This window comes from Nocardia sp. bgisy118, from assembly GCF_057708605.1.
Genome location: NZ_JBYISM010000005.1, coordinates 230,098 through 286,677, shown reverse-complemented (window position 1 = coordinate 286,677; position 56,580 = coordinate 230,098). Strand labels below are relative to the sequence as shown.

At 68.6% G+C, this 56,580-nt stretch carries 55 protein-coding genes, 1 tRNA gene and 2 pseudogenes (2 of these 58 cut by a window edge); 26 read left to right on the top strand and 32 right to left on the bottom strand.

Features of this window, described 5'->3' with window-relative positions; translation table 11 throughout:
* Both ald and AC3EO7_RS08925 read right to left on the bottom strand, forming a co-directional pair.
* A protein-coding gene (gene ald / locus AC3EO7_RS08930) for an alanine dehydrogenase (RefSeq protein ID WP_431963132.1) crosses the window boundary here: on the bottom strand, positions 1 to 387 show its start. It extends 729 nt beyond the left edge of the window; 387 of the gene's 1,116 nt are visible here — the first part of the coding sequence; the start codon lies at positions 385 to 387; its stop codon lies beyond the left edge, outside the window.
* 60 nt (positions 388 to 447) lie between these two features.
* The gene (locus AC3EO7_RS08925; protein ID WP_435590945.1) at positions 448 to 1,215 is read right to left on the bottom strand and encodes an MBL fold metallo-hydrolase; all 768 of its coding nucleotides are present in this window, start codon (positions 1,213 to 1,215) and stop codon (positions 448 to 450) included.
* 71 nt (positions 1,216 to 1,286) lie between these two features.
* Here AC3EO7_RS08925 and AC3EO7_RS08920 point away from each other — a divergent pair, with 71 nt between their 5' ends.
* The 3 genes from AC3EO7_RS08920 (at position 1,287) to AC3EO7_RS08910 (ending at position 3,110) form a co-directional block, all read left to right on the top strand.
* Positions 1,287 to 2,234 carry a GlxA family transcriptional regulator gene (locus tag AC3EO7_RS08920; RefSeq protein ID WP_431963128.1) on the top strand — a complete coding sequence of 316 codons (948 nt, stop codon included), beginning with the start codon at positions 1,287 to 1,289 and terminating at the stop codon, positions 2,232 to 2,234.
* A 45-nt stretch (positions 2,235 to 2,279) separates the two neighbouring features.
* A complete protein-coding gene (locus tag AC3EO7_RS08915) occupies positions 2,280 to 2,795 on the top strand; it encodes a gamma carbonic anhydrase family protein (protein ID WP_068057335.1) in 516 nt (171 codons plus the stop codon).
* 150 nt (positions 2,796 to 2,945) lie between these two features.
* Positions 2,946 to 3,110: a hypothetical protein gene (locus AC3EO7_RS08910; protein WP_431963126.1), complete on the top strand. Its 165-nt coding sequence runs from the start codon at positions 2,946 to 2,948 to the stop codon at positions 3,108 to 3,110.
* A 30-nt stretch (positions 3,111 to 3,140) separates the two neighbouring features.
* On the opposite strand, the gene AC3EO7_RS08905 is transcribed toward AC3EO7_RS08910, so the two are convergent.
* Complete coding sequence (locus AC3EO7_RS08905; RefSeq protein ID WP_431963124.1) at positions 3,141 to 3,950, bottom strand: SDR family NAD(P)-dependent oxidoreductase; 810 nt, start codon at positions 3,948 to 3,950, stop codon at positions 3,141 to 3,143.
* Positions 3,951 to 4,240: 290 nt separating this feature from the next.
* Here AC3EO7_RS08905 and AC3EO7_RS08900 point away from each other — a divergent pair, with 290 nt between their 5' ends.
* Positions 4,241 to 4,858, top strand: coding sequence for a TetR/AcrR family transcriptional regulator (locus AC3EO7_RS08900; RefSeq protein ID WP_435590944.1), 618 nt, complete (start codon positions 4,241 to 4,243; stop codon positions 4,856 to 4,858).
* A gap of 1,644 nt (positions 4,859 to 6,502) precedes the next feature.
* Here the strand turns inward: AC3EO7_RS08900 and AC3EO7_RS08895 are convergent.
* The 4 genes and pseudogenes from AC3EO7_RS08895 to AC3EO7_RS08880 all read right to left on the bottom strand — a co-directional run.
* Positions 6,503 to 7,063, bottom strand: a pseudogene (locus tag AC3EO7_RS08895) (Eco57I restriction-modification methylase domain-containing protein); the annotation flags it as partial.
* Positions 7,064 to 7,081: 18 nt separating this feature from the next.
* Complete coding sequence (locus tag AC3EO7_RS08890; protein WP_431963120.1) at positions 7,082 to 8,404, bottom strand: acyltransferase family protein; 1,323 nt, start codon at positions 8,402 to 8,404, stop codon at positions 7,082 to 7,084.
* Between the two features lie 143 nt (positions 8,405 to 8,547).
* Complete coding sequence (locus AC3EO7_RS08885) at positions 8,548 to 9,423, bottom strand: SGNH/GDSL hydrolase family protein (RefSeq protein WP_435590943.1); 876 nt, start codon at positions 9,421 to 9,423, stop codon at positions 8,548 to 8,550.
* Between the two features lie 692 nt (positions 9,424 to 10,115).
* Complete coding sequence (locus tag AC3EO7_RS08880) at positions 10,116 to 10,466, bottom strand: hypothetical protein (protein WP_435590942.1); 351 nt, start codon at positions 10,464 to 10,466, stop codon at positions 10,116 to 10,118.
* A 232-nt stretch (positions 10,467 to 10,698) separates the two neighbouring features.
* On the opposite strand from AC3EO7_RS08880, the gene AC3EO7_RS08875 reads away from it, so the two are divergent.
* A complete protein-coding gene (locus AC3EO7_RS08875; RefSeq protein WP_431963114.1) occupies positions 10,699 to 11,394 on the top strand; it encodes a nitroreductase in 696 nt (231 codons plus the stop codon).
* Between the two features lie 37 nt (positions 11,395 to 11,431).
* On the opposite strand, the gene AC3EO7_RS08870 is transcribed toward AC3EO7_RS08875, so the two are convergent.
* The 8 genes from AC3EO7_RS08870 to aceE form a co-directional block, all read right to left on the bottom strand.
* Entirely contained in the window at positions 11,432 to 11,899 is a 468-nt protein-coding gene (locus AC3EO7_RS08870) for a winged helix-turn-helix transcriptional regulator (protein WP_431963112.1), read from the bottom strand.
* Positions 11,900 to 11,942: 43 nt separating this feature from the next.
* Positions 11,943 to 12,173, bottom strand: a complete 231-nt coding sequence (locus AC3EO7_RS08865; RefSeq protein WP_431963110.1) for a hypothetical protein — start codon at positions 12,171 to 12,173, stop codon at positions 11,943 to 11,945.
* Between the two features lie 71 nt (positions 12,174 to 12,244).
* Entirely contained in the window at positions 12,245 to 13,678 is a 1,434-nt protein-coding gene (locus AC3EO7_RS08860) for an acyl-CoA carboxylase subunit beta (RefSeq protein ID WP_431963108.1), read from the bottom strand.
* Between the two features lie 122 nt (positions 13,679 to 13,800).
* On the bottom strand, positions 13,801 to 15,051 hold the full coding sequence (locus tag AC3EO7_RS08855) for a KasA/KasB family beta-ketoacyl-ACP synthase (protein WP_357454036.1): 1,251 nt from the start codon (positions 15,049 to 15,051) through the stop codon (positions 13,801 to 13,803).
* 10 nt (positions 15,052 to 15,061) lie between these two features.
* Complete coding sequence (acpM, locus tag AC3EO7_RS08850; RefSeq protein ID WP_014982996.1) at positions 15,062 to 15,361, bottom strand: meromycolate extension acyl carrier protein AcpM; 300 nt, start codon at positions 15,359 to 15,361, stop codon at positions 15,062 to 15,064.
* 126 nt (positions 15,362 to 15,487) lie between these two features.
* The gene (locus tag AC3EO7_RS08845; protein ID WP_431963104.1) at positions 15,488 to 16,402 is read right to left on the bottom strand and encodes an ACP S-malonyltransferase; all 915 of its coding nucleotides are present in this window, start codon (positions 16,400 to 16,402) and stop codon (positions 15,488 to 15,490) included.
* Positions 16,403 to 16,530: 128 nt separating this feature from the next.
* Entirely contained in the window at positions 16,531 to 17,805 is a 1,275-nt protein-coding gene (locus AC3EO7_RS08840) for a PucR family transcriptional regulator (RefSeq protein ID WP_435590986.1), read from the bottom strand.
* 71 nt (positions 17,806 to 17,876) lie between these two features.
* On the bottom strand, positions 17,877 to 20,681 hold the full coding sequence (aceE, locus tag AC3EO7_RS08835) for a pyruvate dehydrogenase (acetyl-transferring), homodimeric type (RefSeq protein ID WP_488186261.1): 2,805 nt from the start codon (positions 20,679 to 20,681) through the stop codon (positions 17,877 to 17,879).
* Between the two features lie 393 nt (positions 20,682 to 21,074).
* On the opposite strand from aceE, the gene AC3EO7_RS08830 reads away from it, so the two are divergent.
* From AC3EO7_RS08830 to AC3EO7_RS08800, 7 genes and pseudogenes are all read left to right on the top strand, one after another.
* Entirely contained in the window at positions 21,075 to 21,632 is a 558-nt protein-coding gene (locus AC3EO7_RS08830) for a hypothetical protein (RefSeq protein ID WP_431963102.1), read from the top strand.
* Positions 21,633 to 21,748: 116 nt separating this feature from the next.
* The gene (locus tag AC3EO7_RS08825) at positions 21,749 to 22,171 is read left to right on the top strand and encodes a DUF3052 domain-containing protein (RefSeq protein WP_431963581.1); all 423 of its coding nucleotides are present in this window, start codon (positions 21,749 to 21,751) and stop codon (positions 22,169 to 22,171) included.
* 73 nt (positions 22,172 to 22,244) lie between these two features.
* Positions 22,245 to 22,709, top strand: a complete 465-nt coding sequence (locus tag AC3EO7_RS08820; RefSeq protein ID WP_431963100.1) for a peroxiredoxin — start codon at positions 22,245 to 22,247, stop codon at positions 22,707 to 22,709.
* 30 nt (positions 22,710 to 22,739) lie between these two features.
* Positions 22,740 to 22,811: transfer RNA gene (locus AC3EO7_RS08815), tRNA-Val, on the top strand.
* Between the two features lie 307 nt (positions 22,812 to 23,118).
* Positions 23,119 to 23,826: pseudogene (locus tag AC3EO7_RS08810) on the top strand (transposase); the annotation flags it as partial.
* Positions 23,827 to 23,881: 55 nt separating this feature from the next.
* Positions 23,882 to 24,280 (top strand): GNAT family N-acetyltransferase, encoded by a 399-nt coding sequence (locus AC3EO7_RS08805; protein WP_435590941.1) that lies wholly within the window; start codon positions 23,882 to 23,884, stop codon positions 24,278 to 24,280.
* Positions 24,281 to 24,774: 494 nt separating this feature from the next.
* Entirely contained in the window at positions 24,775 to 25,161 is a 387-nt protein-coding gene (locus AC3EO7_RS08800) for an MmyB family transcriptional regulator (RefSeq protein WP_435590940.1), read from the top strand.
* Between the two features lie 173 nt (positions 25,162 to 25,334).
* On the opposite strand, the gene AC3EO7_RS08795 is transcribed toward AC3EO7_RS08800, so the two are convergent.
* On the bottom strand, positions 25,335 to 25,742 hold the full coding sequence (locus AC3EO7_RS08795; protein ID WP_431963094.1) for a VOC family protein: 408 nt from the start codon (positions 25,740 to 25,742) through the stop codon (positions 25,335 to 25,337).
* A gap of 730 nt (positions 25,743 to 26,472) precedes the next feature.
* On the opposite strand from AC3EO7_RS08795, the gene AC3EO7_RS08790 reads away from it, so the two are divergent.
* From AC3EO7_RS08790 to AC3EO7_RS08775, 4 genes are all read left to right on the top strand, one after another.
* A complete protein-coding gene (locus tag AC3EO7_RS08790; RefSeq protein WP_435590984.1) occupies positions 26,473 to 27,342 on the top strand; it encodes a metal ABC transporter substrate-binding protein in 870 nt (289 codons plus the stop codon).
* Positions 27,339 to 28,088 (top strand): metal ABC transporter ATP-binding protein, encoded by a 750-nt coding sequence (locus tag AC3EO7_RS08785; protein WP_431963092.1) that lies wholly within the window; start codon positions 27,339 to 27,341, stop codon positions 28,086 to 28,088. Before AC3EO7_RS08790 ends, AC3EO7_RS08785 begins: the two co-directional genes overlap by 4 nt.
* Before the next feature lies 1 nt (position 28,089).
* Positions 28,090 to 28,959: a metal ABC transporter permease gene (locus AC3EO7_RS08780; RefSeq protein ID WP_431963090.1), complete on the top strand. Its 870-nt coding sequence runs from the start codon at positions 28,090 to 28,092 to the stop codon at positions 28,957 to 28,959.
* A 443-nt stretch (positions 28,960 to 29,402) separates the two neighbouring features.
* A complete protein-coding gene (locus AC3EO7_RS08775) occupies positions 29,403 to 30,155 on the top strand; it encodes a YwaF family protein (RefSeq protein ID WP_435590939.1) in 753 nt (250 codons plus the stop codon).
* A gap of 189 nt (positions 30,156 to 30,344) precedes the next feature.
* Here the strand turns inward: AC3EO7_RS08775 and AC3EO7_RS08770 are convergent, their stop codons facing one another.
* The gene (locus tag AC3EO7_RS08770; RefSeq protein WP_431963086.1) at positions 30,345 to 30,881 is read right to left on the bottom strand and encodes a DUF3145 domain-containing protein; all 537 of its coding nucleotides are present in this window, start codon (positions 30,879 to 30,881) and stop codon (positions 30,345 to 30,347) included.
* 92 nt (positions 30,882 to 30,973) lie between these two features.
* Positions 30,974 to 31,804, bottom strand: a complete 831-nt coding sequence (locus tag AC3EO7_RS08765) for a serine hydrolase domain-containing protein (RefSeq protein ID WP_435590938.1) — start codon at positions 31,802 to 31,804, stop codon at positions 30,974 to 30,976.
* A 188-nt stretch (positions 31,805 to 31,992) separates the two neighbouring features.
* Between AC3EO7_RS08765 and AC3EO7_RS08760 the strand changes: the two genes are divergently transcribed.
* On the top strand, positions 31,993 to 33,183 hold the full coding sequence (locus AC3EO7_RS08760) for a serine hydrolase domain-containing protein (RefSeq protein ID WP_435590937.1): 1,191 nt from the start codon (positions 31,993 to 31,995) through the stop codon (positions 33,181 to 33,183).
* A gap of 95 nt (positions 33,184 to 33,278) precedes the next feature.
* Positions 33,279 to 33,632 carry an iron chaperone gene (locus AC3EO7_RS08755; protein WP_431963080.1) on the top strand — a complete coding sequence of 118 codons (354 nt, stop codon included), beginning with the start codon at positions 33,279 to 33,281 and terminating at the stop codon, positions 33,630 to 33,632.
* Position 33,633: 1 nt separating this feature from the next.
* Here the strand turns inward: AC3EO7_RS08755 and AC3EO7_RS08750 are convergent, their stop codons facing one another.
* The 3 genes from AC3EO7_RS08750 to AC3EO7_RS08740 all read right to left on the bottom strand — a co-directional run bounded on the left by AC3EO7_RS08750 (position 33,634) and on the right by AC3EO7_RS08740 (position 36,632).
* The gene (locus AC3EO7_RS08750) at positions 33,634 to 34,764 is read right to left on the bottom strand and encodes an NDMA-dependent alcohol dehydrogenase (protein ID WP_431963078.1); all 1,131 of its coding nucleotides are present in this window, start codon (positions 34,762 to 34,764) and stop codon (positions 33,634 to 33,636) included.
* A gap of 146 nt (positions 34,765 to 34,910) precedes the next feature.
* Positions 34,911 to 35,495: a DinB family protein gene (locus AC3EO7_RS08745; protein WP_431963076.1), complete on the bottom strand. Its 585-nt coding sequence runs from the start codon at positions 35,493 to 35,495 to the stop codon at positions 34,911 to 34,913.
* A gap of 72 nt (positions 35,496 to 35,567) precedes the next feature.
* Positions 35,568 to 36,632 carry a phosphotransferase family protein gene (locus AC3EO7_RS08740; RefSeq protein ID WP_431963074.1) on the bottom strand — a complete coding sequence of 355 codons (1,065 nt, stop codon included), beginning with the start codon at positions 36,630 to 36,632 and terminating at the stop codon, positions 35,568 to 35,570.
* 80 nt (positions 36,633 to 36,712) lie between these two features.
* Here AC3EO7_RS08740 and pabB point away from each other — a divergent pair, with 80 nt between their 5' ends.
* Positions 36,713 to 39,046: an aminodeoxychorismate synthase component I gene (pabB, locus tag AC3EO7_RS08735; protein ID WP_435590936.1), complete on the top strand. Its 2,334-nt coding sequence runs from the start codon at positions 36,713 to 36,715 to the stop codon at positions 39,044 to 39,046.
* A gap of 6 nt (positions 39,047 to 39,052) precedes the next feature.
* On the opposite strand, the gene AC3EO7_RS08730 is transcribed toward pabB, so the two are convergent.
* Positions 39,053 to 39,550: a hypothetical protein gene (locus AC3EO7_RS08730; RefSeq protein WP_431963070.1), complete on the bottom strand. Its 498-nt coding sequence runs from the start codon at positions 39,548 to 39,550 to the stop codon at positions 39,053 to 39,055.
* Positions 39,551 to 39,683: 133 nt separating this feature from the next.
* Here AC3EO7_RS08730 and AC3EO7_RS08725 point away from each other — a divergent pair, with 133 nt between their 5' ends.
* Positions 39,684 to 41,705, top strand: a complete 2,022-nt coding sequence (locus tag AC3EO7_RS08725) for a TerD family protein (protein ID WP_435590935.1) — start codon at positions 39,684 to 39,686, stop codon at positions 41,703 to 41,705.
* A 122-nt stretch (positions 41,706 to 41,827) separates the two neighbouring features.
* Here AC3EO7_RS08725 and AC3EO7_RS08720 read toward each other — a convergent pair whose 3' ends face one another.
* The gene (locus AC3EO7_RS08720) at positions 41,828 to 42,307 is read right to left on the bottom strand and encodes an SgcJ/EcaC family oxidoreductase (protein ID WP_435590934.1); all 480 of its coding nucleotides are present in this window, start codon (positions 42,305 to 42,307) and stop codon (positions 41,828 to 41,830) included.
* Between the two features lie 178 nt (positions 42,308 to 42,485).
* On the opposite strand from AC3EO7_RS08720, the gene AC3EO7_RS08715 reads away from it, so the two are divergent.
* Complete coding sequence (locus AC3EO7_RS08715; RefSeq protein ID WP_435590933.1) at positions 42,486 to 42,923, top strand: group II truncated hemoglobin; 438 nt, start codon at positions 42,486 to 42,488, stop codon at positions 42,921 to 42,923.
* Between the two features lie 66 nt (positions 42,924 to 42,989).
* On the opposite strand, the gene AC3EO7_RS08710 is transcribed toward AC3EO7_RS08715, so the two are convergent.
* Entirely contained in the window at positions 42,990 to 43,283 is a 294-nt protein-coding gene (locus AC3EO7_RS08710) for a hypothetical protein (protein WP_357454087.1), read from the bottom strand.
* Positions 43,284 to 43,514: 231 nt separating this feature from the next.
* Here AC3EO7_RS08710 and AC3EO7_RS08705 point away from each other — a divergent pair, with 231 nt between their 5' ends.
* Entirely contained in the window at positions 43,515 to 43,790 is a 276-nt protein-coding gene (locus AC3EO7_RS08705; RefSeq protein WP_431963062.1) for a hypothetical protein, read from the top strand.
* A 59-nt stretch (positions 43,791 to 43,849) separates the two neighbouring features.
* Here the strand turns inward: AC3EO7_RS08705 and AC3EO7_RS08700 are convergent, their stop codons facing one another.
* From AC3EO7_RS08700 to AC3EO7_RS08680, 5 genes are all read right to left on the bottom strand, one after another.
* A complete protein-coding gene (locus AC3EO7_RS08700; protein ID WP_435590932.1) occupies positions 43,850 to 45,322 on the bottom strand; it encodes a VWA domain-containing protein in 1,473 nt (490 codons plus the stop codon).
* A 63-nt stretch (positions 45,323 to 45,385) separates the two neighbouring features.
* The gene (locus AC3EO7_RS08695) at positions 45,386 to 45,859 is read right to left on the bottom strand and encodes an SRPBCC family protein (RefSeq protein WP_435590931.1); all 474 of its coding nucleotides are present in this window, start codon (positions 45,857 to 45,859) and stop codon (positions 45,386 to 45,388) included.
* Between the two features lie 136 nt (positions 45,860 to 45,995).
* Positions 45,996 to 46,661, bottom strand: a complete 666-nt coding sequence (locus tag AC3EO7_RS08690; RefSeq protein ID WP_431963056.1) for a trypsin-like serine protease — start codon at positions 46,659 to 46,661, stop codon at positions 45,996 to 45,998.
* A gap of 272 nt (positions 46,662 to 46,933) precedes the next feature.
* The gene (locus tag AC3EO7_RS08685) at positions 46,934 to 48,481 is read right to left on the bottom strand and encodes an ABC transporter substrate-binding protein (RefSeq protein ID WP_435590930.1); all 1,548 of its coding nucleotides are present in this window, start codon (positions 48,479 to 48,481) and stop codon (positions 46,934 to 46,936) included.
* A 72-nt stretch (positions 48,482 to 48,553) separates the two neighbouring features.
* The gene (locus AC3EO7_RS08680) at positions 48,554 to 50,482 is read right to left on the bottom strand and encodes a hypothetical protein (protein WP_435590929.1); all 1,929 of its coding nucleotides are present in this window, start codon (positions 50,480 to 50,482) and stop codon (positions 48,554 to 48,556) included.
* A 548-nt stretch (positions 50,483 to 51,030) separates the two neighbouring features.
* On the opposite strand from AC3EO7_RS08680, the gene AC3EO7_RS08675 reads away from it, so the two are divergent.
* The gene (locus tag AC3EO7_RS08675) at positions 51,031 to 51,963 is read left to right on the top strand and encodes an alpha/beta hydrolase (RefSeq protein ID WP_435590928.1); all 933 of its coding nucleotides are present in this window, start codon (positions 51,031 to 51,033) and stop codon (positions 51,961 to 51,963) included.
* Here the strand turns inward: AC3EO7_RS08675 and AC3EO7_RS08670 are convergent.
* Entirely contained in the window at positions 51,941 to 52,537 is a 597-nt protein-coding gene (locus tag AC3EO7_RS08670; protein WP_431963048.1) for a TetR/AcrR family transcriptional regulator, read from the bottom strand. The genes AC3EO7_RS08675 and AC3EO7_RS08670 overlap by 23 nt on opposite strands.
* A 114-nt stretch (positions 52,538 to 52,651) precedes the next feature.
* Positions 52,652 to 53,728 (bottom strand): phospho-N-acetylmuramoyl-pentapeptide-transferase, encoded by a 1,077-nt coding sequence (mraY, locus tag AC3EO7_RS08665; RefSeq protein WP_431963046.1) that lies wholly within the window; start codon positions 53,726 to 53,728, stop codon positions 52,652 to 52,654.
* Between the two features lie 241 nt (positions 53,729 to 53,969).
* Here mraY and AC3EO7_RS08660 point away from each other — a divergent pair, with 241 nt between their 5' ends.
* Entirely contained in the window at positions 53,970 to 54,248 is a 279-nt protein-coding gene (locus AC3EO7_RS08660) for a hypothetical protein (RefSeq protein WP_431963044.1), read from the top strand.
* A gap of 79 nt (positions 54,249 to 54,327) precedes the next feature.
* On the opposite strand, the gene AC3EO7_RS08655 is transcribed toward AC3EO7_RS08660, so the two are convergent.
* Positions 54,328 to 55,131 carry a thioesterase family protein gene (locus AC3EO7_RS08655; RefSeq protein ID WP_435590927.1) on the bottom strand — a complete coding sequence of 268 codons (804 nt, stop codon included), beginning with the start codon at positions 55,129 to 55,131 and terminating at the stop codon, positions 54,328 to 54,330.
* A 163-nt stretch (positions 55,132 to 55,294) separates the two neighbouring features.
* Between AC3EO7_RS08655 and AC3EO7_RS08650 the strand changes: the two genes are divergently transcribed.
* Both AC3EO7_RS08650 and AC3EO7_RS08645 read left to right on the top strand, forming a co-directional pair.
* Positions 55,295 to 56,104 carry an enoyl-CoA hydratase/isomerase family protein gene (locus AC3EO7_RS08650; protein WP_431963040.1) on the top strand — a complete coding sequence of 270 codons (810 nt, stop codon included), beginning with the start codon at positions 55,295 to 55,297 and terminating at the stop codon, positions 56,102 to 56,104.
* Positions 56,105 to 56,201: 97 nt separating this feature from the next.
* Positions 56,202 to 56,580, top strand: partial view of a TetR/AcrR family transcriptional regulator gene (locus AC3EO7_RS08645; protein WP_431963038.1) — the 5' portion only. The gene runs 251 nt beyond the window's last position; only the first 379 of its 630 coding nucleotides appear in the window; its start codon is at positions 56,202 to 56,204; its stop codon lies off the right edge, out of view.

The following is a 56,580-nucleotide window of genomic DNA, read 5'->3' as shown; positions in this document are numbered from 1 at the left end:
CAGCGGCAATGAGCCGTCGGCCGCCCGCACCATCTCATAGGCGATGGCGGTGATGCCGGATTTCAGGACGGCCTCGGTGCAGTCCCGCGAGGCGGCCAGGTGCAGGTAGGTGAACAGCACCTGGTCGCGGTGCATCCGCGGGTACTCCTCCGCGATCGGCTCTTTCACCTTCAGCACCAGCTCGGCGTCCGCCCACACGCCGTCGGGGCCGTCCACCAGGGTGACCCCCGCGTCGGCGTAGTGACGATCGGCGAATCCCGACCCGTCACCCGCGCCCGACTCGATCAGCACCCGGTGCCCCTGCCGCACCAGTTCCCCGGCGCCCGCGGGTGTCAGCGCGACGCGGAATTCCTGCTCCTTGACCTCCCGTGGCACTCCGATCCTCATATCGCCATCGTGGCCCACCCGCCGACGGTTCGCCACGACGGCGCGCACACCCGGTGAACTTCAGACGGCGACGGCCTGCCCCATGGGCGGAATGCGCAGCCGATCGGTCAGTCCCGCGTAGTCGAAAACGCGGGTCAGGTGATCCAACGTCTCGGTGAAGTGCGCCCACCCTTCCGCGTGCACCGGCACGATGATCGCCTCGCCGAGCGCCTCGGCGGCTTGCACCGCGGTCCTGGCGTTCAACGTCACGTCGACGTCGCCGAACCGTCCCACATTCCCCGCTCCGACGTTCAGCAACGCGATATCGATCCGCTCGAACCGCCCGGCGATCTCGGCGACCAGTTCCACCGAGGCGTTGTCACCGGACACGTACACCGTCGGCTCCCCCGCGGCCTCCAGCACGAAACCCGTGACCGCTCCGCTGAACGGCTCGCACCCCTCCGGCCCGTGCAGCGCGGGCACCGCGGTGACGGTCACCGCGCCGACCTGGACGCGCTCCCACTCGCGCAGTCCCCGAACGCCGTTCAACCGCTCGGCGGCGTCGGTCGTGGAGAACACCGTGCCGACGGTGGTGAGGAGAGCGCGGCCCGTGGTGTCCAGGTTGTCGGCGTGCTGATCGTGCGAGAGCAGCACGACGTCGATCGCACCGACCTCCTCGACCGGCACCGCGGGGCCGGTCAGCTTGTGCAAGGTGATCGGGCCCGGGTAGTCGCCGGGTTCGTCGAAGGTGGGATCGGTCAGCCAGGTGCTGCCGCCGTAGCGGAAGCGGACAGTGGGGCCGCCGATGTGCAGGACTTCCAAGGCGGTGCGTTCGATCGTTTCGCTCATGACGTCGATCGTCGCCGCTGCGAGATCATGCGAACAGTGGCCCGCGAGCCGCCTATCGCTAATATCGGGCCATGCATACGGTGACCGTCCTGGCTTACGACGGGATCAGCCCCTTCCACCTCTCCGTGCCCGGCCTGGTCTTCGGCCGGGTCGGGGCGGGCGGGAACGCGCCGTACGCGGTGCGGGTCTGCGCCGAACGTCCCGGAACCCTGCGCACCCCCGCCGGTTTCGACATCCACGTCGCCGACGACCTCGCCGCCTTCGAGCACGCCGACACCGTCGTGGTGCCGAGCTGGACGCGCGGCGCCGGGATCTCCGACGACCTGCGCGACGCACTCGGGCAGGCGCACGCGCGCGGCGCCAGGATCGTCGGCCTGTGCCTCGGCGCCTGGGCCATCGCGGCCAGCGGTCTCGTCGACGGCAGGGAGATCACCACGCACTGGTCGACGGCCGACGACTTGGCCAGCGCCTATCCGTCGGTGCGGGTGCGCGCCGATACGCTGTGGTCCGATCTCGGCGATGTCATCACTTCCGCGGGCGTCGCGGCGGCGCTGGACTGCTGCCTGCACCTGTTCCGCGAAGACCACGGCAGCCGCGCCGCCACCGAGCTGGCCAGGGCGCTGGTCACCGCACCGCACCGCAGCGGGTCGCAGGCGCAGTACATCCCGGTGGCCGTGCCCGACCACGCCGAGGACGATCCGATCGAGCGCGCCATGGTCTGGGCGCGTACCCATCTCGGCGATCCGATCGATCTGGACGCGTGGGCCGCGGTCGCGGTGATGGCCAGGCGGACCTTCACCCGCCGGTTCCGGGAACGCACCGGAAGCAGTCCGCAGCAGTGGTTGCTGCATCAGCGCGCCGACCGCGCCAGGCTGCTGCTCGAGTCCACCGACGACACCGTGGACCGGATCGCCGCCGACACCGGTTTCGGCACCGCGGTGAGCCTGCGCCACCACTTCCGGCGTCTCCTCGGCACCAGTCCCGCCGCGCACCGCGCGCTCTTCCGCGCGGCGAGCTGACGCCCCCGCGCGCACGGACCGGCGCGGCGCGGCTACGTTGCCATCATGAGGATTGAGGTCGGCGGTTTCGCGCCGGAGATCGATGAGAGCGCGTGGCTCGCCCCGAACGCGACGGTGATCGGGCGCGTGACGCTGAGCGCCGAGGTGAGCGTGTGGTACAGCGCGGTGCTGCGCGGCGACCTGGAACAGATCACCGTCGGCGCGCGCACCAACATCCAGGACGGCTGCGTGCTGCACGCCGACCCCGGTTTCCCGCTGACCGTCGGCAGCGGAGTGTCGGTGGGGCACAACGCGATTCTGCACGGGTGCAGCATCGGCGACGATGTGCTCGTCGGCATGGGCGCCACGGTGCTCAACGGCGCGGTGATCGGCGCGGGCAGCTTGATCGCGGCCAACGCCCTGATTCCCGAGGGCGCGCAGATCCCGCCCGGCTCCTTGGTGGCCGGGGTGCCCGGCAAGGTGCGACGCGAATTGAGCGAGGCCGAGCAGGACGGTATCCGGCTCAACGGCGCGGTCTACCTACACAACATGGCCAATCACCGCAGCGCGAAAGTGGTGTGATACGTAGCACACTGATCAAATGTCCAGCACAAACGACTGATAGCATTTTGCCTGCATGACCGGCGTCCCGCGGCTCGGAGAGACCGCGCGGACGGCGAGCATGATGCGTCACAGGCAGGAGGTATCACGGTGTCGTACCGGGACTCGAGTATGCACCGACCGAAGCGGCGGGTCAGCGTAGCCGACATCGCGGCCCAACCGGGCGGGATCGAGGCGCTCCAGCGTCGCGTTCACGAATTGCGTTCCCGCGGTGTCGATTTCGCCGCGAACGCGATCGAAAAGGAAATGGCGGACCTGGACCTGCCCCGGCAATGACCGTGGCGCGGTCTCAGCGCCTGATCGAACTCAGCGCATGACCAGGTCGAGCACGCGCTCGTGATACGGCCCGGCGAACCGGGTGACCAGATCGACCACCATCGCATCCAGCCCCACGAGCACCTTCGCGTGCCCGCGCGCCGCACCGCGCAGGATGGTGCGTGCCGCGGCCTCGGGACTGGTGCGCGCGACCTGGTCCTCGAAGCGCCTGGCCACCGCCGCGCCATCGATGCCGGGCGCGAACTGCGCCGTGCGCGCGATGGTGGTGAGCACCCCGCCGGGATAGACGCCGGTCACCCGCACCCGCCCGCCCGCGGCACGCATGTCCTGGCGCAGTGATTCGGTGAAGCCGCGCACCGCGAACTTGGCCGAGCTGTACGGTCCGTGCCCGGCCACCGCGGCCAAGCCGTACGCCGAGGACACGTTGACCACGTTGGCGCGCTCGGCCGCCCGCAGGTACGGCAGAAAGGCCTTGGTGCCGTTGACGACTCCCCAGAAGTCGACGTCCATGACCTGCTCGAAGTGCTCGAACGGGGATTCCGCCACCCCGCCGACGTGCAGGATTCCCGCATTGTTGAACAGCGCCTCCACCCGCCCGTAGCGCGCGGCGGTCCGCTCGGCATGGGCCAGCACCGCGTCCCGGTCGGTCACGTCGAGGACGGTCACCGTCGGCGTGAAGCCGACTGCGGCACAGAGCTTCCCCGTCGTCGCCACGGCGTGGTCGGATTTGTCCGAAAGCGCGAGCCGCGCGCCGCGCTGGGCCAGCGCCAGCGCCAGTTCTCGCCCGATCCCCGAGCCCGCTCCGGTGACGACCACCACCCGATCGGCGAAATACCCCACGGTCCAACCCCTTTCACCCCACGCCCGACTCGGGCACCCGACCAGGTTAGCCACAACGGAGCCGCCCGGGAAAGATCGGTTACCGGATTCGCCGTGCCGCTCGCTCCGACGCGCGCCGCGACTCGTCACCCGAGCATGCCGAGAGGGTGCGAGTTTCCATCATGCGCTGTTTCCCAGCTTCCGTGATCTCCGACCGCCGGCTCACGCGCGGATGAAATAATGAACGTCCATCACCCGCACCGTCGCGGCGCCACTGCGGACCGGCTTCCGCGCCAACGACTGGAGATCCGATGCCCACCGTCCCGTCCATGCTCCAGCGCATTCTCGACAAGCCCGTCGGCGAAGGCGAGAAACTCTTGGAAAGCGCCCTCTCGGCGTTCCTGGACTTCGGGATCAAGCGCACCAGCATGGGCGAGATCGCGCGCCGGGCCGGCATCAGTCCCGCGACCCTCTACCGGCGCTACGAATCCAAGAACGACCTGGTCGAGGCGGTGAGCGTGCGGGAGGCGCAGCGCTTCGTCGCCGAGATCGACAAGCGGGTGCAGACCGTCGAGGGCACCGAGAACCAGCTGGTGGAGATCTTCGTCGCCTTCATCACGGCGATCGCGGGCAACGAGTTGCTGCGCAGGCTGCTGCGCACCGAGCCCGACCTGATCCTGCCCCGGCTCACCACCGAGGGCGGTCCGATCCTTGCGGTCGGCCGTGGCTACCTGGCGGAGAAGCTGCGCGAACTACGCGCCGGGGACGCCGGCTTCGACGCCGATCTGGTCGCCGAGATCATGGCCCGGCTCGCGCTCTCCCTGGCGCTGACCCCCGACGGGCTCATCCCGCTCGGCGACGCCGAGGCCGGTCGCGCGTTCGCCCGGCGCACCCTGCTGCCGATGGTCGGCGTCCGCGCTTCCGCCTGAGCCCAGCCCGAACGCCGCGTCCACCAGCTCGTCGAGGCGGTGCCGCGCGGCGTCGTCGGGCGTGTGGTCGCCGTCGACCAGCTGGGCGATCAGCGCCGCGATCTCCGCGGACGCCGGGCGGTCCGGGTCGGGCAGCGGCAGCCGGGACACGTACTGGGTGATCCACCGCCGCCGCCCCGAGTACAGGCGGTTACCGCACACCGCGTCGTAGTAGCGCAGTCCCAGCGCCGAATTGGCCACGCCCATCAACAGATACGCCAGGCGCTGCGCCCGTTCGGTGTCGCCGCCGAGGTCGTCCAGCGAGATCCAATAGCAATCCCCGTTCACCACCGCGCCCGATCGGTCCAGCGCGAAACGCGGCCGCTCGCTGATATCGGGGAACACCAGTTTCGGCACCCGCCACAGATTCGGCCGCTGCGGCACCCAGATCTCGAACCATTCGCGACCGCTCTCGGTGACGTACTTGCGCGCGGCCAGCGTCGACCGGTGGCGGCGCAGATACGCGGCGGCGCGGGGGAATTCGCGCAGGTCCACCGGAACCCGGCGCGGCGCGGCGGTGTCGTAGGGATAGAGCACCCTGGTGTCGGCGGCCCGCTCGATCCGCCACGGCGCCAGATCGTGGTGGGTGATCAGCTCCAACAGCAACTCCGGCTCCGGGCACGGACGCGCCTGGTCCCAGCGGTCGGAGATGAACACCCGGTCGGCGGTCGTCTTGATGCCGACCCGAATGCGGGCCACCTCGCCGAAACTCCGCCAGGTGCCCGCGCCGACGCGGTTCAGCCAGGCGTCAACGCTCGGTCGCGACATCCGCCACGCGGTGTGCGCACCTCCGCCTTCGCTCCGGCGGTGCGCGCGGGCGTCGTCGGACTCGGTCCGGCTACGTCCACTCGGTGTAGCTCCGGCTTCGCTCCGGCCGTGCGCGGGACTATCGACGGACTCCGTCCGGCCACGCCCACCTGACGCACCTCCAGCTTCGCTCCGGCCGTGCGCGTCACTGTCGACACGCTCTGCCCGGCCACGTCCACTCGACGTACCTCCAGCTTCGCTCCGGCCGTGTGCGCTGCTGTCGACGGACTCAGTCCGGCTACGTCTGCTCGACGTAGCTCCGGCTTCGGTCCGGCCATGCGCGCGGCCATCGACGGACTCCGTCCGGCCACGCCAACCCGGCGCACCTGCGTCTTCGCTCCCGCCGTACACGCCACTGTCGACGGACTCCGCCCCGCCGCGCCCACCAGGCGCACCTGCGTCTTCGCTCCCGCCGTACACGTCGCTGCCGACGGATTCCGTCCAGCTACGCCCACTCGGCGTACTCGCGCCTTCGTCTCGGCCGGGCGCGGGCTCGGCGGCGCTCGCGGGCCGGAGGGCGGGGCTTGCAGGCACACCTGTCGAGAGGGTGCCGACCTCGACGGCGAAGGTCCGTCCGTTGTGCCGGACGAGCGAACCGGAATCCGCAACCAGCGCGTCGAAAAGGTTTCCGGAGCAGAGTGATTCATCGATCGGCACCTCGTAGGCCGAGACGTGGCGGCACACCGCGCCGCGGCCGCCGCGGGTGGCGATGGTGACGGCGGGCAGCACCGCGGCCGCGAAGAGCTTGGTGTCGCCGAGGTCGTACAGCTCGACCGGTGACAGTTCGCCGAGCAGGATGCTGCGAATGTTCGCACCCGCCTTGGTCGTCAGGAATCGGTTGGCGCACAACAGACCGAGCGCGCCGCCCGTGGTCAGCAGCCGCGGCGCCACCGCGACGAAGGGGTGGGTGAGATCGATGCGACCACGCAGCCCGTACTGCCTGCTGAGCAGCCGCGCGGTGTCGCCGCCGAGCTGCTGAGTGCGCACGTAGGGCGGGTTGGTGATGATCGCGTCGAAGGAGCCGTCCGCGAGGTCCGCGGCGTCGGCGAGGAAGTCGCCCGCGTGCCAGTCGACCTCGATGTGCTCCGCCGCCGCCCGCGTCCGTGCCGCGGCGAGCCCGGACTCGTCGAGGTCGTACCCCGTCAGCCGGAGCCGGACGCCGGGCAGGTGCGCCGCGGCTTCCCGGTGCAGGGCGAGCAGGAGTTCTCCGTCGCCGCACGCCGGGTCGAGCACGCGCAGCACTCCCCTGTGGCCGGGACGCGGGGCGTGCGCGAGCAGCCGCCGCGCGAGGAACCGCGCCAGCGCGGGCGGGGTGTAGTGCCGCCCATGCCGTTTGCGCTCGTGGGTATGCGAACCCATGGTTGGGATTGTGCCTCGTCAGGACGCCGCGGGCGGGCCGATGGCGGGAACCGGCGCGCGCGTCGCCCGGGATCGCTCGCCCGCGTGTCGCCCGGCGAACCTGCGCATCAGCGGCGCGTCCACCCCGTGGTAAATGGCCGCCGCGGCCGCGGTCGAGAGCACCAGGCACAGCGCGGCGAAGCCGAGCCAGCCGACCGGCCCGAACTGGCGTCCGCCGATGAGCAGCCTCGTCACCAGCACCATCACCGGGAACTGGATCAGATAGAAGGCGAAGGAGATATTGCCGAACCACACCATCCGTGTCGAGGCGTTGAGGCCGCGGATGCCGGCCAGATCCCGGGCCGCCAGCGTCGCCACCACCGCGGTCATCGGCGCCAGCAACAGCGCCGACATCTTGAAGTTCACCGGGACGACCCAGGTCGCCGCGTACGCCACCGCGAGCGCGAGCAGCGGCGGCGACAGCCGGGTATTGCGCCAGCGGCCCTCGAGCACCAGCCGGGCGGCCAACACCCCGAGGAAGAATTCGGGCAGCCGCGAGAGCGGGAAGATATAACTGAGCCAATAGGACTGTGCGACCGGGATATCCGGCTGCGCGAACCACGCGGGCGAGGCGTGCAATTCGAAGAACGGTGACGCCTCACCCGGTACCAGCCGAGGGGCGAAGGCGTTCTCGATGCCTTTGGGGCCGGGCACCCAGAGGAAGTAGGCGGCGTGCAGCGCGACGATCGCCAGCAGCAGTCCGGCCATCACCCAGAGCACCCGCTCGGGACGCACCCGCCGCACCAGCGGCAGCGCCAAGGGGAAGCACAGGTAGAACAGCATTTCCGCACCCAGCGACCAGGACGGCACGTTCAGTCCGCCCACCGTCGACCACTTCGGCACCCAGGTGTGCACCAGCGCGAGGTCCGGGGCCCACACCACCGGCCGGGTCAGCGGCACGCTCGCCACCAGAACGAACGCGACGGCGGCCACCAGGTGCGTGGGATAGATCTTCAGCACCCGCCGCCGATAGAACCGCCGCACCGAACTCCCCGGCCGGAACGACCAGTAGATGATGAACCCGGACAGCACGAAGAAGAACGTCACGCCCGCCGCCCCGAGCTGCATCGGCATCGCCTGATGCAGGTGCCGGAACAGCTCCGATTTCTGGAACGGGTACACCGGCAGGAATACCAAGGCGTGCAGCAGGAACACCGCGAACGCCGCCCACCAGCGCGCGCCGGTCAGCGAGGGCAGGGCCGGGCGGGTGCGCGTCGCGTCGGCCGAGCTGGGCTCGGGCAGTCTCGCCGAGCCGTTCTCCGCCGGGCTTTCGGTCGACCAGTTACCTACCGACTTGCTCACAGCCGACGTACTCGGCTCGCTACCAGTAGGGCCCGCCTCAACCGGCAAGCTACCGGTCGATCGGAGCGTAAACCTCGCGCCGACCGAAACCCCTGTGCGAGTGCGGTTCCCGGACGTATCGACGTGCGACTCCCGCTGCGCGGTCATCGGCCGACCCGTTCATGCATCGCGCGCGCGACCACCGCGTCACCGTGCGCCGACGGATGGAACGGCAATCCGATCAGATCGGCGCGCGGATCCAGCGCACCGTTCACCCACGGGTCGGGCGAGCACAGTCCGTGTCCGGCGGTCAGCGCCCTGGTGTCGAAGAACTCGATGCCGAGCAATCCGGCCGCTTCCCGCTGCGCGGCGTCGAGACGGTCGAGGTATTCGACCACCGCGCGGCCCCGCGGCTGCACGTACTGGCCGATGCCGAGCACGTTCACGCACGCCGTGTCCTGGCCCGCCGGGAACAACTCCGGATAGCCGACCAGCACAATGCGCGCGTTCGAGGCGAAGTAGCGCAGGTACTCGATCACCGCCCGCATCCGTTCGGCGAAGCGCGCCCCGGACACGCCCCGATAGTCGGTGATCCTGCCCTGCTCGGCGGCCTCCAGCCCGCAACCATCGGTGTGGTTGAACACGCAGGGCAGCAGCGAGGTCCACATGGTGGTCTCGGACGCGCCCCACTCGTCGTTGAGCCCGAATTGCAGCGCGATCAACCGGGTCTCGGGCCCGAAGGCACCGACCTTGTCCGCCTCGATCGCCTCGTGCGAGAGGGTGTAGCCGGGCCCGGTATCGATCGAAGCACCGGAGCACGAGACATCGAGAAAGTCCTCGGTCCCCGCCACACCCATCAACCCGCTCAATTGGATCGGCCACGAACTCGGCCCCCGCAGACACTCCTCGGATTTGGCATCCCAGCGAAACCCGTTGGCGGTGAACGAATCCCCGAGCACGACCAACGCCTTGCCCGCTGCGGGGCTCCCGGCGACGGGGTCGGCCACCACCCGAGCGGCTCCGTCGGAATCGACCGCCACAGGCGCGGCTCCCACGGAGTCGACCACGGCAGGCACGGCCCCGACGGGCGCAGCTTCGCTGGAATCGATCGGAGCCGGTGCCGCCCCTGCGGAGCCAGTTGCGACGGGTGCGGTCCCAACAGCCGCGACCCCGGCAGAAGGCGCAGCCCGAGAGGGGTCGAAAACGGCGGGCACAGTGCCGACTGATACGGCCGGCACAGTGCCGACCGATACGGCGGGCAAAGCCTCGGCGGCGTCGGACGCAGTTCGGACGAACGCGGCGGGATCGACCACGGAGGACACGGCAACGCCAGGCGCAACGCGCGCAACGCCAGGCGCAACGCCAGGCGTGGCCTCGACGTAGCCGACAGCGGGAGCGACCTTGGCAATGCCCGCAACCGCACGGGCGGCCGCGGCGTGACGGGTCAGCGCAGGCGCGGTCCCGACGGCAGCGACCGCGCGGGCGGGCATAGCGGTGCCGACCACGCCGGGAGCAGTCTCCCCGGAAGTAGCGAGCGCAGCCACCGAACGAGCAGCCGCTGCCGTGCCGGGTGCGGACACAGCGAACGCGGCTCCGGCGGACTCGAACCCAGCGAAAGCGATCCCGCTACCTGCGGTGGCGGACGACGCGACCGCAGCGGTGAGTACCAGCGCGGTCGCGCCGAACCATCTGCGGCGGACGCTGTTTCGAAACGGTGTCATCGGAGCCGCCGTCAGTAACCGGCCCGGGGTTCGAAGCCGGGTGCGGTGAGTGTCGGGGCGGGTTGCGGCGCGGGCGCGGGTTGCTGCACCGGTGCGGGCTTCGGGGCCGGAGCCTGCTGCGGGACTTGCTGCGCGGGTGCGGGTTCCGCGGCGGGCGCGGGTTCAGGTGCCGGGGCCTGCACCTCGGGAGTCGACTCTGCGGTCGGAACGGGGGCCGGAGCGCTCTCCTGAACAGTGTTGGTCGCCGCCGGAGCGGTGCTCGCGGGGGCGTGGTCGACGTGCGTCTCCGTCTCGCCGCCGCAGCCTGCCGCACCGAGTAGCACCACACCGCTGGCGAGGGCGGTCGCGAGACAACGCTTCATGGTCGTTTCCGTTCTCAAATCAGGAGCATGCATATTTCACTTCAGCCGGAGACTACAAGTCGGCACCAACGAAACCGCCCGTTTCGCGCAAACTCCCGAGTCCAGCGCGCCCCCAATTTCGAGGTCTCGCCAACCCGCCACCGCCCGGTCGCCCAGTTCGCCGGTTACAAAAAAAGACCACAGCGGCTAGCATTCAGTCTCGAAATGGAACCGAAATGAAGGAGGCCGGTCCATGAGCCCGACCACTGCGCCCACCGACGCGTTCGAGACCTTGACCCGAATCCTCGATGAGCGCTGGACCTGCAGGCAGTTCCGCTCCGACCAGGTCCCGCGGCCCACCATCGAGGCGCTGCTGCGCGCGGCTCAGCGCACCCCCTCCTGGTGCAACACCCAGCCGTGGCAGGTCGCGGTCACCGAGGGCGCGGCCACCGATCGGTTCCGCAAAGAGCTGCTCGAACACGTCCAAAGTGCCGCGCCCGAACCGGATTTCGCGTTCCCGGGGCAGTACGCCGGGATCTACCGTGACCGCAGGCGCGAGTGCGGGCTGCAACTGTACGAGAGCGTCGGCATCGTCAAGGGCGATCAGGCGGGCACCATGCGCCAGGCGATGCGCAATTTCGAACTCTTCGACGCGCCGCATGTCGCGATCGTCAGCACCGAGGCCGATCTCGGCGTCTACGGCGCCGTCGACTGCGGCCTCTACCTCGGCACGTTCTTGCTCGCCGCCCAGAGCCTCGGTCTCGCCGCCGCACCGCAGGCGGCCCTCGCCTCCTACTCCCCTTTTCTGCGCGAGTATTTCGGGCTCACCGAGAACCGCCGCGTGGTGGCAGCCATCTCGTTCGGCTACCCCGACACCGACCACCCGGTGAACGGCTTCCGCACCAGCCGCGAGCAGACCGACCAGGTCGCCGCCTGGTTCACCGACTGATCAAATCCGCACCGCGACAATACTTCTCACGGAGTAATCAGCCGACCTGGCGGTCCGCCCCGGTCAGCCCCTGCCCCGGTTCGGGGCTGACATCGCGGGCGGTGAGCTCGCTTTCGCAGACGTCGCATTCGAGCCGGACGTGCGCCTCGCCGGTGCATTCGCGATGACCGTAGTGCACCGGCGGCCCGTCCGGCGCCATGTAGGCATCGCCCCAATCCCGGATCGCCATCAGGATCGGATAGATGTCGTGCCCCTTCTGGGTGAGCCGATACTCCTCGTGCGCGCCGACCGCCGCCGGACGCTTCACCAGAATGCCGTGCTCGATCAACCGGTCCAGCCGGTCCTGCAACCTGCTGCGGGAAATGCCGAGCGCGCTCTGGAAGGCGTTGAACCGGCGAATTCCGGAGAACGCGTACTTGAGGATGACCAGCGTCCACCGATCACCGAGAACCACCAGCGGCCGCGTGATGGAACACGGCTCGTCGGCAAGATCCTCGTAACGCACCCTTCGATGCTACCCAGCGCCGCTCTTCCCGCGGCCGGGTCTCTCACACGTCTTCGCGCCGATGGATGACGTACTCGAAATGCCCGTCCTCCGGATCGGCGCGCAACGGCCACGGCTCCGCCTCGAGCACACGGCGCCACTCCAGCGTCCGGCGCGCGTCCTGTTCGGCGAGCGACCGCGCGTCCGCGACGTCGGAGCAGGCGCCGAGTATCTGCTCCTCGGTGCCGCAGAACTCGCAGCTGTGCACCTTGCCGACCTCGTAGCGTTCCGGCACAGCGAATCTCCTTCGGACGGAAAAAGCGTGGGCCCCGGGAAGATTCCCGGGGCCCACGCGGAGTCCTCACATCACAGCGGGATGTTCTTGTGGTGACTCTTGCGCGCGGGCGCGGCGGCCAGCGCGGCGGCGATGACACTGCGCGTCTTGGCCGGGTCGATGACCTCGTCCACCACGCCGATCGCGATGGCGCGCTCGACGCCGCCCGCGATCTTCTCGTGCTCGGCGGTGAGCCGCTCGTGCAGCGCCTCGCGCTCCTCCTCGGGAGCGGCGGCGAGTGCCTTCTTGTGCAGGATGCCGACCGCGGCCTTGGCGCCCATCACGGCCACCTCGGAACCCGGCCAGGCGTACACCGCGGTCGCGCCCAGCGAACGGGCGTTCATGGCGATGTAGGCGCCGCCGTAGATCTTGCGGGTGACCAGGGTGACCCGCGGCACGCGGGCCTCGGCGAAGGCGTGCAGCAGCTTCGCGCCGCGGCGCACCACGCCCTCCCACTCCTGACCGACACCAGGCAGGTAGCCGGGCACGTCGGTGACGACGATCAGCGGGATGCCGAACGCGTCGCACAGCCGCACGAACCGAGCCGCCTTCTCGGCGCTCTCGGAGTTCAGGCAGCCACCGAGGCGCAGCGGGTTGTTGGCCAGCACGCCGACGGTGCGTCCGCCGAGGCGGCCGAGACCCACCACCATGCTGCGGGCGTATCCGGCCTGCAGCTCCTCGAAGGTGGATTCGCCGTCGACGTTGTCGAGCAGCTCGTGCACGACCGGCTTGACGTCGTAGGCGCGCTTGGCGGATTCCGGCAGCATCGCCTTCAGGTCGACGTCACCGTGCGCGGCGGCGCCGAGGTCGAACTCACCCTGCTCGGCGAACATCGACACCAGTCGGCGGGCGCGGTGCATGGCGTCGGCCTCGTCATCGGCGACGATGTGGCACACGCCGGACTTCTTGCCGTGGGTCTCCGGGCCGCCGAGGGTCGCCATGTCGACCTGCTCGCCGGTCACACTGCGCACCACGTCGGGGCCGGTGACGAAGACCCGGCCCTCGGGGGCCATGATCACGATGTCGGTGAGGGCGGGGCCGTAGGCGGCGCCACCTGCGGCGAAGCCGAGCACCACGGAAATCTGGGGGACGAGACCGGACGCGCGGACCATGGCCTCGAAGACCAGGCCGACCGCGTGCAGCGCCTCGACGCCCTCGGCGAGCCGGGCGCCGCCGGAGTGCCAGAGGCCGACGACCGGAACACCGGAATCGATGGCGGTGTCGATCGCGTCGACGATGTGCTTGCACCCCTCGACGCCCATCGCGCCGCCCATGACGGTCGCGTCGGAGCAGTAAGCCACGGTGCGGACGCCGTCCACTTCGCCGATGGCGGCGAGGACACCGGACTTGTCGCGCGGGTGTAGTGGGAGAACGGTGCCGGGATCGAAGAAACGCTGGAGCCGGCCCAGCGGGTCACGCGGATCGGTCGCGGTTTCTGGTTGAAACGCGGGAGCCACGATTGTCATCGCGTCTTCTCCTCAATCAAAAGAGTGCCGCTACTGCGGCTGCGTATGGCGAACCGCCGGTGAGGTCGGCCAGTCCTGCTGGCCGACCCCACCGGGGATCGTTGTTGCAGTCAGTCGTGCGGCTATGCGCGACCGAAGGCGAGCGCGACATTGTGCCCACCGAAACCAAAGGAGTTGTTGATCGCGTACTCGATCTCCTGGCGGCGGGCTTCGCCCTTCACCACGTCGAGGTCGACCTCGGGATCCTGGTTCTCCAGGTTCAGCGTCGGCGGGACGATGCCGTCCCGGATGCTGAGCACGGTCAGCACGGACTCGAGCGCGCCGACGGCGCCGATCGAGTGGCCCAGTGCCGACTTGGGCGCGTACACCGACGGGTGGTTGCCGACGGCCTTGTTGATCGCGTTCGCTTCCGCGGTGTCGCCGATCGGCGTCGCGGTGGCGTGCGCGTTGATGTGGGTGATGTCCTGCTTGGACAGGCCGGCGGTCTGCATCGCGCGGGTCATCGCGCGGGCGGCGCCGGTGCCCTCGGGATCGGGGGCGACCAGGTGGAAGCCGTCCGAGGTGATGCCTGCGCCGAGCAGACGGGCGTGGATCGTGGCACCGCGCGCCTTGGCGTGCTCCTCGGTCTCGAGGGTCATCAGCGCACCGGCCTCGCCGAAGACGAAGCCGTCACGGTCCTTGTCGAACGGACGCGACGCACCCTTGGGGTCGTCGTTGCGCGTGCTCATCGCGCGCATCATGGAGAACGCCGCGATCGGCACCGAGTCGATGAAACCCTCGACGCCGCCGGTGACGACCATGTCGGCGTCACCCATCACGATCATCCGCCACGCGTTGGCGATGGCTTCCGATCCGGACGAGCACGCCGAGACCGGAGTGACCACTCCTGCCCGGGCCTTCAGCTCGAGTCCGACACAGGCCGACGGGCCGTTCGGCATGACCATCTGAACAGCGAGCGGCGAAATCTTGCGATAGCCGCCGTTCTTCAGCTTGTCGACCGAGTCGATGAGCGCGTCGCCGCCACCGAGACCGGTGCCGATCGCCACACCCAGACGGTCGAGGTCGACCTCCGGGCTGCCCGCGTTCTTCCACACCTCGCGACCGAGGACAGTCGCGAGTCGCTCGACATAGGCCATGCGACGGATCTCGACCCTGCTCAGCAGGGTGTCGGGGTTGACCTTCAGGTGGCCGCCGATGCGGACCGGCAGGTCGTATTCCTCGACGAAGGAATCCTCGAGAACGTCGATGCCGCTCTCGCCGTTGAGGAGTCCCTTCCACGTCGCATCGACGTCGCCCGCGATCGACGTGGTCGCCGCCAGGCTCGTTACGACGACGTTGGGGAAATTCCCGTTCAAGGTGGAAGGAGTGGTCACTTTTTCGGCCCTACTCGGCGTCGAACTTGGCCTTGAGCTCCGCGGCCGCGTCAGCGTTCTCGGCCTCGAGCTTCTGGATGTAGGCGACAGCGTCGCCGACCGTCTTCAAGCTGGCCAGATCCTCGTCCGGGATCTTCACACCGTACTTGTCCTCGGTCTGCACAGCGATTTCGACCATGGACAGCGAGTCGATGTCCAGGTCATCGACGAAAGACTTCTCGATCGTCACTTCGGAGGGCTCGATACCCGTAACCTCTTCGATGATCTTGCCGAGTTCCTCGACGATTTGTTCCTGGGTCAGAGCGGCCACTTGGTGGCTCCCTTCTTGATTACTTTGTAGGGCTTCTTCTTTTTGTTTTTCGGGCCGAGCACTCCGGTAGTTACCGTTGGTTCGGTCACGACCTTGCATTATTTCGATGCACGGTCGCGGAGAAAGCTAGCCGGAGGTCGTCAGTTCGGCCAACGCGGGGAGGTCTTCGGGGGTTTTCAGCGCCAGTGTCGGCGTGCCCTTCAGCTCCCGCTTCGCGATGCCGACCAGTGTTCCGGCCGGTGGCAGCTCCGCCACCGCCGAGACGCCGGCCTGCCGGACGGTCTCGGTGCACAGATCCCAGCGCACGGGTCGGGTGACCTGCGCGGCGAGCTTGTCGATCGCGTCCTGACCCGAGGCCACCGGCTGCCCGTCGAAGTTCGACAGCAGCACCCGGGTCGGATCGTTGGGCGTGATCTTGGCGATGGCCTCCGCCACCGCGTCCTGGGCCGGAGCCATGAACGCGGTGTGGAAGGCGCCCGCCACGGGCAGCGCCCGAACCCGCGCCTTTTCCGGCGGATTCGCGGCGAGCTCCGCGAGGGCGTCCAGCTTGCCCGCGGCCACGATCTGGCCCACCGCGTTGCGGTTGGCCGGAACGAGGTCCAGTTCCGCGAGTCGCGCCAGGACGGCGGCTTCGTCGCCGCCGAGTACCGCGGACATTCCGGTCGGCTCCAGCGCGCACGCCTTGGCCATCTCCGCGCCGCGGATAGCGGCGAGACCGACCGCCTCGTCGGGGCTGATCACGCCCGCGACCGCGGCGGCGGCGAACTCGCCGACCGAATGTCCGGCGATGATCGTAGCGGCCGGAAGCGAATCCTGGTCGATTTCGGAGTAGGCCAGCAGCGCGGCGGCGACCACCAGCGGCTGGGTCACCGCGGTGTCGACGATCTCTTCGGCCGTCGCGATGGTGCCGAGACGAACCAAGTCGAGACCGGAAGCCTTGGACCACTGGGCGAGGCGATCATTCGCGCCGGGAAGGTCGAGCCAAGGCGCGAGCATGCCGGGTGTCTGGGACCCCTGTCCAGGGGCGAACAACGCGATCACGCTTCTAAGAAAACACTGTGAGCCCCGCCGCACGAGATGTCGGCGCGAATGAAGCTTCCGGACGGGTTTTGTGGAGGTCCCACAAAATCCCACGTGGGTTGCCCCGATCGACCGACCCGCCTTCCGCGTTACAGCCCTTCTTGACCGATCGGGATCGGAGTTACCTCTGGGGCTGGTGTTGACGTTTCGTTACGTGTTCGTGTCAAACGACCCACCGTTGCCGCGATACGGAGTACGTACGCGTCCCTCGGATTCATCGGATCACGGCCGGTGATCTCCGCGATCCGTTTGAGTCGGTAGCGAACAGTATTTGGATGGACGTACAGCTGACGGGCGCACGTCTCGACCGCGCCCCCGCAATCCAGATAGGCATCGAGGGTGTCGGCGAGCGCCGATCCAGCGGCGGCCAACGGGAGGACAAGATACTCGTTCAGCGCGTCGATCGCACCTCGATCACCCAACAAAGCGCGTTCGGGTAACAACTCGGCCGCGTGCACCGGACGCGGCGCCCCCCGCCAGCCCACCACGGCCTCCATGCCCGCCAGCGCTTCCACCGCGCTCGCGTGCGCCGCGCCGAGGGTGCGGGTGGTCGGGCCGATGACCACAGGACCGTCGGAGAACACCTCGGCGAGCAGGTCGGCCAGGAACGGCGAGACGTACCCGGCGTCGCCGAGATGCCCGCTCACCACCATGACCAACCGGGTGCCCTGCACGACGGCCAGCGCCGCCCGCCCGTGCCGCGCCGCGATGGCGTGCACCGAACCAACGGACGAGACGCCCTGCTCCCCCGGCGGCGTGCCGACGAGGACGGTGGCGGGCGCGGTGGCGTCCCAGTTCAGCGTCGCGGCCCTGGACAGCATGTCCGGGCCGGTGTCGCCGCGCACCACCGCGTCCACCACGAGCGCCTCGAGGCGGGTGTCCCACGCGCCGCGCGATTCCGCGGCGCTGGCGTACACCGAGGCGGCCGCGAAACCGAGCTCGCGCCCGTATCGCAGCACCGCCTCGGTGAGCGCGACCAGCTGCCGGTCGTTGCGCGCCAGCGCGGGCAGCCACTGTTCGAAGAACTCCATGGCCACGCGGACCATGTCGACGGTCTGGCGCAGCGTCAGCCGCCGCGCCAGATCCTGCGGAATCACCTGGAAGGCGTCCAGGCTGAATCGGATGTCGCTGTCGGGATCCTGCAGCCACTCCAGGAAGTTCACCACCGCGGTCTGCACCAGCATCTGGACGCCCGCGCGCTGCGCGGCGTCCAGATCGGCGAAGAACGGCAACCGATCCTGCATCGACCCCACTGCCTCGGTGGACAGTCGGCCCGAGAACTGCTTCACCCGTTTGAGCAGTGTGTCCGGGAGCGGGTCGCGATTCTGCCGGTTCGGTGAGAGCGCGCCGGTCGGCAGATACACCTCGTGCTCGGAGGAGCCTTCGGTGATCCGACGGGGCCGCGGCGGTTTACGTTCCACGATCCAATGTTCCGCTATGCGAGATCTTCGTCCGAACCCACCGCCGCCTTCGGCGCGGCGTCCACATCATCGATCCGATACTTCGCGGCGGCCTCGACGGCCTTGGCCGGGTCGATCTTGCCGGTCCGTCCCAGCCCGGCCAGGGCCGCGACGGCGATCGACTGCGCGTCGACGTTGAAGACGCGTCGCGCGGCGGGCCGGGTGTCGGAGAAGCCGAACCCGTCCGTGCCGAGCGTGGTGAAGTCGCCGGGCACCCACTTGCGCACCTGATCGGGGACGGCGCGCATCCAGTCGGTCGCGGCGACGTACGGGCCTTCGACCCGCGACAGCGCCTCGGTGACGTACGGGACGCCCGGATCCTCGCCCGGCTTGCGCAGCGCCGCGATCTCCTTGGCCAGCGCCTCCTTGCGGAGCTCGCCCCACGAGGTCACCGACCAGACATCCGCCTGCACACCCCACTCCTCGGCGAGCAGCGCCTGTGCGCGCAAGCCGTCGGGCACCGTGACGCCGGAGACCAGGATCTGGGCGCGCACGTCGCCCTCGCCCCCGCGCCGGTACAGGTAGAGACCCTCGAGCAGACCAGCCACGTCCAGGTCGTCCGGCTCGGCCGGCTGCTGGTAGGGCTCGTTGTAGAGGGTGATGTAGTAGAAGATGTCCTCGCCGCCGAAGGTGTCGGTGTCGGGCCGCTCCATGGGCTCGGTGCCCGGCAGCGCGGCCTGATGCGGCGGCGTGACGCCGCCGCCGTACATCCGGCGCAGGCCGTCGCGCACGATGTGCGCGATCTCGAAGGCGAAGGCCGGATCGTAGGTCACCACCGCGGGATTGGTGGAGGCGAGCAGCAGCGAGTGTCCGTCGTTGTGCTGCAGACCCTCACCCGTCAGCGTGGTTCGCCCGGCGGTCGCTCCGAGCACGAATCCGCGCGCGAGCTGATCCGCGGCCGCCCACAGTCCGTCGCCGGTGCGCTGGAAGCCGAACATCGAGTAGAAGATGTACAGCGGGATCATCGGCTCGCCGTGCGTCGCGTAGGAGGTGCCCGCCGCGGTGAACGACGCCGTCGAACCGGCCTCGTTGATGCCCTCGTGCAGGATCTGCCCGATCGCGCTCTCTTTGTAGGCAAGCATCAATTCCGCGTCGACCGATGTGTACAACTGGCCGTTGCGGTTGTAGATCTTCAACGAAGGGAACCACGAGTCCATACCGAAGGTGCGGGCCTCGTCGGGGATGATCGGCACGATCCGCTTGCCGATCTCCTTGTCCCGCAACAGCTCCTTCATCAACCGCACGAGCGCCATCGTGGTGGCCACGTTCTGCTTGCCCGAGCCCTTGCGCACCGAGCGGTACGCCTCGTCGCCCGGCAGTTGCAGCGGCTTTGCCAAGCTGCGCCGCTCGGGCAGGAAGCCGCCGAGCGTCTGGCGCCGGTCCAGCATGTACTGGATCTCGCGGGCCTCCATACCGGGGTGGTAGTACGGCGGCAGGTACGGATCCTTCTCCAGCTCGGCGTCGGTGATCGGGATCCGCTGCAGGTCGCGGAAGTCCTTGAGGTCCTGCAACGTCAGCTTCTTCATCTGGTGCGTGGCGTTGCGGCCCTCGAAGTGCTTGCCGAGGGTGTAGCCCTTGATGGTCTTGGCCAGGATCACCGTCGGCTGACCCTTGTGCGCCATCGCGGCGGCGTAGGCGGCGTACACCTTGCGGTAGTCGTGCCCGCCGCGCTTGAGATTCCAGATGTCCTGATCGGACATGTTCTGCACCAGCGCCTTGGTGCGCGGGTCGCGGCCGAAGAAGTGGTCGCGGACGTAGGCGCCGTCGTTGGCCTTGTAGGTCTGGAAATCACCGTCGGGGGTGGTGTTCATCAGGTTCACCAGCGCGCCGTCGCGATCGGCGCCGAGCAGCGCGTCCCACTCGCGGCCCCAGATCACCTTGATGACGTTCCAGCCCGCGCCGCGGAAGAACGACTCCAGCTCCTGGATGATCTTGCCGTTGCCGCGCACCGGACCGTCCAGGCGCTGCAGGTTGCAGTTCACCACGAAGGTCAGGTTGTCCAGGCCCTCCATGGCGGCCACGTGCGCGAGACCGCGCGACTCCGGCTCGTCCATCTCGCCGTCGCCGAGGAACGCCCAGACGTGCTGGTCGGAGGTGTCCTTGATGCCGCGGTCGTGCAGGTAGTGGTTGAACCGCGCCTGGTAGATGGCGTTCATCGGGCCGAGGCCCATGGACACCGTCGGGAACTCCCAGAAGTTGTTCAGCAACCGCGGGTGCGGGTAGGACGGCAGCCCGTGGCCGAGGCCGCCGTGGCTGTACTCCTGCCGGAACCCGTCGAGCTTGTCGGCGCTGAGCCTGCCTTCGAGGAAGGCGCGCGCGTAGATGCCGGGCGAGGCGTGGCCCTGGATGAAGATCTGGTCGCCGCCGCCGGTGTGGTTCTTGCCGCGGAAGAAGTGGTTGAAGCCCACCTCGTAGAGCGCCGCGGAGGAGGCATAGGTCGAGATGTGGCCGCCGACGCCGATGCCGGGCCGCTGCGCGCGGTGCACCATGATGGCCGCGTTCCATCGGATCCAGGCCCGGTAGCGCCGCTCCACCTCTTCGTCGCCGGGGAACCACGGCTCGTTCTCGGTGGGGATCGTGTTGACGTAGTCGGTGGAGGTCAGCGACGGGATGGCGACCCGGCGCTCACCGGCCCGCTCCAGCAGGCGCAGCATCAGATAGCGGGCCCGGCCCGGGCCCTCGCGGTCGAGCATCTCGTCGAAGGACTCGAGCCATTCGCTCGTCTCCTCCGGATCGATGTCAGGCAGGTAGGACGCCACCCCTTCGCGGATCACCCGCACACGTCCACCCGACTGCGGCTGCGAACCGTTCGATTCGCGTCCGGCGGCGGGAGCGGGGGCGGCGGTGCTTTCAGCGGATTTCGCTGAAGTGGAAGAGTCGATCAGGTCGGTCAAAGGTGCTCCTCGTACAGGGGGTGGACATGCTGTGGCGTCTGTTTCCCCGGGCGGGCGCGCTGGTGGGCGGACCACCCGTTACGTAAGGTTCGGGCGCACCCTCCATCCTTGCCGAGGATGCGTCCCAGGTCATCATGTCAGCAGGAAATCCAGTACCGTTTGCAGGAAACTGGTTACTCCCCAGTTGCCCCGGCACGCGCCGGGAACCGGGCGTCGCTCAGCCGCCTGAACACGTGTTTTTCGATGACCGCCGATGGACGAACAAGAGCGGGGAGGACGATGAAACTGCTGAACCCACGCGGGTTCGGACTGGTGTGCGCGACCGCCGCCGTCGCGACCGGATTGACGGTCGCAGGCTGCGCCGAGCAGGTGGCGGGTAGCGCTTATCCGAACACGTCGGAGCTGGCCGCTTACAAGACCGAGGCGGCGGCATCGTCGGCCGCGGCCACCTCGTCCCGGCAGGCGGCGGCGCAAGCCCAGGCGATCACCGACAACTGCGCGCAATTCCCCGCCGTCACCGGTGCGGGCGTGTCGAGCTACAACGACTTCGTCGACGCCCACGATTCCAACGCGCCCGACTACGCCGCGAAGCGCGACGCGGCCGCGCAAACCCTCGAGGACGCGGCGACGAAAGTCGAAACCGGCGTGAACACCGCCGCGGAGCCGCTGCCCCCGGACCTGGCCGCGAAATTCAACGAATACGTCGCCGCCGCACGCGCGTTGGCCGCGGAGACCCGCACCATGACCTACACCGCGCCCGTCGGCGCGCTCAACGAGGCGAGCAAGCGGGTGAACGACGCGCGCAACGCGGTCCGCGACGCGTGCCCGAAACGCTGACGACACGGCGTCCGACGCGACATTCGATGATCATTTCGGCCGATCGGCTTGCGCTCGAGCCGATAACCATGTTCGCTTGCAACTATCTACTGTCGGGAGTTGAGGAGGACACCACCGTGGTCGCCGCGGCGGACGCGCAGAACTACGCTCAGAAGCTTGGCATTACACACGGCTTGGTTGTCCAGGAGCTGGGCTGGGACGAAGATACCGACGACGACCTGAGGGCCGATGTCGAGGACGCCAGCGGTGGTGAGATGGTCGACGAGGACTCCGACGAGGTCGTCGACGCCGTGCTGCTGTGGTGGCGAGACGGCGACGGCGACCTGGCCGACGAGTTGATGGAGGTCATCAGCCCCCTGGCCGACGACGGTTTCATCTGGGTCCTCACTCCCAAGACCGGCCTGCCTGGCCATGTCGATCCGAGCGAGATCGCGGAGGCAGCGCCGACCGCAGGTCTGACCCAGACCTCGGCGATCAGCCTCGGTGCCTGGATCGGCAGCAGACTGGTACAGCCGAAGGCTCCGTCGAAGCAGCGCTGAGCCTTTCGCTATGGTTTCGCCGGGCGGTGTTACCGCCGCCCGGTGGAGACCCGAACCGATGGAGGATTCGCGTATGCCGCTCGAGGTGGGCACCTTCGCGCCGGATTTCACGCTGCGGGACCAGAACAACCAGGACGTCACGCTGTCGGATTACCGGGGCAAGAAGAACGTGCTGATCGTGTTCTATCCGCTGGCGTTCACCGGCATCTGCCAGGGCGAGCTGTGCAAGGTGCGCGACGAGCTGCCCAAGTTCCAGAACGACAACGCCGACATCCTCGCCATCTCCGTCGGCCCGCCGCCCACCCACAAGATCTGGGCCGCCGAGCAGGGCTACACCTTCCCCCTGCTCTCCGATTTCTGGCCGCACGGCGCCATCGCCCAGGCCTACGGCGTCTTCAATGAGAAGTCCGGCTATCCCAACCGCGGCACCTTCGTCGTCGACCGCGACGGATACATCCGCTTCTCCGAGATGAACGGCCCCGGAGAGCCCCGTGACCAGGCGGCTTGGGAGAAAGCGCTCGCCGCGCTAGATTCATAGACCGTTGCCGCCGATCCCTCGGCGGCGGACGGGCGTATAGCTCAGCGGTAGAGCACTGGTTTTACACACCAGCGGTCGGGGGTTCGATCCCCTCTGCGCCCACAGCACTCGCAGGCGGCTCATGCTCATGGAGAGCATGAGCCGCTCTCGTTTCGTCGTGTTTTGTGGGGGCGAAGCCCTCACGCCCCACCCGGCGGGCTTCGCCCCCGGACCCCCGGCCTCAGGGTCGCCGATCCCAACGGCGCGCTCCCCTCCAGGCCCGTCCCACCTGGTGTGCCGCGCTTCGTCCCCGGGCCCACCCCAGGACTCGCCGATCCCAATGCCACACCAGGACTCGGCCCGGAGCCCGCCTACCTGGTGCCACCCTCTTCTCCGGACCCCGACCTGTGGCTCGACAATCCCATGCTGTGCCCGCTTGGTGCCGCGCTTAGTTCCCAGGCTCGACACCGGCGACGAAGCCCTCACCGAGCTCGGCGTCCTGGTCGGCTTCGACGACGACCTGGCTGGCCAAGCCACTCGCACCAGCAACCGCATCCGTGGCCTGCTGACCAGCATCCACCCAGCTCTCGAACGCGTCTTGGGGCCCCTGATCTCACATCCTGCGGTTCTGGAGATCTTGTCCCGGTGCGGCGGTCCAGCAGGGATCCGAGCCGCGGGCAAACGCAAACTCACCACGATCGCCACCGAGCACGCGCCCCGGATGGACACACGCCTGGTCGATGAGGTCCTGGCCGCCCTGCCCGCACAGACCGTCACCGTTCCCGGCGCGAAAGCCGCCGAGGTCGTGCTACCGAAACTCGCCGACGCGCTCCGCTTCGGCAGGCCACCTCGCCTCCTACGCCGGGATCGCCCCGGTCACCCACCGATCCGGCAGCTCCATCCGCGGGAATCACCAGCTCGATCAGGCAACCACAAACTCGAACGCGCCCTGTTCCTGTCCGCCTTCGCCGCCCTGCACGACCCGGCAAGCCGCACCTACCACGACCGGAAGCACGCCGAGGGCAAGAACCACAACACCGCCCTCGTCTGCCCGGCCCGGCGCCGCTGCGACGTCCTCTACGCCATGCTCAAAACCAAACAGCCCTACCGAAATCCGCTGGTCCCAGCATCGACGTGATGCCACGATGACGTGACTTCATTCGTCATGACGACCTGCGCTGAGAGGACACCGCATGATCGCGGATCTCCGCATCCGTTTCGCTGTCGACGATGAGGAGCTCTCACGGCTCCACACCGACGCCTTCGGCGGTGACCACGTGCCGAGCCCTTGGACGGCGCGCCTGGAACGGCACAGCAGATCGTGGGTCGGTGCGTTCGTCGGCAATCGGCTTGTCGGGTTCGTGCACGCGGTCTGGGACGGAGGTCGGCATGCGTTCCTCCTCGACACCGTGGTCGCCCCCGACTTCCAGCATCAGCGCATCGGAACCAGCCTGGTCGCGGCTCTTATCGGCGACCTACGCGAACTCGGTATCGAGTGGCTCCACGTCGACTACGAACCACACCTCAACAGCTTCTATCGCGACACCTGCGGGTTCCGAACCACCGACGCCGGCCTACTACGGCTGAACTGACACCGAACGCCACAGCGGCGCAACCGACCACGACCGATCCAGCTTGACCAAAATCATAGGGACACCCCTGGTCCCGCCTTCTCCGGACCCGACCTGAGGCCCGCCGATCCCGATGCCGCGTTCTTCCACCTCGAGCCCGCCTACCTGGTGCCACCCTTCGCCTCCGGAACCCCGGCCCCGAGCCGGTCGATCCCGGATGCCGCGCTTCCCTGACCTGCGCCTCAGGCTCGGTGCCGAACAGCTCCGTAAGACATGTCCCGCTGCGCCTTTGGCTGCGGACTTCTTCGCATCGATCTCGGCGCTACTCATGGACCATTCCACCCGGCGCCGATACACGGTCGGAGGCATACCAGAAGTGCCGCTCACCCTCACCACCGCCACGGCCCTCGGGCTGCTCCTCGGGTTCCCGCCCAGCTCGTCCTGTCGATCGGCGGTCAGCCGCGCACGTGCAGCCCGAACCCCGTGCAGCCCGCGGGCTCCAGTCCCTCCTTCAGGTGCAGCGAGGGGATCTCGACTGGGAGAAATGCACCCTCGACGTGGTCGGGCACCTGCGCCTGTCCGCGGGCAAATACCCCGACGACCCCCGCTTGGCCTCGCTCATCGGCGAGCTGGCGATGGGCAGCGAGCGCTTCCGCCGCCTCTGGGCTCGCGCCGACGTGTGCGCCCGCACGCACGGACGCAAGGCGTACCGGCACCCGCTGGTCGGACTGCTGGAACTGCACCAGGAGAACTTCGCACTACCGGACGAATCAGGCATGGAGCTCCTGGTGCTGTACGCGGCCCCCGGCAGCCCCACCGAGGACGGGCTGCGCCTGCTCGCGGGCCTGGGCGCGGACAGCGGGGACGCGCATCCCACAATGAACGCTCGAGTCCGCGAATAACTCGACGAAGCCCACCGCGCTCGGACAACGGTCTTGCCCGAAACCTGCTACTGACCCACGACATCCGGTCACCAGGCGAAGCCCCACACTCCGCCCGGCGGGTTTCAGCACTGGTGTACCCCAAACCTTCGACGGCATCCTCGCCCCCATGCCCGCGGCTACTCGATTCGCGCTCAGGCTGTAGATGTTTCCGTAGGGCCGAGGAGGTCCCAGCGGTTGCCGGAGATGTCGAGAAAGACCGCGACTCGACCGTACGGCTCCGTGCGCGGGCCGATCACGAATTCCACACCAGCAGAGGTCATTCGGTGGTATGCGGCATCGAAATCCTCGACCCGCAGGAAGAACCCGACCCGACCTGCGACCTGGTCTCCGACCGCAGCACGCTGCCTGTCACCATCGGCGCGTGCCAGCAGGATTCCGGTGGAGGCGGCGGGCGGGCGAACGACGACCCATCGCTTGGGACGCCCGTCGTCGGTCAAGGATGGGGAGTCCTCGATCAGATCGAAACCCAGAGTCTCCACGAAGAATTCGATGGCTGGGTCGTACTCCGCAACGATGATCGTGATCAGTTCCAGGTGCACTGGCCGAGCGTAGGGCTCGGCCTCGCACACCGCAGGTCTTTCGCGGCGTGATGCCGCAGGCTTCGACATAGCGCAGCCGGACGCGATCGACCTCGACATGGTTGTGGCGCAAGTCCGTCGGCGTTCTCCTCGTCACGGATTCGGCGGGAGACCCCCCGGCCTCTATCGCGACATCTACGCCAACGACGCCGTCGGTTAGCCCCGGCATCGAGCACCCGCCCCGAATCCGTGTACGCCGACTCCCTCGCCGGTCCTGGACGGCGGGTCCGGTCGGCGGCGGACATAGAGGGCGAAGGACTCCGACGCGGCGCGACCGATGTGCTCGGCACCCCGCTCCACGAAGCCGCGCGCAGAGTCGCCACCGCACGCAGCATCGAGGACGCCAGCGCAACGATTGTTCCGCCTCGGGCGGAGAAAGTGGCCTCAGCCTTGCCCACCGTCCGACGATCGGATGGTCGGTCTATACCGTGCCGGACTGTACTGGACGATCCCGGGAGTTCGCCCTGGTGACGTACCGCCGTCGCGAACCCAACCGGCGCGGCGGGGTCCGATCCGCTGTGTGAAGTCGTTGCCCTAGCACGATGTGGCATCAATCACAAGGTCAGTTTGGACCACTTGAACTTGAAATTTAGGTGACCCGAAATTTATCATTCGCCTCGTGAAGGTTTGGCTCCACCAGTTGTTCCGCACTCCCGCTCGCGTGTTCGCCGCGTTGCTCGGCACCGTCGCACTGACCGCCGCGCTCGCCGCCTGTGGTGAATCCGCGAACCAGAACGAGAAGCCGGTCGTGCTGACCACGTTCACCGTGCTCGCCGATATCGCTCGGCAGGTCGCGGGTGAGCATCTCACCGTCGAATCGATTACGAAGGTGGGCGCGGAGATCCACGGCTACGAGCCGACTCCGGGCGATGTGCGCAGGGCCTCGACCGCCGATCTCATCCTCGACAACGGCATGAACCTCGAGGCGTGGTTCGCGCAGTTCGTCGAGGATGTCGACGTGAAGCATGTGGTCGTCAGCGAGGGTGTGGCGCCGATGTCGATCACCGAGGACGCGTACCAGGGGAAGCCGAACCCGCACGCGTGGATGTCGCCGTTGAACGTGAAGACCTACGTGGACAACATGATTCGCGCCTTCAGCGAACTCGATCCTGAGCATTCCGCCGACTTTCACGCCGCAGGAGCGGCCTACCAGGCCGAACTCCAGAAGATCCACGACGAACTGGTAACCACCCTGGCCACGCTGCCGCCCAACGAGCGCGCGCTGGTGACCTGCGAGGGCGCGTTCTCCTACCTGGCTCGCGACGCAGGGCTCACCGAGAAGTACATCTGGGCTGTCAATGCCGAACAGCAGGCCACTCCGCAGCAGATCACCTCGGCCATCGATTTCGTCCGCGCGAACCGGGTGCCCGCCGTGTTCTGCGAGTCGACGGTGTCGGATGCGCCCATGCAGCGCGTGGTCGAGGCGACCGGTGCCCGATTCGGCGGTGTGCTCTACGTGGACTCGCTGTCGGAGGCGGATGGCCCGGTGCCCACCTACCTGGATCTCGTCCGGCACGACGCCAAGACCATCAGTGCGGCGCTGACGGGAGCCCGGCCATGACACCCAGCATCGAAATCCGTGATGTCACAGTCCACTACGGCGAGGTGCTTGCGCTCGACGGCGTCGATCTGACCTTGCAATCGGGACGCGTGTGCGGCCTGGTCGGCATGAACGGTTCCGGCAAGTCGACGCTGTTCAAGACGATCATGGGTCTGGTGCGACCCGATCGGGGCACGGTCCATATCGGCGGGACCGATCCCGCCGGCGCACGGCGCGCCGGAACGCTCGGCTATGTGCCGCAGAGCGAGGCCGTCGACTGGAGCTTCCCGCTCTCGGTGCGCGATGTGGTGATGACCGGGCGCTACGGCCACATGGGTTTCACCCGCCGCCCCCGTCGCGCGGACCGAGAGGCCGTGGCACACGCCCTGGAGCGAGTGGAACTGACCGACCTGGCCGATCGGCAGATCGGCCAACTGTCCGGCGGACAGCGCAAACGCGCCTTCGTGGCGCGCGGAATCGCCCAGGGTGCAACGATTCTGCTGCTCGATGAGCCGTTCGCCGGCGTGGACAAGCGCTCCGAAGCCACCATCACCACACTGCTGCGTGAACTCGCCGCCGACGGCGCCACCATCCTGGTCTCCACCCACGACCTGCACGCGCTACCCGACCTCGCCGACGAATCGGTGCTGCTCATGCGAAAGGTGCTCGCGCACGGCGACACCCATGAGATCCTGCGCCCGGAGAAGCTGGCCCTGGCCTTCGGACTCGATGTGCTGGAACGCGATTCACTTCCGAAGGCGGGTTGAGATGTCCCTCGTCGAGTTCTTCGTCGATCCGCTGCGCTACGAGTTCATGGTGCGGGCGCTGGCCACCACCCTGGTCACCGCCGTGGTGTGCGCGACGCTGTCGTGCTGGCTGGTGCTGATCGGCTGGTCCCTGATGGGCGATGCGGTATCGCATGCGGTGCTGCCCGGTGTAGTCCTCGCCTATATCGTCGGTGCGCCGTTCGCGGTGGGCGCGGTCGTGTTCGGCTTCCTCGCCGTCGGGCTCATCGGCGTCGTGCGCAATACCAGCCGGGTCAAGGAAGACGCGGCGATCGGCATCGTCTTCACCACCCTGTTCGCCTTCGGCCTGGTCCTGGTCTCGGTGACGCCGAGCCAAACCGACTTGAACCACATCATCTTCGGCAACCTGCTCGGCGTGAGCAGTGACGAACTCGTCCAGATCGCCATACTCGCCGTCATCGTCCTCGCGGCCCTGGTCCTGAAGCGACGCGACTTCACCCTCTATGCCTTCGACGCCACCCACGCCCACGCCATCGGCCTGCGTCCTCGCCTGCTCGGCACCGCGCTCCTCGCGCTGCTCGCCTTGACCGCGGTCCTCGCGCTCCAAGCGGTCGGGGTCATCCTGGTGGTGGCCATGCTGATCATCCCCGGAGCCACGGCTTACCTGCTCACCGATCGCTTCGGCCGCATGCTGCTGATCGCTCCGTCGGTATCCGCGCTCTGCTCGGTGATCGGCCTGTACATCAGCTACCACCTCGACACCGCGCCGGGCGGCATGGTGGTTGTGGTCCAAGGCGTCGCCTTCACGCTCGTATACCTGTTCGCTCCACGTCAGGGCGTCATCGGCCGCCGCATCACCGCCGCTCGCCGCCGCACCGCGGTCGCGGCCTGAGCCTCGGGGACCCCGCCGACCCGTACTCTTCGACGACTCCGTCGAAGGGAGCGACCGCCGCGGCGGGGAGGTCGAGGATAACCTCCCCACAACACGGCTGATCGCCTGTCCGGTCGGCAGCGGATGCTCGATGTACACGGAGTTCGCGCGCCGGGATCGCACTCGCCCTCCTCGGCGAACATGACGCCAGACGGCGGCCGCGGTGCCTCGTCGACGACGATGTGGCACACGCCGGACTACTTGCCCGCCGAAGACGCAGCCGTCGCGGTCTCTGTCCAATGGACGCGACGCGCGTGCTCACCGCGCGCATCCTGGCGAACGTCGCGATCGGCACCGGGTCCCGGCCCAGACCTACTGAACGCAGCGGCATCGAGGCGCTGGTCGGGGACTCGCCCCGTGCTGCATCCACGAAATCCACGGCTCGCCGCCACTAAACTAGATAGGTGGACGCACCCACGGCGCAGCGGGAGTTCTCCGCATACGGGCTGTCGCACTGGATTGTGCTGGCCTTGTTCGCGGTGGGCGCGGCGCTGGTCGTCGTGATCGGACGAAGGCATCGAAACGACTCCGCCGCACGCCGTTTCAGCCGGACGTTCGGCGCGGTGACGCTGGGGATATACCTGACCATCTACATCACCACCTTGTTCCCTCCGACCCTCGGACGCTCAGTGCCGCTGCGCCTGACCGATCTCGCGACCATCGTCGCCGGCTACGCGCTGTTGACACACCAGCGCTGGGCATACGCGCTCACCTACTACTGGTGCCTCACTCTGAGCACACAGGCGCTCATTTCACCGGCGCTGGAGAGCCCCGACTTCCCGAACAAGGTGTTCCTGGCCTTCTGGGCGATCCACCTGGCCGTGGTCTGGGCCGCGATCTACTTGACCTGGGGCATCGGTATGCACCCGAACTGGCGCAGCTACTGGTTCGCCGTGGCGGTCACCGTGGTGTGGGTCGCGATCACCTTCGTCTTCAACTCCCTCGCCGACACCAACTACGGTTTCGTCAACCGAAAGCCCTCGACATTGTCGCTGCTCGACGTGCTCGGGCCATGGCCCTGGTACCTGGGGACCGTGGCTGTCGTGTTGCTCGTCGTGTGGGCCTTGATGACCTGGCCGTGGGTCCGCTCCGCGTCGACGCCGAGGCCGCCTGCTGCGAACCAGGCGACGAGCTCGCCGAGGGCCGAACACGGCTGATTTGCAGACAACTGCGCATGAAACGCAGGCCTACCCCCGGAACCGCGTCACCCACGCGCCCACAACGCCCACCCGAACGAAACCCAAGAAACCGAGCAGATCAGAAGAAACGCTGCGGCACAGGGCTTCTCGCCCCGACCACCCAACCGCGGCGCAGAACCCGACCGATCCGCAGCGACAACCGAAGCCCTACCCCACGTCCCGCCGCAACCACGTCACTTCCGCACCAGCACCGCACTCTCCGGAGCGGAACACCTCCAGATCCTCGTCCCACGCCGTCCCCAGCGCGCGGTCGATCTCCGAGGCCAGGTCGTACGCCGAGTACTTCCCCAATTCTCGCGCTGCCTGAAGCATCGCTCGCAGCCGCATCTCACCCAGCGTGACATCACCGCTCGCACTGGTGGACCCGTGCCACAACCCCAGACCGGGCACGAAGCTGTAGCGCTCCCCGTCCACCCCGTCGCTCGGGTCCTCGGTGACCTCGAATCGAAGCACCGGCCAGGAGCGCAACGACTGGGCGATCCGGGCGGCGGTGCCGACGGGCCCGATCCAGTCGCTGGTGGCGCGCAGTTGACCGTCGGCGGGTTGGGTGGTCCACCGCAGTTTCGCGGGGGAACCGAGGGCCGAGGTGAGTGCCCACTCGACGTGCGGGCACAGCGCGGCGGGCGACGAGTGGATCCACACCACACCCGCCGTCGCGTCCGCGAACTGACTCGATGCGCGCACCACTACCTCCAGCTCAGACGAGGGACGTCTTCCCCAACGACCCGTCCAGCTGGCGTTGCCTGAGTGTACTGGAGTGCCCGAAGTTACGTATGTTACTTCGCGCGTGTGTTGCCCGCGAGTCTCGTTTCGGCGATCACGGCGTCACTCAGGACCGGCCACACCTCCCGTGCCCAGTCGCCGAAATTCTCGTCCGCCAACGCGATACACGCCACCCGAATTTCCGGATCGACCCACAGGAAGGTGCCCGACTGGCCGAAATGGCCGTAGGTGCGCGGGGAGTTCGCGCCGCCGGTCCAGTGCGGGGATTTCCCATCGCGGATTTCGAATCCGAGTCCCCAGTCGTTGGGCCGCTTCGAGCCGTAGCCGGGCAGGATGCCGTTCACGCCGGGGAATTGCACCGTGGTCGCCTCGGCGTGGGTCTGCCCGGAGATCAGCCGAGGGTCCAGCAGTTCGGCGGCGAACAGCAGCAGGTCCGCGACGGTGGACCGGCAGGCGTGCCCGGCGGATCCGGACAGCACCGAGGATTTCATGCCGAGCGGCTCGAACACCGCGTCCCGCAGGTATTCGTCGAACGCGATACCGGTTTGCTCGGTGACGAATTCGGCGAGCACCTCGAAACCGGAACTCGAGTAGATGCGGCGGGCGCCGGGTTCGGCGAGCACGTCGGTGGTGTCGAAGGCGAGGCCGGAGGTGTGCGCGAGCAGATGGCGGACGGTCGCTCCTGGCGGACCCGCGGGTTGGTCGAGCTCGATCGCGCCCTCTTCCACCGCGACGAGCACGCCGTAGGCGACCAGCGGCTTGGTCACCGAGGCGAGCGGGAAGACGCGCTCGGCGTCGCCCTGCGAGACCGCGCCCGCGCCGGTGACCACACCTGCGGCCGCGTGTCGAACCGGCCAGTCCTTGATCTGCTCGAGTGCACGCACGAAACGAGCCTAACGAGACCGCGCCTGCGCCGTAGCACCGCGACCGGAAATCGATCCGGTGCGCGGCATCCCCGGGGAAGATCTCGGTACCGCCGGTACCATCGACTCACCATGAGTGAACGTAGTGAGCGAATCATGTGCCAGCGTGCCGCGCGCATGCCGCAGCCGAGCGTCAGCGAGGCACAGGCATGAGTGCACCCACGATCCACGGCGACGTGGCCCCCGGCTTCGGCCCGGTCGCCGACGCGTTCCGTCGCAATTTTTCCCGGCACGGCGAAATCGGAGCGGCCGTAGCCGTTTTCGCGGGTGACCAGCCCGTGGTCGACCTGTGGGCCGGACACCGCGACCGGCGTCGCACGCAGCCGTGGGAGCGGGACACGATCGTGCCGGTCTTCTCCTCGACGAAGGGCATGGCGGCGTTCGTGGTCGCCGCCGCCGTATCGAGGGGCGTGCTGGACTACGAGAAACCGGTCGCCGACTACTGGCCGGAGTTCGCCGCGCACGGCAAGAGTGCGATCACGGTGCGCCAGCTCATCGATCACCAGGCCGGACTGTCCGGTCTCGACACCATCGTGAAGCTGTCACAGATCGCCGATCTGGACGGCCTCGCCGAAATCCTCGCCGCCCAGAAACCCGCGTGGCAGCCCGGCACCCGGCACGGCTATCACGCGATCACCCTCGGGCTCTACCAGGGCGAGCTGGTACGCCGCGTCGATCCCGAGGGCCGGACGCTCGGGCGCGTCTTCGCCGAGGACATCGCGAAGCCGTTGGGCGCGGACTTCTTCATCGGCCTGCCCGCCGACGAGCCGATCGAGCGCGTCGCCGTGCTCTCGGCCACCAAGGGCCTGGACATCCTGCGCTACGAGCGCGACGTGCCGCTGCGCATCGGCGCCGAGATCTTCCTGGAACGCGGGCATTCCTATGCGGCGCTGACCAATCCGCGCTGCGGAGCGCCCGCGCGCGCGACGCGCCGCGAGTTCCTCGGCGTGGAGTTGCCCGGTCACGGCGGCGTGGGCAATGCCCGCTCGCTGGCCAAGGTCTACGGCGCCGCCGCGGCGCGCACCGGCGCGCTGCCCATCGCCGACGACCTGCTCGGCCTGCTCGCCGCGGCCGACACCGCCGACGACGTGCCCGCCGAGGATCTGGTGCTGCACACCAAGAGTCGCTACCACTTGGGCTTCCGCAAGTCCCGCGGTTCGTTCCGGTTCGGCTCCGACAAACGCGCCTACGGCACCACCGGCCTCGGCGGCTCCTTCGGCTTCGCCGATCCGAGCACCGGTCTCGGTTTCGGCTACACCATGAATCGCCTCGGCATGGCCGTCCTCGACGACGTGCGCAGCCGCAACCTGCGCGAAGCCCTGTTGCGCTGCAAAGCCTGAACCGCCGGGCGCGGGTACCCGCCCGTGCCACCCCCGCTGCGTACACTGGCGAGGCATCGCCGGACTCATCCATCGATCACCGATCGGAGGACCTCGTGGCAGGGCATCCCGCGACCATCGACGCGTACATCTCGGGCTTCCCCGAGGACGTGCGCGCGGTACTGACCGAGTTGCGCGAGACGATCCACACCGCCCTGCCCGGCGCCGTCGAGTCGATCAGCTACGACATCCCGACCTTCAAGCTGCACGGCCGCAATATCGTGCACTTCGCGGGATGGAAGGAGCACGTCAGCCTCTACCCGATCCCGGAGGGCGACATGGCTTTCGAGCTCGCGATCGAGCCCTACCGCGCGGGCAAGGGGACGTTGCGGTTCCCGCTCGACGCGCCGATCCCGCACGATCTGGTCACCCAGGTCGCGGTCCGGCTCGCCGAGCGGGTCGGCGGCTGATCTACCAGTCGGCTTCGGTGTAGCGGATGATGCCGCGAATGTTCTTGCCGTCCAACATGTCCTGGTAGCCCTGGTTGATCTCCTCCAGCTTGTAGCTGCGGGTCACCATGTCGTCCAGGTTGAGCTGGCCGGACTTGTACAGCGACAGCAGGCGCGGCGCGTCCTGGCGGGCGTTGCCGCCGCCGAAGATGCAGCCCTTCACCGTCTTCTGCAGCATGGACAGCAGGAAGCTGTTCATCTTGACCTCGCCCGCGTCCATGCGGCCCATGGAGGTGACCACCAGGGTGCCCGCCTTGGCGGTGAGGATCAGGCCCTCTTCGATGTAGTCGCCGTGCATCTCGCCCATGGTGAGGATGACCTTCTCGGCCATCCGTCCCTCGGTGGCGTCCATCAGCGGCATGATGGCCTCGGCCATGCTGGCGTAGGTGTGGGTGGCCCCGAACTTCTGCGCCTGCTCCCGCTTCCACGGGTTGGGGTCGATGGCGACGACCTTGGACGCGCCGGAGAGCACCGCGCCCTGCAACGCGCTCATGCCGACGCCGCCGATGCCCGCGATCACCACGGTCTCGCCGGGCATCACGTTGGCCACGTGCGTCGAGGAGCCGAAACCGGTCGGCACACCGCACCCGACCAGGCAGGCCACCTCGAACGGGATGGTCGGGTCGATCTTCACCACCGAGGTGTGGTGCACCGTCATGTACGGCGCGAAGGTGCCGAGCAGGCACATCGGGATGACGTTCTGGCCGCGCGCCTGGATGCGATAGGTGCCGTCGCTGATCGCCTGGCCGAGCAGCAGACCCGCGCCGAGATCGCACAGCGCCATGTTGCCCGAGACGCAGGCCGGACAGCGGCCGCACGCGGGGATGAACGACAGGATGACGTGGTCACCGACCTGGAGGTCGCCCGGCACGTTCGGCCCGAGCTTGGTGATCACGCCCGCGCCCTCGTGGCCGCCCATCACGGGGAACGCGGGCATCGGTGTCGCACCTGTGACGATGTGGTGATCCGAGTGGCACATACCGGCTGTTTCCATCCGGATCTGCACTTCGCCGGCGACCGGATCGCCGACCTCGATCTCTTCCACCGACCACGGCTCGTCGATCCCCCACAGGATCGCGCCCTTCGTCTTCATTCCTGTCGACCTCTCGCGTGCACAGTGCTTCAATGTGACTGCACCCACAGTACGAGAAAAGTGGAACGCGTTCTAGTACCGGTCCGAAAATTCATCGGTGCGCGATGGCGTGATGCCCGAACGCGTTCCAGATTCGGCCCCGGTTCTCAGCCACGCACGTCGTAGACGTGGTGGACGAGGTCGTGCACGAAGTACTTCGCCAGCGAGTCGACGGTGAAGACCGACCCGTCGCCGCGCCGCACCCGCAACCCGCGATCCGCCGCGGGCACCGCTTCGAATGCCCGCGCCGCCGTCTCGGCCGCCAGCGCCAGCTCTCCCGAGACCGCGCCGGGGTCCTGGGTGTCGTAGCCGTCGGCGATCGCGGTCGCGTCCTGATCCCAGTTCGAGAAGACCGGCAGCCCGTCCGGCGTCTCCTCCGGGGTGCGTCCGCACGCGTCGAAGGCGGGCACCCGCGGATCCACCGCGGCGGTGCGCGCGGCCACCGCGGCGCGATAGGCGAAGATCCGGCACACGTCGCGCACGTGGGCCGCGTACTCCAGCGGCGACCAGGTCGACTCGTCCGGGCGACGCCGCGCATCGGGACGTTCGAGCACCGCGCGCAACCGGTCGGCGCTCGCCCGGGCCAGCCCGGGCACCTGCTCGTACGGGGTGGCGGTGGCGTCGAATCCGCATTCGGGGCAGGCGCGCTCCAGCACCCAGGTCCAGTTCTTCACGTCGGGAACGATCGGCATGCGTCGAAAATAGAGCTGGCCGTATATGAATTTCCATCCATATACGGCCAGACTTCGTCGAGATACGGTCCGTCACTCCATCAGACGATGCGCCCGCTCGAACAGCTCCAGGGTGATGGCGTGCAGGAAGTCGCCGACCTGCTTGGGCGCCTTACCCGCGAAGGCGCGCGCGTGCGTGCCCTCCAGCACGATGCCCAGCTTGAAGCAGGCCAGCACGGTGTACCAGGTGACGTGGCTCAGATCGCGCTCGGAGAACCGGCCGTAGTGCTCGACCATCTCCGCCGGGGTCGGCAGATCGCCGACCGCTCCCAGCTTGCCGATCAGCGCGGCGCCGGTGGTGCCCGGCTCCGGCCGGGTCGCGATCTGCCAGCCCAGGTCGAGCAGCGGATCACCGATGGTGGACATCTCCCAGTCCACCATCGCCGCGACCTCGGGCCCCTCGTAGGAGAACATCATGTTGGCCAGGTGACAGTCGCCGTGCAGAATGCCCGGCGTCCAGTTCACGGGCCGGTTGCGGTCCAGCCACTCCCCGACCTGCTGCACGCCGGGAATCTCCGGACCCGGGTAACCCTCATTGGCCGAATAGGATTCGAGCTCGCCCAGCCAACGCGGCACCTGACGCTCCAGGAACCCCTCGGGCTTGCCGTAATCCTCCAGGCCGAGCGCCCGGTAGTCGAGCGCGCCGAGCCGGGCGATCGCCTCGACCGCGGACAGGCCCATCTGCCGCCGGATCTCGGGATCGTTCGCGTGCAGCTCGGGCAGCTCGTTCTGCGGATTGAAGCCGACGATCGGCTCCATCAGATAGAAGACCGCGCCGATGACCGACTCGTCGGTGCAGGCGGCGACGACCTCGGGCGCGCGGACGCCGGTCCCGCTCAGCGCGCCGAGCAGCCGCGCCTCCCGACGGATGACCTCATTGCTCTTGGCGCGCAGATGCTTCGGCCCGCGCCGCAGTACGTAGTCCCCGCCGCCGCGCTGGAACCGCAGCATGATGTTCTGCGTGCCGCCGCCCAGCGAGGTCACCCCCTCGAACGCGCCTCCGGGCAGGCCCTGCTCTTCCATCCATTTCCCGACGATCGCGAAATCGACGACCTCGCGATCCACTTCGACCGGTTGCGCAACAGACATGCCCCACATTCTGCACCACCCACCCCCAGCAACTGAAGGCATGTGACAACAGTTCGTGCCGCCGGGCCAGGCGTAGGGTTTGGCACACCATGCACACGCTGTTGATCGACAACTACGACTCGTTCACCTACAACCTGTATCAGCTGATCAGCGAGGTGAACGGCGTCGAGCCGACGGTCGTGCGCAACGACGAGGCCGACGACCCGGCCCGGCTGGGTCTGCATCGCTTCGCCAATGTCGTCGTCTCCCCCGGCCCCGGGCGTCCCGATATCGCCCGTGACGTGGGCATCTCCGCCGCCGTCATCGCCACCACCGAGCTTCCGTTGCTCGGCGTGTGCCTCGGCCACCAGGGCATCGTCGTGGCGGCGGGCGGTCTCGTCGCGCCTGCCCCGATCGCGCGGCACGGCTACCTCGACCAGATCGGCCACGACAACAGCGACCTGTTCGCCGGTCTCCCGCAGCACTTCACCGCCGTCCGCTACCACTCGCTGTGCGCGATCCGTCCGTTGCCCGACGACCTGGAGATCACCGCGAGCACGCCCGACGGCGTGATCATGGGCGTCCGCCACCGCGTCAGACCGCAGTGGGGCGTGCAGTTCCATCCCGAGTCCATCGCCAGCGAGTACGGCGCCACGCTGCTGCGCAATTTCGCCGAACTCACCGCGGCGCACTACGAACGATCGGATACCACCGGCACTCGACTCAGACCCGTCGGCGTACCGGCCGGGCGCGGCCGGGCGGCGACGGTCGAACTCCCGCGAACGGCCGAAACGGCGAACGTCACCACGGCTCCACGACTCCCGGCGACGGCATCCCTTTCGGCCGCGGCGACCCGCCACCGACCGGCCCGCGCGACCGATGCTCCCGCCTGGCCGACCGACACCTCCGGCTTCACCACCGAGCGCACGGTGATCGACCTCGGGCCGGGCGCGGTCAAGACGCCGCCCCGAATGTCGCCGGAGCCCGAGAGCGAGAGTCCTTACCGCAGCGGCGAACCCGAGCGTCCGTGGCAGCTGCGCCACGAGATCATCGATCGGGCCGTCGACACGGAGGCCGCGTTCCTGCGGCTGTACCGCGATTCGCCCACCGCGTTCTGGCTGGACAGCGAGCATGTCGAACCCGGCCTGGACCGCTTCTCCTTCCTCGGCGACGCGAGCGGGCCGCTGGCCGAGGTGGTCCGGTACCGCGTCGGCGACGGTTCCGTGGTGGTGGAGACCGCCGACGGCGACCGCCGGACGGTCGCGGGCGACGTGCTCGACTACCTGGCCGCCGAATTGCGCTGGCGCACCGCCGAAATCCCCGATCTGCCGTTCGACTTCGCGTGCGGGTACGTCGGCTATCTCGGGTACGAGGTGAAGGCCGACTGCGGCGCGAACGCGGCGCACCGCGCCCCGACGCCCGACGCGCAGTGGATCTTCGCCGACCGGCTGGTCGTGGTCGACCACGTCGCCGGGCGCACCCATCTGCTGGCCCTCACCGATCCCGCAGGCGACACCCCGCGCGCGGCCGCGGACTGGCTGCGCGACACCGCCGAGGCGCTCGCCGCCCTGCCGACCTGGTCGAATCCGCCTACGCTCGAGGTCGATTCGGATATCACGGCGGTCGGGGGGCTGCTCGCCCGCGGCCGCGCGCGCTATCTCGCCGACATCGACGTCTGCCTGGACCGGCTGCACGCGGGCGAGTCCTACGAGATCTGCCTGACCGACAGCCTCACCGTCGCCGCCGACACCGCGGGCCTCGACTTCTACCGCACCCTGCGCCGCTGCAACCCGGCCCCGTACGCGGCGTTCCTGCGCTTCGACGACCTGGAGATCGCCTGTTCCTCGCCGGAACGCTTCCTCAAGGTCGACCGGGCGCGCACCGTGGAGAGCAAACCGATCAAGGGCACCGCGCCGCGGGGCGCGACCCCCGCCGAGGACGAGCGCCTGCGCCGCGAGCTCGCCGACAGCCCCAAGACCAGGGCCGAGAACCTGATGATCGTCGACCTGTTGCGCAACGATCTCGGCCGCGTCTGCCAGATCGGCAGCGTGCACGTGCCCAAGCTGATGGCCACCGAGACGTACACGACACTGCACCAACTGGTTTCGACGGTGCGCGGGACGCTGCGCCCCGACGTCGACGTGGTCGACTGTCTGCGCGCCTGCTTTCCCGGCGGCTCCATGACCGGCGCGCCGAAACTGCGCACCATGGAGATCATCGACGAACTGGAGACCGAGGCACGCGGCGTCTATTCCGGCACCATCGGGTTCCTCGGGCTCGGCGGCACGGCGGATCTGAACATCGTCATCCGCACCGCCGTGCGGCACGGCGGCGAGTGGCGCATCGGCGCGGGCGGCGCGATCGTCCTCGACTCCGACCCGGAGGAGGAGTACCGCGAGGTGCTGCTGAAAGCGGCGGCCGCCTATCGCGCCGCCGCCCGCTGAATCCGGTCAGCGCCGCCGTTTTTTCGGCGGCGCGGGCGGCGGCTCCTCGTCACCGGGCCGCCTGCCGCCCAATCCCGTCACCTTGCCGAGCAACGAAATGCCGGGCAGCCGGGCGAGTTTGCCGAGCACGTCCTCGCCGAGGCCGATCATCGCCTCCAACCGCGGCAGCAGCCGGTCGTAGGCCGCGAAGGCCGGGTCGGCCAGCGCCAGCGTCCGGTCGAGCCGGTCGATGGTCGCGTTGAGCCGGTCGATGGCCAGCGAGAGGTTCTCGAGCAGATCGGGCAGCTGCGCGGCCAGCTGGGCCGAGGCCGGAGGCAGCCGGACCGCGGCGTCGAACGCATGTTCCGCGGTCAGCTGCGCCGATTCCAGCGCCTGACCCGCGACCGACTGGGCCGCCTCGACCGCCGACTGCGCGGCCGCCAGGATCTCCGCGGGGCCGGGGACGCGCGGTCCCGCTGTTTTCGGGGTCTGCTTCTTGCGGCCCGACCCCCTCGGGGTAGTCATGGCACTACTGTGCCCGACCGGACGCCCGAACACCGGTAATTCCCCGACCGCCCGGTCTGTGTCGCCTCGGCGCGCCTGCGCGCGGACCCGACGAATTCGGCGTGTCGGAGGGGCGTGGCAATATTCGAGCACGATGAAACTCAGCAAGGGCGCGCACGCGCCGGTACCGACATCCCTTCTAGCCGTGGTCGTTTCATGGCGGTCGGAGCATGTCGTCGACGCGCAGGCGCTGTTGCTCGACGGCACCGGCACGGTGCGCACGGACCGGGATCTGGTGTTCTACAACGCGCCTCGGCACATGTCACAGGCGGTGACCGTGGACCAGGAGCCCGCGCCGGGGACCGCGCGGCTGAGCGTCTCGCTGCCGCGCACCGAGAGCGACGTGGACCGGATCGTGGTCAGCGGCTCGCTCGACCACGGAACATTCGGCGACATAGCGGGTTTGACGGTGACCGTCTTCGCCGCCGACGGACCGGTCGCCCGCTTCGACATCGAGGACGCCGACGCGGTGGCCGCGATGATGTTCGGCGAGTTCTACCGCCGCGAGGGTCGCTGGCGGTTCCGCGCCATCGGTCAGGGCTGGAGCAGCGGCCTGGCCGGGCTGGTCACCGAGTTCGGCGTCGCGGTCGACGACTCGCCCCGGCAGGCTCGCACCCCGCGACCCTCGGATCCGTTCGCCCGGCCGCACCCCGGTGGCGTGCGGGACGCCGAGCGCGAACGACCTGCCGCGCACGACACCGCTCCGCCGCGCAACGCACGACCGGCCACCGAACCGTCCTCACCGCAGGACCGGCATCTGCCCTCGGGAGCCCCCTACCCGACGCGGCCGGTCCCGGAGACCGCGCCGCGGCGGGCGGCCGAACACGCGGAGGCCGCGGCGACCTCCACGCACCACGAGGACGGCGCGCTACGCCCTCCTGCGGTCTCGCGGCAAGCGCCGCCTCGCGGTGAATCCGCCGCAGCCGCTTCGACACCCGCCCCTGTGAGCTCCACCGCATTCGAGCCTTCCGCCGCGGGCGGGCCCGCGCGCACTCCCCAGCGCGTCGATCTGACGCGGCAGACGCGGCAACCGGCCCCGCCGCCACCACCGCCGAATCCCGAACGCGCCGACTGGCATCCGGACCCCGAGGACCCATCGCGCCTGCGCTGGTGGGACGGCGCCGAATGGACCTCGGCGACCTTCCGCCGCACCCCGGCCGGCCCACGGGCCTGCGCGCGATGCGGAAACACGCTGCGCCGCAAGCTGTTCGGCGGCGCAGCGCCCTGCCAGTTCTGCGAGGCCGAGATCGAGGAGTTCCTCACTCACTGGCACACCCGAGCCTGGCGGGTGCTGGTCGCGTCGGGTCCGCAGGGCGAGCCTTGGGAAGCGCTGTGGGCGTCGCTGCGCTACCAGCGCATCGACGAGAACATCGGCCGCACGGCGCTGCGCGAGGTCGGACTCAGCTACATCGAGCGGCTGGTCACCTTCGCGTTCGCGGATGGGGCGATCCAGCAGGACGAATACGACACCTTCGAACGCGCTGTCGGCGAGCTGGCGCTGACCGGCCCGCTGGTCGAGGATCTGCGCAGGCGGATGCATCGCGGGCGCACGCTGTGCAGGCTGCGTGAAGGCGATCTGCCGGTGGTCCGCACGCCCGGCCTGCACTTGGATTCGGAAGAGAAGGTGCATCTCGACCTGGTCGCCACGCACGTGCGCCAGCTGGCCCGCGGCCCGAAACTCACCGAGGGCAGGCTGATCGCCAGCAACAAGAAGCTCCGCTTCGTCGGCAGCGGCGCGGGCGTGGAGATGCCCTGGTCGCGGGTCGTCTCGGTGCACATCGAGGCGGGTGTCGTGGCGATCGCGGCGACCTCGGCGCGCGGCGGCGCGAGCTTCGAGGTCGCCGACCCCGATTACGTCGCGGCCGCGTTGGAAGGCGCGCTGCGGGTCGCGAAGCGCCTGGTGCTCACGCCGGGGCAGCGCGACACGCGCAGCATCCCGCAGGAGGTGAAAGCCGAGGTGTGGCAGCGCGACGGCGGCAAATGCGTCGAGTGCGGCAGCGGCCACTACCTCGAGTTCGACCACGTCATTCCGCTCAGCCGTGGAGGCGCGACCAGCGCGAGCAACCTACAGATCCTCTGCCGCGCCTGCAATCGCGCGAAGGGCGCGCGGATCTGAGGGTTGTGGCGGCGGCCGCAGGCCTCCGAAGGCAGCGATCGCCAGGGTCGTGCGGCGATGACACTCGCGCAGAACGTTGGTCAGCCGACGGCCAGACCGATGTTCGCCCCGGCCGTCGCCCGCTACTTTTTCGCGCGCGCCCGTTCCGTCCGCCAACGCACGTAGTTACCGAACAACCGCACCACCGACCCCTCCCCCGGGACGGGCCGCACCCGCGTGTTGTGGAACGCGGCCACTTGCCAGCCGTCCGCCGTGCGCACCAGCACCCAGGTGTTGCGGGAGCGCCGTCCCTTGGGCACCTCGCGCTGCCAGGCGAACACCACCGACCCGGTGCCGTGGATGACGGCGGCGTCGTCGGTGAGGAAGCGGATCGATTCGATGGCGCCGTCCATCCTGGTGCCGTACAACACTCCGTCGAACAGCCCGGCGTGCAAGTCGCGGTTCGCCTCCCGCCCGCGCAGCAGCGTCCCGTCGAACGCCACGTAGTCGCTGTCCTCGGTGAATTCGGCCGCGTAAGCCGTCGCGTCGTTGTCGTCCCACGCCTGCGCGGCGCGCGCCACCACCTCGCGGATCAGCGCCTCGTCCTTGGTCCGATCTGTCATTTCTTCTCCCCTGATCGATTCCCGTCGCATCGATAGTGAGCTCGGAACACTGGCCTGGATATCGGGAATCACCCTGAGAAAACACGGATTTCGGGTCCGCTCTCGGCGAAATCGGACGCATCCTCCGGTGCGCGGGACTCTAATGGGTAGCGCAGCCCGCACGCAGTGGAGGTCACCCATGACGAGCATGTACGAACACGCCGGAGGCGAGGAGGCGCTGCGCCGAGTGGAGTCCGCCTTCTACGACAAGGTGCTCGCCGATCCGGTGCTGAAGTCGCTGTTCCCCGACCGTCTCCCGACCCACGTCGACCACCTCACCTGGTTCACCTCGGAATCGTTCGGCGGCCCGGATCGCTTCAGCCGCGAACTGGGGTTCGACTACCTCATCGCGGTGCACCGGCACCTGAAGATCACCGACGAACAGCGCGAGCGCTTCGCCGAGTTGTACATGGAGGCGTTCGAGGAGGCCGGCCTGCTGGAGTCGGAGGCGTTCCGCGACGCGGTCCGTTCGCACGTGGAGTTCGGTGCGCAAGTGGCGCAGCAGAACTCGCACGCGCAGACCGACGAGGAGTTGCACCCGATCCGCGCGGTGCCGCTCTGGACCTGGGAGGGCTGAGCGGCCCGTTGCCCGGGGCACGCACCGGTCGCCGAGCGGATATCCGGAATGTGCGCTCGGTCCAGGTCAACTGCCGACGACGGCGTTCATGATGGTGCCCGCGCTGGTGGCGACGACGCCTCCGAGCATCGCGCCCGCCACCATCTTCGGCGACTGGAGCGCACCGCCGGACCATTTCTCCCAGGCGAATCGGCCGCCCGCGTAGATGATGCTCGTGACGCCGGACAGCATCGCGAACCAGGTCCCGTACCGGACGAACTGCATCAGCTTGTCCGACAACGGCGGCGCCTCGGGAGTCGGGTTACCGATCTGCGCCAGGATGGAATACGTGTCCCCGACCGACATCAAGATCATGCTCACTGTTGGTTACCTCGGGATTCACCGGTTCGTGGCAGCCGGGTCGACCACCACGCTCCACCCATGATCCGGATGGACCCGTCCGCTCGCAAGACGCTGGGCGACAACGGCGTCTGTGTGCACGGTCGAGCGGCGTCCGCGTCGCGGCACGAGGCTTCTGCGCCAGGCCGCAGAACCGGATACCATCCTTTACAGCGATTCTCCTTGTCCCGAACCCGGAATGAGCAGCACACGATGATCCTGGCCATCGCATACGACACCCTGGCGCAGATCGGCAATCCGACGCCCGAGGCGCCGCCGGTGTCCGACAAGATCCTCCAGCTCGTCCGCTACCTGACCTGGTTCGTTCTGTTGTCGGGTGTCTGCGGCATCATCTACGCGGGCGGCCGGTTCGCCTGGGAGAAGTGGACGGGCGGCGGCCTCGAATCGCCGAAGATGGTGGCGGGCGCGATGATCGGCGGTGTGGTCGCCACCAGCGCGGGCACCATCATGAACGCCGTCATCGGCTGAGCTTTGTCATCGGCTGGGCTTCGTCATCGGGTGCGCTCCGGAAGACACGGCGGCGCGGGTCAGCTGGTCACGCCCGCGGCCCGCGCGGCGCGCAACCACTGCGGGAACTCGCCTAGCAGCCTGGCGTAGAGCTGGGCGTCGTCGACGCGGTCGATGTCGTCGAGCGCGAAGAATCCGGCGTTGTCGACCAGCCTGCCGTCCATCTCGTCGATACTGCGCAGCAGTCCGTAGTTGGCCTGGCCGAGCCCGACGAACTGCCAGAACGCGGGCAGCCGAGACGCTTCCCGCATCAGGGCGGTGATCTCCGGCTTCTTGGCGAACCCGCCGTCGGTGAAGAACAACACCAGCGTCGGACGGCCGCCGGGCCGCAGCGTGTCGATGACGGCGCGCATGATCGGCAACTCGTCGTTGCGGCCGCCGAGCCCGCTGTAGTCGATGCCCGCGTGCGTGCCGCTGAGGTGCAGGTAGGTCTCCGACCAGCGATCGCCCTCGGCCACTGCGATATCGGGCAGCCTGGTGTACGACAGCGCGTACAGGTAGGCCTCGAGCGTCCCGTCGTCGTCGAGCTGGGTGGCGACCGGGATCATCCGCTCCACCACACGATGCACGACCTTCTTCCGGTACTGCTTGACCATGCTGCCGGTCTTGTCGATGACCAGCACCACTCGCGCCCGAACACCCAGCGCGTCCTGGTCGATCAGCACCTTGGCGACCTCGCGCTTGCGTAGATCGAGCACGGTGCGCTTCTCGAAGGAGAGCGTCGCCTCGCCCGGCACGGTGCGCACGTCCGGCTCGAGAGGCTGCTTGGCCTGTGTCAGGGCGGATCCGGATTCCCCGGACGTCGGAACGGATTCGGATGCCGGAACAGTCGCTGACGGCGCCGTACCGGCCGCCGCGATGTGGGGGCTCGATGTCTGCCGGACAGCCGAGTCGTCCGCAGCCGCTCGAGACTGTGTCGCGGGCGGCGACGCGGGAAGTGAAGTAGGCGCAGTCGGCAGCGCCGATGCCGGATCGGCGCTCGGCGACGGGTCGGGTTCGTCGTCGACGACCACTCCGTGATCGGTGATCAGCGCGGCGAACCCGCCCGCGTACCCCTGGCCGACGGCGCGCACCTTCCACTGATCACCTCGCCGGTAGAGCTCGAGGGCGATCACGACCGATTCGGACCCCAGCCCCTCGATCACGTACTCGTACAGCACGTTTCCCCGGTCGTCCGCGATGGTCGCGACCGGCGGCGCGCAGCGTCCGAAGGTGCCGGTGGGATCGTCCAGCGTGAGCACCGCGCGCACCTGCGCGATCTCACCGGGCAGCGCCCCGGGGGAGATCGCCAGCGCGGCCGGCGATCCCGAGGCCAGCTCGACGCCGGGCGCGATGGGCTGGTTGAAGAACACGAAGTCCGCGTCGGAGCGCACCGTGCCGGATTCGGTGACCAGCAGCGCCGACAGGTCGACCGCCGCCTCGGTGCGCACCGACACCACGACCCGCGCCGCCGCCACAGGTCCGTTCTGACCCTTGACCAAGGATGTGCCCACCGAAAACTCCTGCCGTCGCGCCCGGCTCAGCGTACGACAGGCGTCCCGGGGACCGGATCGTTCTCAGCGCTCGGATGTGCTGTCCAGGGACGACCGATGTGCGGCCAGGATCTGCTCGCGCAGGCTCTTCTCGGTGTGCCGGATGGCCGGGCCAACGAACGCCTGAATGATCTTGTCCAGCGCGCGTCCGGCCAATCCGCCCGGCACCCGGTAGTCGACGACCACGTCGATCTTGGTGCTGTCCTCGCCGACGGACTCGAAGCCCCACCGGACGGTGCCCTCGATACCTTTGATCGCGTGCAGCGAAATCTTCGCGCCGTCTTCCCATTCGACGATCTCGACACGCAGATTCAGGGTGGTCGGGCCCAGCTGCACGGTCGTGTCGAATACCGCGCCGGCACCGGAGGTCTGCTCCCCGACCGGTGTGTAATGCCGAATCCCGAACAGCCACTTCGGCACATTGCGGTAGTCGGCCACGTACGCGAACGCGAAATCCACCGGCGCGCGGCCGGTCGCCGAGTGCTCGAGATGACCCATGATTACTCCCCTTCCACCGTTTCCCGCCGATGTCGAGGGTAGGCGGAACCGGCGACAAGCGCCCAAGATCGGAACGCGCACACGTGATCGCGACAGCCGCGGGAGAGCGGGGCGGTCAGCCCGCTCATCTTCCGAATCACTCGACGTACCAACGGAAGTGGTCAGGCCCCTGGGCGTGTGCGTCGATGGTATCGCGCAGATAGTTGGCCGACTCGACCAGCACGCCACCGGATTCCAGGGTGCCGATCACGATGCCGAGAAAGGCTGCGCGGCCCTGCGGCGTCGGGAAGTAGACGATGCCGCCCGAATCACCCTTGTCGGCAGCGAAATCCGCGATGAAGAAGGTGTCGCCGACCTCGCTGACCCGGCCACAGGTCCAGTTGGTTGCCCAGCCGACGTGGCAGACCTCCTGTCCCACTCGAGCATCGGTGTAGGTGGACTCGATGCCGAAGTTGCCGAGCGAGGCCGAGACCCCGACCCCAGCGGCCAGCCGGATGAGCGCGAAACCGATCCCGCCGATGGTGGCGTCGTCACCGTAGCTCTGCTCGTACCAGCCGATCAGGCGGCCGTTCTCGTCGTAGACGCGCCGCCCTTCCTGAAAGCAGTGCGCGGCGGTCACCGCGTACTTCGCCTCACCCATGTGCCCGGTCGCGCCGACCGAGCAGATGCTCTCGCCGGTGGTGATCGTCATGCCGGGATAGGCGACCCCCTGTGCTTGCGCGACGGCGGGGAACACCGCGCCGAGACCCGTCGCCAACGCCGTCGCCAGCAGGAGCTGCGTCAGCTTGTTGCGGTAGTTCATGTTCACGCTTCCTCGTGCGTGGCCGAGGCGCGGTCGGCCCGGGTAACTCGATGCGCCCGATCGGCGGAAGGCTCGCCACGCGTCCTCGGACGAGCCGACCGTCGCGCGCCCCGACGCGCACGACGATCGACTAACCGAAGCACGGATCACGCGGCGGACTCGCCCACTCCCCCCTCACCCCGTACGGACGGCCTTTCGCCGTCCGCGCCGTACCGTATCACGCACTGACGACAGCTTCGTTTGCCGTCGAATCCTCAGCGCCCCTTGCTAAATCACGCTCCACGCAGGCACTCGGGGGTCGGCTCGCCTGGCTTCGCCTCGACGGTCGGCACGTACGGCCGACCGCCTGCGCTGCCCGCCGGGCACAGCCGGACGACCGCGGGGCCCGCACCGGCCCGGTTGCCGCTGTTGTCGAAGACGATGGGGCCGCCCGCACCGGCCACCGCCAGCTCGGGCGAGGTGAAACCACCGATGGTGATATTGACCTGACTGCGCTGCACCGTCGACGCTGCCGGTAGCGCGCGCACCGCGGTCACGACGGTGCTCAGCGCGTCGTAGGCGTTGACCGCCCAGCCGTCGCCGATGTGCGCGAGATCGAATCCCGCTGCGGCATAGGCTTCTTCGAAGGCAGACCACTGCGGATTGCCCTGCTCGGGTCCGTCGGCGCCCGCGACGCGGGTGAACAGCAGACGCACGCGCCCGCCGGTGAAGCTGGGCGAGCTCAGCGCCTTGCTGCGCAGGTCTTCCAGCGCGGGATCGGATTCCGTGGTGCGCAGGCGATTTCCGTCGGAGGTGCTCAGCACCGTGATCGAGGTGGCCGCGCACTGCCCGTTGGTGTAGGCCTCGTCCAGGCTGTAGAGGAGGCGTCCGAGGTCGCGTCCGCGAGCCAGATAAGCGATCGTCACGTCCTTGGCTGTCGCGCAGACCCGCCGGGCTGTCTGCAAGACGGTGGTCGGCTCCTCGGCGTCGAACTTCACCTCGAGCAGGGGGTCGCCGCCGTACTGCCGGTGCAGGAAGGGCAGCGTCGTGCAGGTGTACGGGTCCGACCCGCCGGTGGGGACCATGACGAAATCCGGCCTGGCAGGCGCCACCGTGCCGAGCGCGCGGACCTGCACCGCCACCCGGAACGCGACCCGGTAGAAGTAGTCCTTGCCGACGCCATGCGGATAGGTGATGTCCTCGTCGCATCGAGTGAAATCCGGATCGTCGCCCGCGGAGCCGGACTGATCGAAACCCTCGGCGGTGACCAGGTCGGACACCATCGGAATCTTCTCGGCGGCAAGCAGATCGGCGACCTCGGCCGTGGTCTGGTCGCTGAGCCCGACGCCCGCGACGGCGACCACATCGCCGCGCTGCGCCAGTTCTCGCGCTACCGCCGTCGCGGCGCCCTCGCCGCCGTAGTCGCCGAGATTGCCGACGACGAGCCGCATCGGATGCACGCATCCGGTGTCGTTGGCCCGGCGCTGACCGGCGGCCATCCCCTCCAGTTCGTGCACCGCGCGGCTGCCCGCCAGCTCGTCGGTCATGGTCAGCAGCACGCCCACGGTCACCGGCGTGCCGAGACATCCCTCGGCCGAAGTGCGGTTCTGCTCGTCGATCACACGCATCACGTGGTCGAACGCGGGAAGCCCGAAAGCGTAAGGCCCCTCGGACAATCCGACGCATTCGCCGCCCGCCGCCCACGCCGCCGCGCTCGGCCACCCGTCGTTGCAGGTGGCCAGCCGCCGCAGCGGCTCGCGTGCCGCGATCCCGCTCAGTGTGCCAACCACCAGAATCACCACCGCACCCAGCCGCACCCAGTCCGTCCACGGTCGCGGCATCGGCCTGCGTCGCTTCGGGAATATTCCTACCCAGTAACGCGACTCCACAGCGGGCTCCTCATCGAGGTCAGGTCAACGGGATCGGCGCGCGCAGTCGTGATAGACGTTGGCGCGCACAAGGATCGGGGTTCGGTCCAAGGCGTGATCGGCGAGCCGGTCGAAGCTGTGCCCCGCCCGCGCGCACAGGATCTCCCTGCGCTGCACGGTGGTGATCCGCAGGTCCGACTCGAGCGCGGGCACCACCGCGAGCAGCACCGCGATGTGCTCGGCGGGGGTGGTGGCATGGTCGCTGCCGTCGATGAGGCCCGCATCCGGCCTGCGCGGATCGGAGATCTCCACGATCTCGTCGAACAGCGACAACCACTTCGTCGTATCCGAGGTCGACAGCAGGTCGGCGAGTTCGTCCACGATGGCGGCGCCGCCGTGCAGCAGCCGGGTATAGTGCAGCCTGCCTGCGCGATCCTCCGAACTCACCGTGTCGAGCAGCATGCCGAACACGCGGTCCCAGCCGGGCGGCGTGTCGTCCGTTCGCCCGGCGAGATCGCGAAGTCCCATGCGCCGCGTGAAGGCGGGCAGCACCCCGTCGTCGGTGGGCGCGCTCCACAGCGTCGGCGATCGGAACAGCGGCGAACGGTCCCCGATCCCGGATGGCACCAGGGTGAGCAGCCGGAGCGCGTCGCCCTTGGTGCGCGCCGCGGACACCGTGACGAGCGCGTCGAGGATGCCCTCGTCGAGTTGCTTGCGCGGGTGCAGGTCCCTGGCGAAGAGCCCGAGCAGGTGACGTTGGACGGTGGTGCCGGGGCCCGCGTGATTGTCGCGCAGCAATGCTTCCAGGTCGTCGGACCGCTGCCGCGCCTGCTTGATCCGGTTCAGCACATAGCCCGTCGCGGCGGGGTGGCCGTCGGTGAGCCGATACACCTGGGCGCCGATGCGATCCGCCTCGATCGCGGTGACGTCCTTGGCGAGGGTCTTGACCTCGAATTCCGACAGATCGTTCAGCGGCAATCGTGCCCACGCCTCGTTTGCGGCGGGATCGGCGCGCTGCCGAGACGTCCATGTCGCGGCGGCAGGAACCTGCCCGTCGAGTTCCTCCGCCAGGACGCCGGAACTGGTGGTGATCAACGTCAGCGGATCGGTCAGCGAGGATCCGGCGGCGGCCAATGCCTTGCGCGAGCGCAGCAGCGCGCTGGTGAAGGCGACCGCGGCCGGGGCGTCACCGTCATCGAGCAGCACGACGACATTCGAGGGCCGTCCCGCGACCCGCGCCGCGCTGTTGCGCAGATCCGCGAGGAAGGCGCTGATCAACAGGTCGTCCACGCCGCGCCGGATGTCCGGATCCTCGACGGCCGCCTTGATGGCGAGTTCGATGAGCACGGTCTCGGCGTCGGCCCGCAGCCCGAGATCCTGGTGTCCGTACCACGAGACCGCCGAACCCCAGGTGATCTTGGTGATCAGCCTGCCGCGGGTGAGCCTGCCGACCACGAGATTCGACAGGTGCTGGCTCAGCGTCGGCGCGATCACCGCGGCGCCGGGCAGCTTGATGTTGGCGGCCTGTGCGCCGACCAGCCCGACCAGATCCCCGATGAAGCCGACCAGCGCCGCCCGGTCCCGGTACCGATTCAGCACCGTGCGCAACCGCTCCCGATGCTCGGTCGCGGGAACCTCCGTGAAGTTCTCGTTGATCGCGAGCTGCGCCACCAGGGTGCGCGGAAACGCGATAGGAAAGCCGGGCAGATCCATGCTCAGGCCGAGCATGGCCGCGGCGAGCACCGGGCGGGCCGGATTGTATTGGTCGTAGGGACGTTCCAGCGGCCGGACCAGCACGGTCGGCGTCCGTCGCTGCCACCGGTCCAGCACCTGTTCGAGCACGGTGGTGCGTCCCGCGCCGCCGTATCCTTCCAGCGCCAGCACGGGATTCCCGGCCGTCTCGGTATTCCCCCTCGGAACCCGCACCAGGGTGTCGATCAGTTCGAGCAGCTCGGCGCGCCCCACGATCACCAAGCCTCACCTCCCTCAGGCTCGGGCGCGACTCTAGCAGCGCGACGCCGATCCCGCTGTGAGACAACTCGATCCGTGACGCGGGCCCGCGCGCGTCGTCCGCGGCGGGAGCGCGGGTTCGGCGCGGACGCGCTGCATCGGGCCCTCGCCGCGATGACACGACACCGGCTCCTCGCCGCGATGGCGCGACACTCTGCCTTCCCCACGGTGCCGCCACACCAAGCCTTCCCCACCGTGCCGCCACACCGGAATATTGCTGACCACTGCGCCCGTCACGCCGCCGCGCGCAGCCCGAGTGAGCCTCCGGCGCTCTCCCGGACTTTCGCCGCGGTGGCGCCATATCGGAGCTCCGCAGCGATGACGCGGCGCCGGACCGGCGATGCGACAGACCTTCGACAGCACACGCGCAGCCGCCGCCCACGAATGCGAGCCACCGGTTCCTTCGTCTCGATTCCCTACCGATCGCCCCAGCTCACGATGGCCGCGCGAAGCCGAGACCGCAGGCACAAACGCGAGTTGTCCGCGAGCCCGCCGCGCCCGAGGCTGAAGACATGGAATACCTGCGATACGCCGAGTTCCTGCCCGCCGACTACCGGCGCGAACCACTGATCGAACCGGTCGCCACTTGGTGGCCGTGGCGGGGCCGGCACGTGCACGTCGCCAGGGCGGCGCGCCCCGAGGCGACCGTGCGGATGCTCGTCGTCCACGGCGCGGGTGGGCACGCCGGACTCGTGTGGCCGTTCGCGGCGCTCGCCGCGGCCGAGAGCGTCGACGCGATGGCCATCGACCTTCCGCTCTACGGCGACACCGTCGAACCCGCGCCGAGCTCGGTGCGCTATTCCGACTGGGTGCTGCTGCTCACCGAATTCGTGCGCGCCGAACGGGAATCCGATGGACGGCCGCTGATCGTGTTCGGCGCCAGCATCGGCGGGATGCTGGCCTACGAAATCGCCGCGCGCACCGGGGTCGTCGCCCACGTGATCGCGACCTGTCTGCTCGATCCGGCCGACCCCGCGGCCCGGCGCGCGGCGGCGCGCTGGTCGTGGACCGGCGGCTTCGCGCCCCGGCTGCTCGGTTCGCTTCCGCCGCGGGCTCGACGACTGCGGGTGCCGATCCGGTGGTTGGCGGATATGCGGAACATGAGTCTCGATCCCGCACTGTCCGCCCTGTGCGGCAGCGATCCCCGAGGCGGCGGTGTGCACGTGCCGCTGGGATTCCTCGCCGACTTCATGAACTACCGGCACACGCCCCCGGAGGAGTTCACCTCGACTCCGGTCACGCTGGTGCACCCCGCCTCGGACCGGTGGACGCCACCGGCGCTGAGCCTGCGGTTCCTGGCCCGCATCTCCGCACCGACAAGAACCGTCCTCTTGGAGAACTGCGGCCATTTCCCGATCGAAGAACCCGGCCTGAGCCAGTTGGCCACCGCGCTGCGCGGCGTCCTCGCCGACACGGCGAACGTCACGCCGCCGGATCGGCGGTGATTCGAGAGACCAACGCCAGCAACAGCTCGGTGTCCAGCCGATGCGGGATCAGCACGCGGTGTACCTGAACGTCGACGGCATGCACGACGGTACGCGCGAGGTACACCGGATCGTCGCCGCCACGACCGCACCGCACGAGCTGACCGGCGATCTCCTCCACCAGCCGGTCCTCGAACGCCCGCAGCGCGGCCAGCTCCCCCGCCGACCGCGGCGCCACCCGATGCAGCAATGCGTGCAGGGCGGGCCGATCCCGGTGCAGATCCACGACGACGTCCAGAATCGCCCGCATCGTCTCGTCGAAACCGGGCTCGGTGGAGCGCACCTCGGCGAACACCGCCTCCAGTCGCGTCACGCCTTCGGCCACATGTCGTTCCGCCAGCGCGTGCAACAGCGCGTGCTTGTTCGGAAAGTATTGGTAGAGCGACCCGATCGACACTCCCGCGCGCTCGGCGATCCGATTCGTCGTCGTCGCCAGCCCTTCGCGCCCGAACATCTGCGCGGCCGCCTCGAGCAGCGTGTCCACGGTCTCCCTGGACCGCCGCTGCCGCGGCGCCTTACGCGGTGAGTCGGTCATCGCCCTTCACACTAATCCACGCGCACACCACAGCGACGACCTCCGACCTCGCAGAGGTTTCGTACGCCTCGCACAGGCCGCAACCTCTGTGCGGCGTGCGAACAGCCTGCGAGGTCAGCCGACAACCGCGAGGTATTCGGCGTAGAAAAGCATGAGACCGAGGGCGGCGGCTATGCCGGCGAGGAGCCAGAAGCGGATGATCACCGTGGTTTCGGCCCAGTTGCTGAGTTCGAAATGGTGGTGGAACGGCGCCATTTTGAAGAAGCGGCGGCGAGTGGTTCGGAAGACGACGATCTGCAACAGCACCGAGAGGATCTCCGCGCAGAACAGTGCGCCGACCACCGCCATCAGTACCTCGGTCCGGGTGGTGATCGAGAGTCCGGCCAGCAGGCCGCCCAGCGCCAGCGAACCGGTGTCGCCCATGAAGATCTTCGCCGGTGCGGCGTTCCACCAGAGGAATCCGATGCACGCGCCGACCCCGGAGGCGCACACCATCGCCAGATCGAGCGGGTCACGCACCTCGTAGCAGCCGACGGCGGGCGCCGTCGAGCACGCGTTGGTGTACTGCCAGAACGTGACGATCACGTAGGCGCCGAGCGCGAAGCTCATCGATCCGGCCGCCAGCCCGTCGAGGCCGTCGGTGATGTTCACGGCATTGGACCAGGCCACCACGAGGAAACAGACCACGAGCAGAAAGGCGATGAGCCCCAACGACACCGCGTTGATATCCCGGACATAGGACAGGTGCCGACTTGCGGGCGTCAGCCCGGTGCTGTCGGGAAAGCGCAACGCCAGCACGCCGAAGAGCACGGCGGCGGAGAGCTGTCCGACGTACTTGCCGGTGGCGGTCAAGCCGAGATTGCGCTGTTTGCGCAGCTTGATGGAATCGTCGAGGAACCCGACGATGCCCAGCGCCGTCGCCAAGCCGAGGACGAGCAGCGCGGAAGCCGACAGACCGTCCACGCCGTCGTCCCCGACGAGCAGGTGCGCGCCGAGGTACCCGGCCCACAGACCGGCGAGGATGGCGATGCCGCCCATCGTCGGGGTGCCGCGCTTGGCCTGGTGGCTGGCCGGTCCGTCGACCCGGATTTCCTGACCGAAATTCCTGGTGGCGAAGGCCTGGATCAGGAAAGGCGTGACCATGATCGAGACCGCCAGCGCGATCATCGCCGAGAACAGTATTTGTTTCATGGGCCCCCGTACCGCCGCTGAGCTTCCGCCCGTTCCACACCAAAACCCGTACGTCTCGGTCAGATGCTAACCAAAGCACGCCTCGCACGCCCGAATCGGGCAATACCCGCTATCGGTCGACCCATTGCGCACGACTCGATCTGCGGGGCTCCGCGGACCGGTCCGATGTTCAGCTCCACAACGGATTCCGTCATACTCTGAGATTGCAAGGGGCACAGGTTGATACAGGGGAGGACGCGCGATGCGCAGTCTGGAAGACCGGTTCGGCGACGCCATCGATGAGCTCGAGAACACGAACGACCAGCCGACATTGGAAAGGATCGAGCAACTACACCGCCTGGTCGACGATCTCGATTACGAGCTCCAGACCACCACGAGCCTCGGAGCTCGCCGCTACGAGCTGACCAAGCGCAGCAGGCACTCCCACGCTCTCCTCGCCGACGCCCGAAGCCGCGCCGAGAACGCTTTCGCGATCACCGACGAATGGGAGATCCAAGAAACCGTCGACCGACGCTACTGACTCGTCCGGAGCGCGTCCGCCGTGTGAGTTTCGCGGAGACGCATCGACATTCGACCGTTCGCACTCGGCGGGAACTCGCTTATGCGTCCGGTTGCGGACGGACGGTCAGGATCTGTTGCGCCTGCCCGACGGGACCACGGACGTCGTGCAGCACCGTGCTGGTCAGGCCTTGACCCACGTGACCGAAGGTGACGGTGGTGTCGAGTCCCGTCCACGGCCCCTCGGGCTGCCGGTACAGGTGGATGGTCAGATCGAGGTTGGGGAACATCCATTTGGCGGGCTCCTGCCTGACCGCGATGCCGTTGGCGGTGTCGACCAGGGCCACGAAGGACGCGAGAGCGCTGGCCTGCTCGCCGGAAACGAGATCGAGGGGCGAGGACAACCACGCGGTGGTCCGGCCGGGCTGCGGGATGCCGACCGGCCTGGTGTCCAGTGACGCGATGTAGCCGCCGGGCCACACGGAGGTCAACGGCCAGGACGACAGCGTCTCCGGTGCGGCGAGCGCCTCTGGTTCGCCGCCTGCGACGATGCCGGTGTCCTGGGTCGTCATGAACCACGCGCGGGCCGCGACGGTGGCGCGACCGTCGATCACGACGGTGGCCTCGACGAGTTCGATGGTGCGGCCCGCCCGGATCGTCTCGACGTGGATGTCGAACCGCTGGAATGCGATGCGGCCGAGGACGTCGAAGCCGATGCGGCCCATCAGTAGATCGGGCCTGCCTTCGCGCGCCCGCGTTCGTTCGATTTCGTGGACGATGAGCCCGCCCAGCGGGCTGAAGTGCTGTTCGTCGGCGGCCCACGCGCCGCCCGCGTGGCGCGTGGGGACGAAGGAGTGGGCATCGACCCGCTCGAAATAGGACTCGGGTTCGGCCGTTCCGGTCAAGGGAAAACACCTCTCTGTGTGCTGCGGCCTCGGTTCACGGAACCGGATATCAGAATTCAACCTACGGGTCGAATTTCATTTCTACTAGTCGAGTGGCCATCTTTGTGGTTGACTTCACGGTGTCCGGCCCGCGCGGGCGGGCCGCTGCCGAACGAGAGGAGCCATGGTGTCGAGATTCGACGACTACGAGCAGTTGACGTTCACGCGGCGCGAGAACGGGGTCCTGCTGGTCACGCTGAATCGGCCGGAGAAATACAACGCCGCCGACGAGACGATGCACACCGAGCTCACGCGGGTGTGGAACGACATCTCGGACGACCCCGAGGTGCGCGTCGCCGTCGTCACCGGGGCGGGCAAGGCCTTCTGCGCGGGCGGTGATCTGGGCATGGTCGAACGGATGGCGGGCGACTACGACCGGGTCTCGCACATGCTGCGGGAGATGAGCGACCTGGTCTACAACATCGTCAACTGCGACAAGCCGATCGTGTCGGCGATCAACGGCGTCGCGGTCGGCGCGGGCACGGTCGCGGCGCTGCTCGCCGATGTCGCCATCGCCGCCGAGGACGCCCGTATCGGTGACGGGCATGTCCAGCTCGGCGTCGCGGCGGGCGATCATGCCGCCATCATCTGGCCACTGCTGGCGGGCATGGCGAAGGCTCGCTACTACCTGCTCACCGGCGAGATGCTCACCGGCGCCGAGGCCGAGCGCCTCGGAATGGTCGCCAAGGCGGTGCCGCGCGATCGAGTCCTCGACGAGGCGCTGCGGGTCGCCGACGTCCTGGCGACCGGATCACAGCAGGCGATCCGGCTCACCAAGCGCAGTCTCAACAACTGGTTGCGCACCGCGGGACCGATTTTCGATCAGTCCGCCGCCTACGAAATGCTGACGTTCCTCGGACCGGACGTCGTCGAGGGCGTCGCCGCGCTGCGGCAGAAGCGCGCGCCGAAGTTCCCCTCCGCGATGCCGAGTTGACTATCGAATATTCGGCCAGGTCGAAGAATGAACGCAAGGGTTCGCTTCCCCACTCGGCGGTGGATCGACCGACGATCCGGCCGGATATGATCGGGCGGTGACATCGACCGTGGGAGAGGACACCGGCGCGTCCACCGGGCGCGCGGCACGGCGTCGCGACCGCCGCAAGGCGGAGATGATCGCGGCGGCGCTCCAGATCCTCTCCAGCAACGGCTATCAGGGATTGCGCTTCGAGGATGTCGCCGAGCGCACCGACATCGCGAAAGCGACTCTCTACCACTATTTCCCGAGCAAGGACGCGCTCGTCTCGGCGGCGCTGGAAAAGCTCACCACCGATGTACTGACCCGGCTCGGCGAAGTCCTCGACACCGTCGCGGAGCAGTCGCCGACCGAGCAGTTGCGCGCGCTCGTAGCCGCGCAGCTGCATGTGCTGACCGTGCTGTATCCGGAGGTCGGCGCGCTCTTCTCCTTCCCAG

Bases quoted from the DNA above. Each gene is read 5' to 3' on its own strand.
- AC3EO7_RS08925 (WP_435590945.1), bottom strand. From the start codon at position 1,215: ATGAGCGAAACGATCGAACGCACCGCCTTGGAAGTCCTGCACATCGGC.
- AC3EO7_RS08920 (WP_431963128.1), top strand. From the start codon at position 1,287: ATGCATACGGTGACCGTCCTGGCTTACGACGGGATCAGCCCCTTCCAC.
- AC3EO7_RS08915 (WP_068057335.1), top strand. From the start codon at position 2,280: ATGAGGATTGAGGTCGGCGGTTTCGCGCCGGAGATCGATGAGAGCGCG.
- AC3EO7_RS08910 (WP_431963126.1), top strand. From the start codon at position 2,946: ATGCACCGACCGAAGCGGCGGGTCAGCGTAGCCGACATCGCGGCCCAA.
- AC3EO7_RS08900 (WP_435590944.1), top strand. From the start codon at position 4,241: ATGCCCACCGTCCCGTCCATGCTCCAGCGCATTCTCGACAAGCCCGTC.
- AC3EO7_RS08880 (WP_435590942.1), bottom strand. From the start codon at position 10,466: ATGAAGCGTTGTCTCGCGACCGCCCTCGCCAGCGGTGTGGTGCTACTC.
- AC3EO7_RS08875 (WP_431963114.1), top strand. From the start codon at position 10,699: ATGAGCCCGACCACTGCGCCCACCGACGCGTTCGAGACCTTGACCCGA.
- AC3EO7_RS08860 (WP_431963108.1), bottom strand. From the start codon at position 13,678: ATGACAATCGTGGCTCCCGCGTTTCAACCAGAAACCGCGACCGATCCG.
- AC3EO7_RS08830 (WP_431963102.1), top strand. From the start codon at position 21,075: ATGAAACTGCTGAACCCACGCGGGTTCGGACTGGTGTGCGCGACCGCC.
- AC3EO7_RS08820 (WP_431963100.1), top strand. From the start codon at position 22,245: ATGCCGCTCGAGGTGGGCACCTTCGCGCCGGATTTCACGCTGCGGGAC.
- AC3EO7_RS08805 (WP_435590941.1), top strand. From the start codon at position 23,882: ATGATCGCGGATCTCCGCATCCGTTTCGCTGTCGACGATGAGGAGCTC.
- AC3EO7_RS08785 (WP_431963092.1), top strand. From the start codon at position 27,339: ATGACACCCAGCATCGAAATCCGTGATGTCACAGTCCACTACGGCGAG.
- AC3EO7_RS08780 (WP_431963090.1), top strand. From the start codon at position 28,090: ATGTCCCTCGTCGAGTTCTTCGTCGATCCGCTGCGCTACGAGTTCATG.
- AC3EO7_RS08760 (WP_435590937.1), top strand. From the start codon at position 31,993: ATGAGTGCACCCACGATCCACGGCGACGTGGCCCCCGGCTTCGGCCCG.
- AC3EO7_RS08750 (WP_431963078.1), bottom strand. From the start codon at position 34,764: ATGAAGACGAAGGGCGCGATCCTGTGGGGGATCGACGAGCCGTGGTCG.
- AC3EO7_RS08745 (WP_431963076.1), bottom strand. From the start codon at position 35,495: ATGCCGATCGTTCCCGACGTGAAGAACTGGACCTGGGTGCTGGAGCGC.
- AC3EO7_RS08740 (WP_431963074.1), bottom strand. From the start codon at position 36,632: ATGTGGGGCATGTCTGTTGCGCAACCGGTCGAAGTGGATCGCGAGGTC.
- pabB (WP_435590936.1), top strand. From the start codon at position 36,713: ATGCACACGCTGTTGATCGACAACTACGACTCGTTCACCTACAACCTG.
- AC3EO7_RS08730 (WP_431963070.1), bottom strand. From the start codon at position 39,550: ATGACTACCCCGAGGGGGTCGGGCCGCAAGAAGCAGACCCCGAAAACA.
- AC3EO7_RS08725 (WP_435590935.1), top strand. From the start codon at position 39,684: ATGAAACTCAGCAAGGGCGCGCACGCGCCGGTACCGACATCCCTTCTA.
- AC3EO7_RS08720 (WP_435590934.1), bottom strand. From the start codon at position 42,307: ATGACAGATCGGACCAAGGACGAGGCGCTGATCCGCGAGGTGGTGGCG.
- AC3EO7_RS08715 (WP_435590933.1), top strand. From the start codon at position 42,486: ATGACGAGCATGTACGAACACGCCGGAGGCGAGGAGGCGCTGCGCCGA.
- AC3EO7_RS08705 (WP_431963062.1), top strand. From the start codon at position 43,515: ATGATCCTGGCCATCGCATACGACACCCTGGCGCAGATCGGCAATCCG.
- AC3EO7_RS08695 (WP_435590931.1), bottom strand. From the start codon at position 45,859: ATGGGTCATCTCGAGCACTCGGCGACCGGCCGCGCGCCGGTGGATTTC.
- AC3EO7_RS08690 (WP_431963056.1), bottom strand. From the start codon at position 46,661: ATGAACTACCGCAACAAGCTGACGCAGCTCCTGCTGGCGACGGCGTTG.
- AC3EO7_RS08685 (WP_435590930.1), bottom strand. From the start codon at position 48,481: ATGCCGCGACCGTGGACGGACTGGGTGCGGCTGGGTGCGGTGGTGATT.
- AC3EO7_RS08675 (WP_435590928.1), top strand. From the start codon at position 51,031: ATGGAATACCTGCGATACGCCGAGTTCCTGCCCGCCGACTACCGGCGC.
- AC3EO7_RS08670 (WP_431963048.1), bottom strand. From the start codon at position 52,537: ATGACCGACTCACCGCGTAAGGCGCCGCGGCAGCGGCGGTCCAGGGAG.
- mraY (WP_431963046.1), bottom strand. From the start codon at position 53,728: ATGAAACAAATACTGTTCTCGGCGATGATCGCGCTGGCGGTCTCGATC.
- AC3EO7_RS08660 (WP_431963044.1), top strand. From the start codon at position 53,970: ATGCGCAGTCTGGAAGACCGGTTCGGCGACGCCATCGATGAGCTCGAG.
- AC3EO7_RS08650 (WP_431963040.1), top strand. From the start codon at position 55,295: ATGGTGTCGAGATTCGACGACTACGAGCAGTTGACGTTCACGCGGCGC.